Origin of the sequence: Marinobacterium arenosum (assembly GCF_019795155.1) — a bacterium.
GTDB classification, from domain to species: Bacteria; Pseudomonadota; Gammaproteobacteria; order Pseudomonadales; family Balneatricaceae; genus Marinobacterium_C; species Marinobacterium_C arenosum.
Genome location: NZ_JAILYN010000024.1, coordinates 1 through 55,558, shown reverse-complemented (window position 1 = coordinate 55,558; position 55,558 = coordinate 1). Strand labels below are relative to the sequence as shown.

Sequence of the window (55,558 nt, the reverse complement as noted above, 5' to 3'; positions counted from 1 at the left end):
CCAATTGCCGGACCACTGGCGCTGCCCGGAGTGCGACGGCGACCGGCTGCAGTTCATGGTGCTGGACAGGTGATCGGTCCGGCACAGCTCGAACAGCGTTACCGGCAGATCGAGCGCGAGCAGATGGCCGGGCTGCCGATGCTGAACCCGGCCTTGTCGGTAAGGGCGCTTGGCTTTCGGGAGTTCGAGGGACGCCGGCTGGGGGCGTTGCTGACCCCCTGGTTCATGAACCTGATGCTGCTGCCGGGCGAAGACGATCGCTGGTGCGAAGGCGACAGCGGCGAAAAGCGGCGGCTGCTATTGCCCAGCGGCAGCTACGAGTTTATCCACGGCTGGGATGCGCATTTCGGTGGTTACTGCGCCTGTTCGCTGTTCTCGCCGGTGTTCGAATTCGCCGACCAGGCGGCGGCGGAAGCGACCGCCGGGGCCGCTCTGGCGGCGCTGTTTCAAGCTGCGGAGCCCGCCACCGATGTGCCCGCCGAGAAAGATTTGGCAGGCCAGCCACAACAGCTGAGTCGACGTGGATTTTTAACCGGGTTGGCCGGCGGGTCGGCACGATGAACGGGCGAGCCTTGGCCGCCAATCCGGTCGGCGAGTTGCGCATACGTTTGCGGTTGGCCGATGAACCGGGCCGGACCCGGATCGCCGCCGTCGAGATCGACTCCAGCCGGCCAACGGCGCTGGCCCGGCTGTTCGTCGGCCGCTCGGTCGATCAATTGTTGGTTGGATTGCCGTTGCTGTTCGCACTGTGCGGTAATGCCCAGCGGATAGCCGCGTTGCAGGCGGTCGAGCAGGCGCTGGGTATCGAGGCGTCGGAATCGGTACGGCGGGCCCGCGCCCAGCTGCTGTTGGCGGAGAGCGGACGTGAACAGTTACTGCGTCTGCTGCGTGATTGGCTCGGTATGCCGGCCGAGTTGCGCCCGCTGTTGGCGGCGTTCAACCGATTTTACGCCGCCTACTGTGACCGGCGCAGTGATGCGCTGCGGTTGGCTGGGCAGGCGTCAAGCAACCCGGCTGTGGGCCATGGGCTAGTATCGGAGTTACAGCAGAGCTGGCTACCCTTAAGCGAGTTACCGCTGGAAATGTGGCTTCAGCAGCGGCTGGCCGCTGCTGAGCAGAGCCCTGTCGGCCGGTTGCTGGTTGGCTTGCAGCGGCGGTTCGGTGAAGTTGACCTGCATCAGGGCAGCGCCACGCTAAGTGCATTGCCGCGTGACTGGCTGCACCGACAGTTGCAGACTGAGCAGTCGGCAGCCTTCTGTCGCGCGCCGACTCTGCACGGTGAACCCCGCGAGACCGGTCTCTGGCCGCGTTGGCGGGGCGCGCCGCTGCAGCGGCTGACGGCGGATCAGGGGCTGCACCCGCTGGTGCAACGGCTGCTGGCGCTGCTCGACGAGTTGCGGCAATTGCCTGTACGGCTGCTGCAGGCCGAACCGCTGGCGTTGGAGTCGGCACCAGCCCCCGGTTGGGGGCTGGCGACGGTGGACAGTGCCCGCGGGCTGTTGAGTCACCAGCTCAGGCTGGTGGATGGCGTGGTGGCCGAGCTGGCGCTGCTGGCGCCGACCGAGTGGAACTTCCACCCGGCCGGCAGCCTGGTGCGGCAGCTGCGCGGAGTCACGGTGGCCGACCGGCAGCAGGCGTTGGCACTGGTGCGGACGCTGGCACTGCTGCTGGACCCCTGTGTGAAATTTGACGTGGAGATCGGGCCGGATGCATGAGATGTCGATCGCCGAAGGGATCGTCCAGCTGCTGGAGCAGCAGGCGGTCGAGCAGCAGTACCGCCGGGTCCGCACCGTCTGGCTGGAGATCGGCCCGCTGGCGGCGGTGGAAACCGAGGCATTGCGGTTCTGTTTCGAGGCGGTGACCCGTGACAGCCTGGCCGAGGGTGCCCGGCTGGAGATCATCGAGCTGCCGGCCAGCGGCTGGTGTCTGGGCTGTGCGTCGCAGATCGAGATCCGGCAACGCTACGACAGCTGTCCGGCTTGCGGCAGCTACCAGGTGCAGGTCACCAGTGGCGAAGAGCTGAGAATAAAAGAACTGGAGGTGGACTGAGTATGTGTACGGTATGCGGATGCGGCGAAGGGGAATTGTCGATCGAGGGGCATGATCACCACCATCATCATGATCATGCGCACGATCATCACCCTCACGACCACATTCATGACCATCAAGGTCACGATCATCATCACCACGACCATCATCCCCATGAAACGGACGCAGTGGTGCAGGACGGTGATAACCACCACTACGGCCAGGGGCCGGCCCGAGCCCATGCGCCGGGGCTGAGTCAGCGCCGGATGGTGCAGATCGAGCAGGATATCCTCGGCAAGAACGACCGCTATGCCGCTGCCAACCGGGCCCGCTTCGAGCGCGACAACCTGCTGGTGCTGAACCTGGTCTCCAGCCCCGGCTCCGGCAAGACCAGCCTGCTGACCGAGACCATCGGCCGGTTGCAAGGCCGACGGCCGTTGGCGGTGATCGAGGGCGACCAGCAGACCGCCAACGATGCCGACCGGATCCGCGCCACCGGGGTGCCGGCGGTGCAGGTCAACACCGGCAAGGGCTGCCATCTGGACGCCCATATGGTCGGTCATGCGCTGGACAACTTCGACCAGCTGAGCGGCGGCCTGCTGTTTATCGAGAATGTCGGCAACCTGGTCTGCCCGGCGGCGTTCGACCTCGGCGAAGCCCACAAGGTGGCGATCCTGTCGGTCACCGAGGGGGAGGACAAGCCGATCAAGTATCCGGACATGTTCCACGCCGCCGATCTGATGTTGTTGAACAAGATCGACCTGCTATCGCACCTGGATTTCGACGTCGAGGCCTGTATCGACTACGCCCGCCGGGTCAATCCCGATATCGACGTGATCCAGTTGTCGGCGCGCAGCGGCGAGGGGATGGACAGCTGGCTGGACTGGCTGGAAAGCCGGCGCCGCAGTCGCCTGCAGCAGCGGATCGACCGGCTGCAGTCACAAATCGATCAGCTACGCACGCTGCTCTGAGGATCGCCCATGGAGATGATCAAGCGGCCCCGGGTGCTCTGCGTCGACGACGAGGTCCGCTCGCTGGAGACCCTGGAGCGCACCCTGGACGAGGAGTTCGACGTGCTGACCGCCAGCAATGCCGAGCAGGCGCTGGCGCTGCTGGAGCAGCAGCCGGTCAACGCGGTGCTGTGCGATCAGCGGATGCCCGGCACCAGCGGCGTGGAGCTGCTGAGCCAGGTGCGCGAGCGCTGGCCTGACACCGCCCGGCTGATCCTGTCCGGCTACACCGACTCCGAGGATATCATCCGCGGCGTCAACGACTCCGGCATCCACCAGTACATCACCAAGCCCTGGCATCCGGAGGCGCTGCTGGACAGCCTGCGCCAGGCCTGCCAGCTGTCCAGCCTGCAGCAGCAGAACGAGCTGCTGGCGATGGAGATGAAGCTGACCGCGCCGCAGTTGCAGCGCGAGCTGTCGGCCCGCAAGGCGCAGCTGAAGCAGCAGTTCCAGCTGGCCGAGATCCGACGCGGCGCCGACAGCCCGCTGAACGGGATCTGCGAGCAGGTCGGCCGGATCGCACCCTACGACATCTCGGTGCTGATCACCGGCCAGTCCGGCACCGGCAAGGAGCTGTTCGCCCGTGCGCTGCACTACAACAGCAGCCGTGCCGAGCAGCCGTTCGTGGTCGAGAACTGCGGCGCGATGCCGGACGAGCTGCTGGCCTCGGAGCTGTTCGGCCATAAGAAGGGCGCCTTCACCGGCGCGATCAACGACCATGTCGGGCTGTTCGAACAGGCCGATGGCGGCACCATTTTTCTCGACGAGATCGGCGAGATCAGCCCGGCGTTCCAGGTGAAGCTACTGCGGGTATTGCAGGAGCGCGAAGTGCGCCCGCTCGGTGACCACCGCCGCCGCAAGGTCAACGTGCGGGTGGTGGCCTCGACCAACCGCGATCTGGAGGAGGAGGTGCGCGCCGGCCGCTTCCGCCAGGACCTCTACTACCGGCTGGCCGAGGTGACCCTGACGCTACCGCCGCTGGCGCAGCGGCGGGTGGATATCCCGCTGCTTGCGCAGCATTTTCTGGACAAGGCCCAGCGGGAGTTCGATAAGCCGGTGCGCGGTTACAGCGACGAGGCGCTGGCCTGCATGCAGCGCTACCACTGGCCGGGCAATGTGCGTGAGCTGCAGAACGAGGTGCGCCGGATGCTGGTGTTGGCCGGCGAAGACTGGGTCGGTGCCGATCTGCTGTCGCCGCGCATCCTGCGGGCCGGCCCCGAAGAGGCCGGCGAGCTGCTTGATCAGGTAGCGAGTTTGCAGGGCAGCCTGAAGGAGCGGATCGAGGCGCTGGAGAAGCGGATTCTGCGCGAAACCCTGATCCGCCACCGCTGGAACAAGTCGCAGGCCTCGCGTGAACTGGGGCTGTCCCGGGTTGGCTTACGTGCCAAACTGGAACGTTACGAGATGGACCGGGCTCGCCCTGTACCAGCTGCAGAGACAGAACACTGAGAGGAAGCTGAAGATGTGTTTGGGAATTCCCGGCCAGATCGTCGAGATCGTCGATGCCGAGCAGATGCTGGCGATGGTGGACGTCTGTGGCGTCAAGCGAGAGGTCAACCTGGCCTGCGTGTTGGCCGAGGCGGCCGATGCCGGGTCGCTGATCGGCCGCTGGACGCTGGTCCATGTCGGTTTCGCGATGAGCCTGATCGACGAACAGGAAGCGCAAAAGACCCTGGAGTTGCTGGCCGAGTTCGGCGAGATGGAGGAGGAGCTGGCGGCGATCAGGAATACCGGCGCCTGAGTTGGCGTTGCCCCTGTAGGAGGGGCTTCAGCCGCGACTGAACCGGTCTAGCACCGAGACCGAATTTGGCACAGCAGTGGCTCCGGATTTAGTGGTTTAAACGCCTATCGGCGTTTGGTCGCCTGAAGGCAATCCTACATCGCTAGCACCCCTTGTAGGAGGGACTTCGGCCGCGACCGATATGGCACCGAACAGCACAGATAAACCGCAGCAGATCTGCAGAGAGATAACCATGGCTGATAACGACGATATTCTCGCCTCGATGTACCCCTTTATGGCACCGGACCAGCCGGCGGCACCGCGCGACAAATCCGCCGGGCTGCAGGACTCGATCCAGCTCAAGGTGCAGCAGAGCCTGGCCGCTAAGCAGGCGTTCTTCGCCAAGTACAGCGGTGTGTTGGCGCAAATCGCCGAAGCGATCGCCGAAAGCTACCGCAATGGCGGTCGGCTGCTGACCGCCGGCAACGGCGGCTCCAGCTGCGACTCGGCCCACCTGGCGCTGGAGTTCATGCACCCGGTCACCGCCGGTCGGCCGGCGCTGCCGGCGATCAATCTGAGCCAGGACAACGCCATGCTGACCGCGGTGGCCAACGATATCGGCTTCCAGCATGTGCTGCCGCGCCAGCTATTGGCGCTGGCCAAACCGGAGGATCTGCTGGTGGTGTTCTCCACCTCCGGCAACTCGGCCAACATTACCGCGGCGGTCAACAAGGCCAAGCAGCTGGGGCTGTCGGTGGTGGCGTTCTCCGGCGGCGACGGTGGTGAACTGGCACAGAGTTCCAATGTGGACCACTGCCTGATCGTCGAGACCGACAGCGTGCACCGCATCCAGGAGTGCCACCTGGTCTGCTACCACATCCTGTGGGACCTGGTGCACACCCTGCTGGCCGACGAGCGCGGTTACCTGGGCGAGCACGGCCGTTAGGCTTGCGATGGAAGTTCTGTGACAGGCGTGTCCTGCGCGGTCCGCCGATCCGGCGAGACCGCACCCTGGAGCGCGTGCCAGCCACAAACAAAACACAGCACCTGGCAGAGGTGCGGTTGAGGTGAGCAGATGAAATTTGTCGACGAGTTCCGCGATCCGAAGATGGCCAAGGCGGTGCTGGAGCAGATCCACGCCGTCATCAAGGAGATCCCGAAGGCGCAGCAGCAGCCATTGCAGATCATGGAGGTCTGCGGCGGCCATACCCACTCGATCTTCCGCTACGGCCTGGAGCAGCTGCTGCCGAAGGAGATCGAACTGGTGCATGGGCCGGGCTGTCCGGTCTGCGTGTTGCCGATGGGACGGGTCGACGACTGCGTGGCGATCGCCGAGCAGCCGGATGTGATCTTCACCACTTTCGGCGACGCGATGCGGGTGCCGGGCTCGAAAAAGAGTCTGCAGCAGGCCAAGGCGGACGGCTGCGACGTGCGGATGGTCTATTCGCCGATGGATGCATTGGCGCTGGCGATTGCCAACCCGGACAAGCGGGTGGTGTTCTTCGGGCTGGGCTTCGAGACCACCATGCCGAGCACCGCGCTGACGGTGAAGCAGGCCAAGGTGCAGGGGATCGACAACTTCTTCCTGTTCTGCAACCACATCACCATCATCCCGACCATCAAGGCGATCCTCGACAGCCCGGATATGTATATCGACGGCTTCCTGGGCCCCGGCCATGTCAGCATGGTGATCGGCCAGAAGCCCTATGAGTTCGTTTCCCGGCACTACGACCGGCCGCTGGTGGTGTCCGGCTTCGAGCCGCTCGACGTGCTGCAGTCGATCCATATGCTGTTGCTGCAGATCCGTGACGGCGAGGCGCGGATCGAGAACCAGTACAAGCGGATCGTGCCGGACGGCGGCAACACACAGGCATTGCAGGCGGTGGCCGAGGTGTTCGAGTTGCGTGAGTTCTTCGAGTGGCGCGGCTTGGGGTCGATCGACCACTCCGGGGTGCAGATCCGCGAAGGCTATGCCGCGTTCGATGCCGAAAAGCAGTTCACCCTGCCGAACCTGAAGATCGCCGATCCGAAATCCTGCCAGTGCGGCGAGGTGCTCAAGGGGGTGATCAAGCCCTGGCAGTGTAAGGTGTTCGGCAAGCAGTGCACGCCGGAAACGCCGCTCGGCGCGCTGATGGTGTCGACCGAGGGGGCCTGCTCGGCCTATCACAGCTACGGCCGCATCGACGCCGTGAATATGTGAATTTCAAAATATTACTGTTGTAGGAGGGACTCCGGCCGGGCAGGTTTAGCCGCGACCAACGCCGAGCACCATGGCGAAGAGGTCGCGGCTAAAGAGGGTGTCGCAAAATGTAGCGAGCGAAGGTGAGACAAGGCAAAAATCGGCGAAAAAGCGGAGTTTACGTGCTGAAAATGAGCATTTTGAGCCGATTTTTAACGCAGCATCACCGAGCGTAGTAGTTTTGCGACACCCTCTGAAGCCCCTCCTACACGTGGTAAAACAAGATAGCTACAAGCCAGATAAGAAGACTGCTATGACTAACCGACCCAGACGTACCCTGAAAGCCGATACCATCACCATGGCGCACGGTTCCGGGTGCAAGGCGATGCGCGACCTGATCGAGGACCTGTTTGTCGGTGCCTTCGATAATCCTGATCTGAACCCGCTGGAGGACCAGGCCCGCTTCGACCTGGCGGCTCTGTCGGCGCAGGGCGGCCAGCTGGCCTTTACCACCGACTCCTACGTGGTCGATCCGCTGTTCTTCCCGGGCGGCAATATCGGCACGTTGGCGGTCAACGGTACGGTCAACGATCTGGCGGTCAGCGGGGCGATCCCCAAATACCTCTCCTGCGGCATGATCATCGAAGAGGGAATGGCGGTCAGCGAGCTGCGCCAGATCGTGCAGTCGATGCGCCAGACGGCCGATGCGGCCGGTGTCACCATCGTCACCGGCGATACCAAGGTGGTGCCCAAGGGCAAGGGCGACAAGCTGTTCATCAACACCAGCGGTATCGGCGTGATCAAGGCCGGCGTCAATATCTCCGCCCAGCGCTGCCGGCCGGGCGACAAGGTGATCGTCAACGGCTTTATCGGCGATCACGGCGCGGCGATCCTCAACGCCCGTGGCGATCTGGCGCTCGACGTGGAGCTTAAGACCGACTGCCAGCCGCTGCACTCGCTGGTGCAGGCGATGCTGGAGGTCTGCCCGGATATCCACGCCATTCGTGATGCCTCGCGCGGCGGCGTGGCGACGGTGGTCAACGAGTTCGCCGAGAGTTCGGCGCTGTCGATCCGGTTGCTCGAGGAGGCCCTGCCGGTGCGCGACGAAGTGCGCGGGGTGTGCGAGATTCTGGGGCTGGATGCGCTCTATTTCGCCAATGAGGGCAAGCTGGTGGCGGTGGTGCCCGGCGAGCAGGCCGAAGCGGTGCTGGCCGCGATGCAGGCCCATCCGGCGGGCCGGGGCTCGGCGATTATCGGTGAGGTGCTGGCCGGGCCGGCCGGGCGGGTGCTGGTGCAGACCGGCTTCGGCGGCGAGCGTATTCTGGATATGCTGGTTGGCGAACAGCTGCCGCGGATCTGTTAGTTCAGTATGGCGATGGGATGCGAAGGGGCCAGACCTAACTGTCCTGGCGATTAGGGGGGGAAGCGTATCTCCTTCGAAGACCCGTAGTCGGCAGCGATAGAAAATAAAAAGCCCCGCTGTCAGGCGGGGCTTCTTTTGGCCGCGGTCAACTTACTTGGCGTTGCCGACCATGTGCTGGATAGCGGCGGACAGTTCGGTATCGGAGCAGTCCATGCAGGTGCCTTTCGGCGGCATGGCGCCCTTACCGCTCTTGGCGGTGGCCAGCAGCGCGTCCATACCCTGGGCAACGCGAGCTTCCCAGGCGGCGGCGTCGCCGAGCTTCGGTGCGCCGGCTACGCCTGCTGCGTGGCAGACGGCACATTTGGTGTTGTAGACCTCTTCGCCGGAGCGTTCAGCCATGGCGGCTGCCGGGAACATCAGCGCGGCGGCGGTAGCAGCGATCAGAGCTTTTTTCATGGTTATATCCTTCAGTGCTCACTAGTCATTGGCGGTGACCCGCAAAGGCCCGCGGGCGCAGTGTACGCATAGGCGTTACTTTATGTAAATACGCCCAAAGCCCTGAACCGAAGGTGAATATGCGCTGTATCAAGGCTTGTGCGAATAACCCGGTTAAAGGCGCGAAAACGCCGGCGTTTAACCCTAAATATAGTGTGTTTATAAGGAGAAGGGTGAGTTTTCGGCGATTTTCGGCTGGGTTTTTGACGCTCTTGGTTGACCGGCAAGGGCGGCGGACTGGTTCAGCTAGCGGATGTTTTTATTGCTTGGTGCTTTGGCTGTTGCGGGTAGCGCCGCTTAGCGGGCGCTGCCCAGGTACATGGCGTACTCGGCCTGCTGGCGCAACGGTCGCTGCTGCTGTTCGCGCTGCAGGCTCTGGGCCTGGTATTCGGCGATCGCCTGTTCCACCAGGATGCGCGGGCCAATCACCAGGTTGCGCACATCGTCAATCGAGTAACCACTGCGCAGCAACTGTTTCAGCTGCGCCACCAGATGCTGTTTTTCCATCTTAGTATCCTCAAAATATTCTCAAATCTGTTGATGACATCAGTTTTACCTGAGCCATATTGCAGGGATATTGCAACTGTGCGGCGAAATGATGAACGGCTCTGGCATCGTGCTGGAGCGCTTTGAAGGCGTGGTGCTAAGATGGCCGATACTTTGCTCAGCAGGATGCTTAGATCAATGCCTGAATCCCCCCGCCTGGCGGAACAGCTGACACCGGTCGATGACCGCCAGGTTCAGCTGACCCGACGCTGGTTGCAACCCAATCTGGTACTTATTGAAAGCGAACTGCTGCGACTGCGGGAGCAGGTCGATCCGTCGCTCGAGCGACAGTACCCGGCCCAGGGGGAAAAGGCGTACCCTATTGGTCGTTGCCTGGAGATCTCCCAGGCTGTTTACCGGCTGCTGCAGCAGGGGATCCAGCGGCCGCAAAATCCGGCTCAGCAGCTGATCCGCCAGTTCGTCGCCGAGGGGGGCGTGGCCCGGCGGGTCTGGGGCGCATTGCGCGAAAGCTATTTCCAGAACGCCTTCCAGTTCGGCACGCTCTATGTCGATGTTGCCAACGATACCGTGGACCCGGCCAAGCCCAAGGTCGAGATTCTGCCGTTGTCTGAATCGGGCTTCTGCAATATCCGCGACTTCGAGCACTTCCAGGCGGTGGCCGGCAGATACTGGCAGTGCGAGGTCTACGCCAACCATCTGTTGCCGACGTTGAGCCCGCTGTTCCCATTGCTTATCCACTACCCGGCGACCGGCCGGCTGTCGGTCGAAACCCGCATCGATTACATGCTGCGGCTGAATATGCACAGCGGCTTCCGGTTGGCGCAAAGCTGGCTGGCAAGCGGCGGTCATCAGCAAAGCGGATTGCCGTCAGAGACGGCAGCCCCGCTGCTGCGAAGGGCGGTCGAGCTGGGGATTGAGATCGATGAGCAGGGTGATGGGGCGGCACTGGATTGTTGTCGGCAGTATCGTGATCAACGGCGCGATATCGATACAGGTTTTCTGCAGCAATTGCTTGAGCAGCGAAACCGGTTGATGCAGCTGGATTAGGTCGGCTTAGGGCGGTTTGGCATCATCGCTTTCTGTCGTCGCGGCCTGTTTCTCGTGCGGGGGCCCTGGTCGGCCAGCAGGCCGACATCCAGCACCGGAGAGGCGTCGATATGCTGGGCGTCCATCATCTGGGCGACCCGTTGCAGGGCGGAGATGATCAGGGTCTGCTCCCAATCCTGCAGATTATCGAATTGACGGGTGAACTGCTCCTGCAATGGGATCGGGGCGCTTTTCAATATTTCGTGTGCCGCATTGGTCAGATGGGCGTGCACTTTGCGCTTGTCCGTCGCCGAGCGTTGGCGATAGACCAGGCCGCGTTTCTCCAGTCGATCCAGCACGGTGGTCACCGTGGCCTGGCTCAGGCTGATATCGCTGGCCAGCTCGCCGATGGTCAGCAGGCCCTTGTCCCGGATCGCTTGCAGCAACAGGATCTGCGGTGCCGTCAGCCCGGTTGTCTTGGCCAGGTACTTCGAATGCAGGTCGGTTGCCCTTATGACCCGGCGTAGCGCGATCAGTACTTCCTCAATTCGATCCAAGTTCAGCCCCTTTTCCTGCGCTGATTGAATGGTGCTGGATGCGCCGAGCCGGCGGCCCGCCCCCTGTTGACCGCCCATCTGGTGTCGACTGGGTGGCAGTGCCTTGGCATGAATCCCCTTCCGCGTATGCGTAATACATCGCCCCATCCAGTTGCCGACCGCTCCCTTCCTATTGGCCGCAGCCCTTGTAGCTAGCCGGTGTCCGTCCTCTTGTGCCCGGTTGTTTGTGTGTATTTGTTAAGGGTCCAAAAAGTATAGCCGTGTCTACATCATTTGTTCACTGAAGATGTTTAGTGTACGATGCTTAGAGTTCTAAGCAAATGTGCCTGAAAACTACGGGATAACTGTTGGTTTTGGTCGCTTTTGTTGTTCTGTAGGTGGTGTTTCTTATTTATTGCGTGAAAAGCAATTTGAGTACTAATAATTAGATTCGGATGTGATTTTGGTGATGAATGATTCCCAGACTGAACAGGTGAGCGTGCAGTTGCGAGCGCCGGTTTCGGCAGATGGAGCCGCGGTCCATCGGCTGGTGGCTGCTTGCCCGCCGCTGGATGGCAACTCCATGTACTGCAATTTGTTGCAGTGCAGTCATATGGCCGAGACGTCGGTGGCGGCGCTCAGTGGTGATCAGCTGGTCGGTTTTATCTCCGGTTATCGGCTGCCCGAGCGTCCCGACACTCTGTTCATCTGGCAGGTGGCGGTCGGTGAACAGGCGCGCGGCCAGGGGCTGGCGAGCCGGATGCTGCATGACATTCTGCAGCGCCCCCAGTGTCAGGGGGTGAGCTATCTCGAAACCACGATTACCGAGGCGAACGGCGCCTCCTGGGCGCTGTTCGAGCGCCTGGCTCGCAGCTTGGGCGCCGAGTTGAACCGTTCGGTGCTGTTTGATCGGCAGACGCACTTCGACGGCGAGCATGCCACCGAGATGCTGGTTCGCATCGGCCCATTTCAGTAAGTCGGCAAACCGGCCAGGCCCGGAAATGGGCCGGTCGTGTCCGCGAAAGAATTCAGAAACTTAAGGAGAGATAAATGAAAATTTTTGAAGAGATTGAATCGGAAGTACAGTGTTATGCCCGTTCCTTCCCGCGCGTATTCCACAAGGCGCAGGGTGAGTTCCTGTTCGACCAGGAGGGTAACCGGTACATCGATTTTCTCGCCGGGGCCGGTACGCTGAACTACGGTCATAACAACCCGCTCTTCAAGCAGGAATTGCTCGACTACATCCAGAGCGATGGCATTACTCACGGCCTGGACTTGCACACCAAGGCCAAGGGGGAGTTCCTGGAGGCCTTCAACGACAAGATCCTCAAGCCGCGCGGCTATGAATATGTCATGCAGTTTACCGGTCCGACCGGTACCAACGCCGTCGAGGCAGCCATCAAGCTGGCCCGCAGTGTCACCGGTCGGGAAAATATCATCGCCTTCACCAATGGCTTCCATGGCGTTACCCTGGGCGCACTGTCCGCCACCGGTAATTCCCACCATCGTGGTGCGGCCGGTGTGACCCTCGGCGGTGTCAGCCGGATGCCGTATGAAAACTATCTGGGTGATCAGCTCGATACCACCGCCTACCTGGACAAGGTGCTGTCCGACTCCAGCAGCGGTGTCGACAAGCCGGCGGCGGTGATCGTCGAAACCGTGCAGGGCGAGGGCGGCATCAACGCCGCCAGCGTCGAGTGGCTGCAGAGCCTCGATGTGGTCTGCAAGAAGCATGAAATCCTGCTGATCATCGACGATATCCAGGCCGGCTGCGGCCGTACCGGCACCTTCTTCAGCTTCGAGGAAGCCGGTATCTATCCCGATATGGTGACCCTGTCCAAGTCACTGAGCGGTTATGGCCTGCCGTTCGCGGTGGTGCTGTTCCGGCCGGAGCTGGATCAGTGGAAGCCGGGCGAGCATAACGGCACCTTCCGCGGCAACAACCTGGCCTTCGTCACCGCCAAGGCGGCGATCGATCATTACTGGTCGGATGACAAGTTCTCCAACGAGATCAAGCGCAAGGGCGACTATATCGCTCGGCGGCTGGATGCGATCGTCGAGCAGTACGGCGAAGGCAACTTCACCACCCGTGGCCGGGGCATGTTTCAGGGGATCAACTGCATCAACGGCGAACTGGCCGGCAAGGTCACCCGTATCGCTTTCCAGAAAGGGCTGATCATCGAAACCAGCGGCGCGGATGACCAGATCGTCAAGTTCCTCTGCCCGCTGATCATCAGCGACGAAAGCCTGAAGCAGGGGATGGATATCGTCGAGCAGGCGATCAAGGAGGTCTGCGCGAAAGAGGACTCGATCCCCGAAGAGAAGGATTACTTCGATCTCGCCAGCTAAGCCCGGGCTCCGTCACGCGGCACTATTTCAAGTTAATTGGGCTGGAGGCGCCGAGTGCTGCGCTAGTGTCTTACCGCAGCTGCGCCTCGCCCGTATACAAACTTAGCAAACAGGACAGATCATGATCGTTAGAACATTGCAGGCAGCGGAAAACTCCAACCGGCGCGTCGTTTCGGAAGGTGGCAACTGGGAGAGTACCCGCCTGCTGCTGAAGGATGACCAGATGGGTTTTTCCTTCCATATCACCACCATCTACCAGGGTGCCGATTTTCGGATGCACTACCAGAACCATCTGGAGTCGGTCTACTGCATGTCCGGCGAAGGTGAGGTGGAAACCCTGAACGACGGCAGGAAATACCCGATCAAGCCGGGCACCATCTATATCCTGGATCAGCATGACGAGCATATTCTGCGCGCCTTCTCCGAGATGAAGATGGCCTGCGTGTTCAATCCGCCGCTGAACGGCAAGGAAGTTCACAACGCCGAAGGCGCCTACGAGCTGGAAGCCGAAGCGGTGACGGACTGAACCAGGAGGATCAGCGAAGGAGAACCCGATAATGGCCGAGCAAGCAGTGAATTCCACTCAGCACAACGCAGATGCCTACCCCTCGCGCGGCGGGCGTCAGCCGGCACTGGCGGAGCGTAAGGACCCCGTGGTCTACAGTACCAACGCCCTGGAGTGCCCGATCGATTATGCCCTGGTCGAGCAGTACGAGCGGCAGGGCTTTCTGATCCTTGAAAACGTTTTCAGCGAGCGGGAGGTTGCCGCGTTTCAGCAGGAGCTGGGGTCGCTGCTGGAGGATGACGGCGTCAAGGCCTCGGAGCATTCGATCACTGAGCCCGGCAGCGGCGATATCCGCTCGATCTTCATGGTTCACGAGACCAGCCTGGTTTTCAAAAAGCTGGCTGCCGATCCGCGCCTGGCGGGTCTGGCCCGTTATCTGTTGAATGACCAGGTGTACGTGCATCAGTCGCGGTTGAACTACAAGCCGGGCTTTGCCGGCAAGGAGTTCTACTGGCACTCCGATTTCGAGACCTGGCATATCGAGGACGGCATGCCGCGGATGCGGGCGTTGAGTATCTCGATCACCCTGACCGAGAACTTCGATTGCAACGGTCCGCTGATGCTGGTGCCCGGCTCGCACAAATCCTATGCGGTGTGCGAAGGGGAAACCCCGGCCGATCACTACAAATCCTCGCTGAAGAAGCAGGAGTGCGGCGTACCGAGCAACGACTGCCTGAGCCAATTGGTTGAGGCGGGTGGCATCGAGACGGCAACGGGCAAGCCGGGCAGTATCATTGTGTTCGATTGCAACACCATGCATGGCTCCAACGGCAATATCACGCCGTTTCCGCGCTCCAACGCGTTTTTTGTTTACAACGCGTTGAGCAACCGGGTGGTTGAACCGTTCTGTGATCAGCCGCCGCGCCCCGAGTATATCTGCAGTCGCGAGCGCATTCAGCCGATCGATCTGTGACGGCAGGCCGCTGTCAATCGCGAGCAGTCCCCGGAATAGGCTCCGTTCATCGGGCGGTCTGTTCCGGGGAAATCTTATAAAACAAAGGCTTTGCTGGAATCGCCTCAATTGTCGGTGCATCGTTTGCGCGACCAAGGAGAGGGCGGAGCGGTGCCATAAAACAACCGGTCCGCCGGCCGAGCAAAGCCGATAATGGAGACCCAATAATGCAAGCCCATACGGTAGAAAAGGTGGGCGGTACCTCGATGAGCGACTATGCCGCTCTGCGGGATAACGTCATTCTGAAGCCCGTCCATCAACACTCCCTCTACCAAAGAATTTTCGTTGTCTCCGCCTATGGCGGTATCACCAACCAGCTGTTGGAACACAAGAAGACCGGCCGGCCCGGCGTCTTTGCACTGTTTGCCAACGGCATTAATGACGACAGCTGGCGGGAAGCGCTGCAGCAGCTGAAGCAGGATATGTTCGCCATCAATGCCGAGCTGTTCGGCGATGGCACGCAATTGGTGCAAGCCAACGCCTTTATCGGCGAGCGACTGGACGATGCCGAAGGCTGCCTGCTCGGTCTGCAGCAGCTCTGCCAGCACGGCCACTTCTCGCTGGATGCGCACCTGGCCACGGTGCGCGAGATGCTGGCCAGTATCGGCGAGGCGCACAGCGCCTGGAATACCGCCCAGTTGCTGAAGCGCGACGGCGTCAACGCCTGTTTCGTCGACCTGACCGGCTGGCGTGCCGACAAGCATATGTCGCTGGACGAGCGGATCGAAAAGGCCTTCGCCGGGCTCGATTTGGGTACCCAGCTGCCGGTAGCAACCGGCTACGCGCACAGCGAGCAGGGTCTGATGTCGACTTTCGATCGCGGCTACAGCGAGATGACCTTCAGCCGTATCGCGGTGTTGACCAAAGCCCGTGAGGCGATCATCCACAAGGAGTTTCACCTCAGCAGCGCCGACCCGCGATTGGTGGGCGAGGCCAACGTGGTGCCGATCGGCCGTACCAACTACGACGTGGCGGACCAGCTGGCCAACCTCGGCATGGAGGCGATCCACCCGCGCGCCGCCAAGGGGCTGCGCCAGAACGGCATTCCCCTGCGGGTCAAGAACACCTTCGAGCCGGAGCACGCCGGCACCCTGATCACCGGTGATTATGTCAGCGATACACCTTGTGTGGAGATCATCGCCGGCGCCACCGGGATGTACGCCATCGAAGTGTTCGACCAGGAGATGACCGGCAGCGTCGGTCGTTACGACCGCGAGATCCTGGCGGTGCTCGGCCGCTTCAAGGCCAATATCGTCTCCAAGGATGTGAACGCCAATACCATCACCCACTACCTGTCGACCAATCTGAAGACCGTCAAGCGGATCCGGCGGGCGCTGGAAGAGCAGTGTGCCGAGGCCGAGATCAACCAGCGCAAGGTGGCCATCGTATCGGCCATCGGCAGTGATATGCAGATTAGCGGCATGCTGGCTAAGGCGGTCGGGGCGCTGGCCGAGCAGCAGATCAACGTACAGGCGATGCACCAGTCGATGCGCCAGGTGGATATGCAGTTCGTGGTCGACGAGGATGACTACGCCGGCGCGATCAAGAGCCTGCACCGCTGCCTGGTGGAGGTGCATGACCACGGACGGGCGATATGTCTCGCATCCTGACGGTACTGGCTTTTTGCCTATTGGTGCAGCTGGCCGCTCCGCTGCGGGCGGAGCCGGCCGCCGAGGAGGCGGAGGCTGCGCGGCGGAACGTCGAGCAGCTGGATCAGCCGTTGTACTCCCCGTTCGTCGAGCGCTACGTGCTCGACGAGCTGAAGCAGCTGCGGGTCGACCTGTCGGCGCAGAAGGCGGAGCTGCTGCAGCAGATCGTCGATCGCGAACTGGGCTCGGTCGACCGGGCGGTCACCTACGCCACCGATACCATCACCTACTTCTTCTACCTGATCGCCGGCGCCAGCTCGATCCTGGTGCTGGTCGGCTGGACCTCAATCCGCGAGATCAAGGAGCGGGTTCACTCGCTGGCCGACGAGGAGATCAGCAAGCTGGTCAGCGAGTATGAGCGACGGCTGCACGCCATTGAGCAGCAACTGAACCAGAAGACCCGCCATATCGAAGAGAATCGAGAAGAGATCGAGCTGACCCAGGAGGTTCAGTCGCTTTGGCTGCGGGCGGCGCAGGAGCACAATCCGTCGGGCAAGCTGGCGATCTACGACCAGATCCTCAAGTTGCGCCGCGACGACGGTGAAGCGCTGACCTACAAGGCCGATGCCGTACTTGAGCTCGGCGAGCCTCAGTGGGCTGCCAGTCTCTGTCGCCAGGCGCTGACCATCGATCCGGACAATGTGCACGCCTTCTATCAGCTGGCCTGCGCCTGTACCGCGATGGAGCAGTGCGACGAGGCGGTCAGCCATCTGGTCGAGGTGATCTCGCGCACCGAATCCTACCGTGACGACATCCTGAAGGACCCTGCGTTGATGCCGCTGCATGGCTTTGCGCCGTTCAAGGAGCTGCTGAATCTGGAATTGGCCAGCTGACGGCGGCTGGTTGAATGGGGCTGTGCGCTTCTTGGGCGGCGATTTGCCTGCCGGTGGTATGCGCCGCTGCGCGGCCGGGCTGGATGGACTGCGGGTGGTTTGTTGCAGGCACAAAAAAAGCCGCCGTTGGGCAGCTTCTCTTGCTTGATTTGGTGGAGGTGGCGGGTTTCGAACCCGCGTCCGCCAATCCTCTGCCTTGAGATCTACATGCTTAGGCTGCTCTATTTAGTTAACCCAGCACGACCCGAGAGCCAGGGTGTTTAGGGCGAGCCTCTTTAAGTTTTAACCGTTCAGCTTGAGGCAAAGCGTCCGGGCGATTCTGTCTCAAATGACACTGCAAAATCCTGTAGTTACAGACACCTCCAGGAGCAGTGCTGGCGGCCCTTAGGCTGCCAGGGCGTAGTTATCGTCGTTTGCAACTATAACTAGTGTGATGATGGATTTACGAGAATCATCACGTTCTCGGCATGCACCCAAGGGTTCGTAATCGGCGTCGAAGCCAAGTCACCCCCGGATATGAGCGCAGAGTCTACGCGATCAGTAGACAAGAAGAAAGAGGGAAAAGTTCAACGCGTCGCCATGGCGCGCTGTTTTTCGCGATTCCAGTCGCGTTCCTTCTCGGTGGCACGCTTGTCGTGCAGCTTCTTGCCCTTCACCAGCGCGATCTCGCATTTGACCCGGCCCTGCTTCCAGTACAGTGCCAGGGCGACACAGGTGTAGCCCTTGGCCTGGGTGGCGTCGGCCAGCCTGTCGATCTCGCGGCGGTGCAACAGCAGTTTGCGGTCGCGGGTCGGGTCCGCCACCACGTGGGTGCAGGCGGTCTTCAGCGGTGTGAAGTGAGCGCCGACCAGCCAGGCCTCGCCGTCCTTCAGCACCACATAGGAATCGACCAGCTGTGCGCGGCCTTCGCGCAGGCTTTTGACCTCCCACCCGGTCAGCGCCAGGCCCGCCTCGAATTTGTCCTCGATGGAGTATTCGTGGCGTGCCTTCTTGTTGAGACAGATGGTGTTGCTGGTATTACCGGTTTTTTTCTTCTTTGCCATGGGGCGCGATTATATAAGTGGCTGATCGACAAGGAAAGCGAACTCGCAGCCGGACGTGGCGGCACCAGCTGCTGCGGGCTCGGCGATGTTTGTGCTGGTTACTTGATGGGTATCAAGGGGGCCGGTTTCAAGCCGCTGCAGAATCGGGTTGCAGCGGCGATTGTGGGTAAAAAGTTGTAATCTTGCACAGTTGTCGCAAGAATGCGCGCTTTTCTTCCCATAACTAGATTATAAGTTCCATGAGTAAGACAGAAAGCATCCACGGTACCTGGGCGAGTCGCTGGGTATTTATCTTCGCTGCAGCGGGATCTGCGGTCGGCCTGGGTAACATCTGGAAGTTTCCATATATTGTTGGTGAAAACGGCGGCGGCGCCTTCGTGCTGGTTTACCTGGCCTGTATCTTGATGGTTGGCGTGCCGGTGATGATGGGCGAAGTGCTGATCGGTCGTCGGGCGCGCCAGAGTCCGGTCAATGCCCTGCATGAGCTGGCCACCGAAACCGGTGTCGATACCCGCTGGAGCCTGGTTGGGCTGATGGGCGTGTTGGCCGGTTTTCTTATCTTTTCCTTCTACTCGGTAGTGGCCGGCTGGGTGCTGCACTATGTGGCGCTCAGCGGCAGCGGCCAGATGGTCGACCTGGGCCAGGAGCAGGCCGGCGACCTGTTCAACGGCCTGCTGGCCGATCCATCGACCCTGTTCCTGTGGCACAGCCTGTTCGTGGCGCTAGTGATGACGGTGGTCGCCGGCGGGGTAATCAACGGCCTGGAGCGGGCGACCCGCCTGCTGATGCCGGCCCTGTTCGCTCTGCTAGTGGTGCTGATGGGTTATTCCTCCACCACCGGTCAGTTCGGCAATGCCTGGAACTTCCTGTTCGGCTTCGATTTCGGCGCGCTGAGCTGGGATGGGGTGCTGGTGGCATTGGGCCATGCCTTCTTTACCCTGTCGCTCGGTATGGGCGCGATCATGGCCTACGGCTCCTATATGCCGAAGAAGGCGTCGATCGGCGGTGCGGTACTGACCATCGCAGCGTTGGATACGCTGGTGGCGCTGATGTCCGGGCTGGTGATCTTCCCGATCGTGTTTGCCACCCAGATGGACCCGGGCGCCGGTCCGGGGCTGATGTTCGTGACCCTGCCGGTGGCGTTCAGCCAGATGCCGGGTGGCCAGATCATCGGCTTCATGTTCTTCGTGCTGGTGGCGCTGGCGGCGCTCAGTTCGGCGATCTCGCTGGTCGAACCGGCGGTCGCCTGGCTGGTGGAGCGTAAGGGATTCGGCCGTTTGAAATCCTGCGCATTGATCGGTGCGCTGGTCTGGTTGCTGGGTATAGGCGCGCTGGGCTCGTTCAACTTCCTGAGCGATTTCGAGCCGTTCGGCAAGAATATCTTCGACCTGCTCGATTTCGTGACCGCCAACCTGTTGCTGCCGTTGGGCGGAATCTGCGTGGCGCTGTTCGTCGGCTGGCGCTTGAAACAGTCGATCAGCGCCGACGAACTGGCGATCAGCAATCCGTTGCTGTTTAAGGTATGGTATGCGCTGATTCGATTTGTGGCACCGGTGGCGATCGGGTTCATTTTCCTGCAGAACCTGTAACGCCATCGAACGAGAGGTAGTAGCAGTTTTATGACCCAGGTAGACCGCAGTGCGCTGGTATTGCACAGCGCCGAACAGATGTTCGATCTGGTCAATGCGGTGGAGGCGTATCCGGCATTCCTGCCCGGATGCGCCCGCACGGAGGTGATCAGCCGCAGTGAGGGCGAGCTGGTCGCCACCCTGTATCTGGCCAAGGGGGGCTTGAAATACCATTTCACCACCCGCAACCAGTTGCAGCGTCCCGGCCGTATGACGCTGACCCTGGAGGAAGGGCCTTTCAGCCGGCTGCAGGGGGAGTGGCAGTTTATCGCGCTGAGTGAAGAAGCCTGCAAGGTGGTGCTGAACCTGACCTTCGATTTCTCCAATAAACTGACCAGTCTGGCGATGAGCAAGCTGTTCGAACAGCTGGCCACCACCATGGTGGACGCCTTCGTCAGCCGGGCCGACCAGGTCTATGGTGGATAACCGATCATGAAAGTAGAAGTAGCCTTCGCGCTGCCCGAAGAGCAGCGGATTATCAGCCTGCAGGTGGAGGATGGCTGCACCGCGTATGAGGCGGTCATCAACTCCGGCATCGTCGAGCTGTTCCCGCAGATCGACCCCGAAAACACGCCGATGGGAATCTTCGGCAAGGCGATTCGCGACCCGAAGAGCACGGTGCTGAAAGAGGGCCAGCGGGTCGAGATCTATCGGCCGTTGATCGCCGATCCGAAAGAGGCCCGCGCCAAGCGTGCCGCCAAGATGAAAGCCCAGAAGGAGGCCGAGCAGGCCGGCAACAAGGATTGATCTGCCGGGGCCCTGCTGGGCCCCGGCATCTATCGAACAATCGGTAAGGCGTTAGCAAACCGGTAGCGGCTTGCCGGGACTTGTATCGATCTTACGGCTGGTTCGCGCCCGGACGGAAATCGCCGTTCAGACCCACCAGGCGGTCATTTTCGAAGCGCAGCGTCAGCTTCTGGCGGCTGTAGCTGCCGTCGCCGCTCTTGCGGGTCAGGATGTAGTCCCAGCGATCGGCGTGGAAAGTGTCTTCAATCAACGGGGTGCCCATCACGAAGCGGACCTGCTTACGGGTCATGCCGGGACGCAGCTGATCCACCATCTCCTGAGTGACCACATTGCCCTGCGGAATATCGATCTTGTAAACGCCGGGGAAGTCCGAGCAGGCAGTCAGAAAAAATGTAAAAATAGAAATTGTAACGAGAGTTCTTATCATCTGTGATTTACTTCCAATGTGCTGTCTAAACACAGATAATGAAGTTTACACATCGAGTCACCAACAGCATAGAGAATTGTTATGGCGCTTGAGAATCAAGAGCTTCGAAAAGCCGGCCTGAAAGTTACCCTGCCGCGTGTCAAGATCTACCAGATTCTGGAAAAGGCAGGGGAAGGGGATCATTTCAGCGCGGAAGATATCTACAAGCAGCTTATGGAACAGGGCGAGGATGTCGGCCTGGCGACCGTCTACCGGGTGTTGACCCAGTTCGAGGCGGCGGGGCTGGTATCACGTCATCACTTCGAGGGCGGCCACTCCGTGTTCGAGCTGGCGCGTGACGAGCAGCACGACCACATCGTCTGTGTGCGTTGCGGCAAGGTCCGCGAATTCAGCGATCCGATGCTGAAGCAGCGCCAGGACGAGATCGCCGAGCAGCTGGGCTTTACCATCACCGACCGTACCCTGTACCTGTACGGCCTCTGCAAAGACGGTTGCGACGAGAAATAACTCGCCGCCAGTCTGGCTACAGATAAATAAGCCATAAAAAGCCGGCCTTGTGCCGGCTTTTTTATATTTCCCTGTTTTTTATAGACATATAAGTTGTATAGATAACGCGTGCTGGCGGCGATATTCAGGCCGGCAGGCTGAGCATTTCCCGGGCGTGCTCGATCGAGCGCTCGGTAATATCGATACCGCCCAGCATCCGGGCGACCTCCTGGACGCGCTGGTCGTCGGTCAGCTGGGCGATCCGGGTGTGGGTCTGCTGCTTATCGGCCCGCTTGCTGACGAACAGGTGCTGGTGGCCCTGCGAGGCGACCTGCGGCTGGTGGGTGACGCAGAGAATCTGGGTGCGCCCGCCCAGTTGACGCAGCATCCGGCCGACCACCTCGGCGATGGCGCCGCCGATGCCGACATCCACCTCGTCGAAGATCAGTGTCGGTGTGCTGCTGGTCTGGGCGGTGATCACCTGGATCGCCAGGCTGATCCGCGACAGTTCGCCGCCCGAGGCGACCTTGGCCAGCGGCCGGGCCGGCTGGCCGCGGTTGGCGCTGATCAGGAACTCAACCTCCTCCAGGCCGTGGGGACCCTGCTGGTTTTCCGGTAGCGGGGTCAGCGCGGCTTCGAAGTGGGCTGCCGGCATGCCGAGCGCGTGCAGTTGCTGGTCGACCGCCTTGTTCAGCTTACCGGCCGCTTTGCGGCGCGCCCGGCTGAGCTTCTCCGCGCTGGTCTGGTAGGCGGCGCGGGCCTGCTCCACCTGTTGCTGCAGCTGCTCCAGGTCTTCATCGGAACGCTGCAGGCCGGCCAGTTCCTGGTACAGTTCGCGGTGGAACGACAACAGCTGGTCGGGGCGGATGCGGTGCTTGCGGGCGGTTTCGTAAAGCGTGGAAAGGCGCTCCTCGACGAACTGCTGCCGTTCCGGGTTCAGCTCGACCCGGTCCAGGTAGTGGCGCAACTCGCTACCGGCTTCTTCGATCTGGATCTGTGCCGAGCCGAGCAGCTCGGCCAGATTGCCTAGTGCATCGGTATGATTGCTCAGATTGGCCAGCAACTGCTGGCAGTGGTTCAACAGACTGAGGCAGGTGTCGCCCTCGTCGTCGCCGGTCATCGCCAGCAACTGGTGGCCGGTCTGCAGGATCTCGCCGGCATGGGCCAGGGTCTTCTGCTCCGCTTCCAACTCGTCCAGTTCGCCCTCTGACAGCGCCAGCTGGTCCAGTTCCTCGATCTGGTAGCTGAGCAGCTGGACACGGGCCGCCTGTTCGTCGCTCTGTTCGGTCAGCTGGCGCAATTCGCGTGCCAGGCGTTGCCAGTGCAGGAACTGTTCGCGGACCTTACCGGCCAGCCGGGCCTGGCCGGCGAAGTCATCCAGCAGGGTGCGGTGGTGGTCTTTCTTCAGCAACCGCTGGTGTTCGTGCTGGCCGTGAATGTCGATCAGCAGGCTGCCGAACTCGCGCAGCAGGTTGAGCGGACAGGGCTGGCCGTTGATGTAGCTGCGCGAGCGTCCCTCCTTGGTGATTACCCGGCGCAACAGGCACTCCCCGTCGCAGTCCAACTGCTGGGCCTGCAGCCAGTCGCGTGCTTCGCCGATGCTGCTCAGGTCGAAGCTGGCAACGATCTCGGCCCGTTCGGCGCCATTGCGCACGGCACCGCTGTCGGCGCGGTCGCCCAGCGTCAGGCCGAGGGCGTCCAGCATGATCGACTTGCCGGCACCGGTTTCGCCGCTGATCACGGTCATGCCGCCGTGCAGGTCCAGATCAAGCGTTTCCACGATCGCGTAGTTCTGAATGGTCAGCTGGGTCAGCATCGGGGTATTCCATACATGTGTATTTATACAGTAGTTATTGTATAAGCGAATTTCTGGCTGGAGGCAATTGTTCAATGTGTCGCCAGCGGAATTTTTTCGCTCGGTTGGTTGAATTCCAAATGATCGGCCCCATATAGAGCATCAACGTAGGCAGGGGCGTGGGCGCCTGCGGGCTGGTACCGGCAACGGTGCTGATGCCGTCCGAACATTCAGTTGAGCAGCGTCGATCGAACGCGGCCGGGTGCCGCGAACGGTCGGCTTTTGCCTGGATGTTCAGCGCCCACACTGAACCCCGGTTATGACAGCCCCTTTTCGGTTACGAACAGTGTTTTCAGTTGGAGAAGTGCAGATGGCAAGCGAACAGAAGTCTCAGACAGAACAGCCGGAGACTCCGGTAAACGACCTCCAGGCAGAAGCCACCGAACAAGCGGCTGCCAGCGAGCAGCCGACGGCGGAAAATGCGGCCGGGGCTGAAAGTGCTGAGGCGGGCCAGCTGTTGCCGGAAAATGAAGCGGCGGAACTGCTGGCCCAGTTGGCGGCGGCCGAGCAGGAGATCGCCTCGCTGCGTGAGCAGGCGCTGCGTGCCCAGGCCGATGTGCAGAATATCCGGCGCCGTGCCGAACAGGATGTGGAAAAAGCGCACAAGTTCGGCCTGGAGAAGTTTGCCGGCGAGCTGCTGCCGGTGGTCGACAACCTGGAGCGGGCGCTGGAAGCCTGCAATGCCGACGAGGAAGCGGTCAAGGCACTGGTGGAAGGGGTCGAGATGACCCTGAACATGTTTGTCGGCGGACTGGAGAAGTTCCAGATCGAGCAGATCAACCCGCTGGGTGAAACTTTCGATCCGAGCCTGCACCAGGCGATGTCGATGGTGGACGCCGGCGACGCCAAGCCGAACACGGTGGTGGCGGTGATGCAGAAGGGCTACACCCTGCATGGCCGGCTGATCCGCCCGGCGATGGTGATGGTCGCCAAGGGCTAAAAAAACCGCATCGGTCCCTTGAAAACCATTTTGGCGGACCAATATAGCCTTACAAAGCGAATTGACAGTTTTCCGCCCGCCACAAGCGGGCAATCGAAATCGGAGTAGATAGCAAAATGGGTAAGATCATCGGTATTGACCTGGGTACCACCAACTCCTGCGTCGCTATCCTGGATGGTGACAAGTCCAAGGTAATCGAGAACGCCGAAGGCGATCGCACCACACCGTCCATCATCGCCTATACCGATGACGGTGAAACACTGGTCGGCCAGCCGGCCAAGCGCCAGGCGGTAACCAACCCGGACAACACCCTGTTCGCCATCAAGCGCCTGATCGGTCGTCGCTTCAAGGACGACGTGGTGCAAAAAGATATCAAGATGGTGCCGTACAAGATCGTCGAAGCGGACAATGGCGATGCCTGGGTTGAGGTGAAGGGCCAGAAGCTGGCGGCACCGCAGATCTCTGCGGAAATCCTCAAGAAGATGAAGAAGACCGCCGAAGACTACCTGGGCGAGCCGGTGACCGAAGCCGTTATCACCGTACCGGCGTACTTCAACGACTCCCAGCGTCAGGCGACCAAGGACGCCGGTAAGATCGCCGGTCTGGACGTCAAGCGCATCATCAACGAGCCGACCGCCGCGGCACTGGCTTACGGCATGGACAAGTCCAAGGGCGACAAGACCATCGCGGTCTACGACCTGGGTGGTGGTACCTTCGATATCTCGATCATCGAGATTGCCGATGTCGACGGCGAACACCAGTTCGAGGTACTGGCCACCAACGGTGACACCTTCCTGGGTGGTGAAGACTTCGACCTGCGCCTGATCGAGTACCTGGCGGCCGAGTTCAAGAAAGAGAGCGGCATCGATCTGCACAACGACCCGCTGGCGCTGCAGCGTCTGAAAGAAGCGGCCGAGAAGGCGAAAGTCGAGCTGTCTTCCGCCCAGCAGACCGACGTCAACCTGCCGTACATCACCGCCGACGCCACCGGTCCGAAGCACCTGAACGTCAAGGTGACCCGTGCCAAGCTGGAGTCCCTGGTGGAAGAGCTGGTACAGCGCTCCATGGAGCCGTGCCGCATTGCGCTGAAGGATGCCGACCTGTCCGCATCCGAAATCGACGAGGTTATCCTGGTCGGTGGTCAGACCCGTATGCCGATGGTGCAGGCCAAGGTTGCCGAGTTCTTCGGCAAGGAGCCGCGTAAGGACGTCAACCCGGATGAGGCGGTTGCGATCGGTGCCTCCATCCAGGGCGCGGTACTGGCCGGTGACGTCAAGGACGTGCTGCTGCTGGACGTAACTCCGCTGACCCTGGGTATCGAAACCATGGGCGGCGTGGCGACCCCGGTAATCGAGAAGAACACCACCATCCCGACCAAGAAGTCGCAGGTGTTCTCTACCGCTGACGATAACCAGACCGCGGTGACCATCCACGTGGTCCAGGGTGAGCGTAAGCAGGCGAGCCAGAACAAATCGCTGGGCCGTTTTGACCTGGCCGATATCCCGCCGGCACCGCGCGGTATCCCGCAGATCGAAGTGACCTTCGATATCGATGCCAACGGTATCCTGCACGTCCACGCTAAGGACAAGGCGACCGGTAAGGAGCAGTCGATCGTGATCAAGGCCTCCTCCGGCCTGAACGATGACGAGATCGAACAGATGGTGCGCGACGCCGAGGCGCACGCCGAAGAGGACAAGAAGTTCGAGGAACTGACCCAGGCGCGCAACCAGGGTGATGCGATGGTGCATTCCGCCAAGAAGACCATCGAGGAAGCCGGCGACAAGGCGACCGACGAAGAGAAAGCCAATGTCGAGAAGGCGATCTCCGAGCTGGAAGAAGCGCTGAAGGGCCAGGACAAGGACGCCATCGAAACCAAGACCGCGGCGCTGACCGAAGCGATCTCCGGCGTGGCACAGAAGATGTACGCCGACGCGGCTCAGCAGGCGGAAGCCGGCGAGCAGCAGGCTGACGCGGAAGCTGGCGGTAAAGATGACGCCGTCGATGCGGAGTTTGAAGAGGTTAAAGACGACAAGAAATAAGCGTCGTCCCACTCTTTCTGGTGACCCACGGGGCCGGCCTGCGCCGGTCCCGTTCCGGTGTCACAGTGGCATCGCGGGCTCTGGCCCGCGTTGTCGTATGCGCTGGGGGCGCTCTCGATTATTCTGGCAGCGTTGATTGAATAATCGAGAACGTCCCCCCTAATGCTCCGTAGCCCTATGCAAACCGTCCAACTCGATGGCGGTTTTAATAGGACTACGGATGCCTTAGCCATAATCGGGTTTAGAGCGGATTATGTCGAAACGAGACTATTACGAAGTGCTGGGCGTCGAACGCGACGCTTCCGACCGCGATATCAAGAAAGCCTTCCGTCGCATGGCGATGAAGTATCATCCGGACCGCAACCCGGACGATAAGGAGATGGAGGACAAGTTCAAGGAGGTCAACGAGGCCTACGAAGTACTGTCCGACAGCCAGAAAAAAGCGGCCTACGACCAGTTCGGCCACGCCGGCGTCGAAGGCCAGGGCGGCCATGGCCCGGGTGGTTTCGAGGGCGGTTTCGGCGATATCTTCGGCGACGTGTTCGGCGATATCTTCGGCGGCGGTGGCGGTCGTCGGCGCAGCTCGGTGCAGCGCGGTACCGACCTGCGCTACAACCTGGAGCTGAGCCTGGAAGAGGCGGTGCGTGGTTTCGACACCACCATCAAGGTGCCGACCCTGGTCAACTGCGAGACCTGTCATGGCAGCGGCGCCAAGCCGGGCACCCAGCCGCGGGTCTGTGGCACCTGTGGTGGCGCCGGCCAGGTACGGATGCAGCAGGGCTTCTTCTCGGTGCAGCAGACCTGTCCGGCCTGCCGCGGCGAGGGTAAGGTGATCAGCGATCCCTGTAGCGACTGCCACGGTCACGGCCGCAAGGAAAAAACCAAGACCCTATCGGTCAAGATTCCGGCCGGCGTCGATACCGGCGACCGCATCCGCCTTTCCGGCGAGGGCGAAGCGGGTACTCATGGCGGGCCGGCCGGCGATCTCTATGTGCAGGTTCATGTCCGTGAGCATCCGATCTTCGAGCGCGACGGCAAGCACCTGTACTGCGAAGTGCCGATCAGCTTCATCGATGCCGCGCTGGGGGGCGAACTGGAGGTGCCGACCCTGGATGGTCGGGTTAAGCTGAAGGTACCGGCGGAAACCCAGACCGGTAAGCTGTTCCGCCTGCGCGGCAAAGGGATCGCCCCGGTGCGCGGCGGTTCAACCGGCGACCTGCTGGTGCGGGTGGTGGTGGAAACCCCGGTTAAGCTGAGCAACCGCCAGAAGGAACTGCTGAAGGAGTTCCAGCAGGAGATGGAGCAGGGCAACCGTACCCACAGTCCGAAAAAACATGGCTTCTTCGACTCGGTGAAGAAGTTCTTCGAAGATATGACCTGAGGCCTTGTGTCTTGGGCTACCCGGCCAGGCCGACGGCCGGCCGGGTGCCGACAACCAGCGAGGACAGTATGACCTCCATACCCGTTGAAGCCGGCGCCCTCTGGGCGTTGATTCAGGAGGAAGCTCGCCAGGAAGCGGACAAGGAGCCGTTCCTGGCCAGTTTCTTCCACGCCACCATTATCGGACACCGCGACCTGGCGTCGGCGCTGTCCTACCTGCTGGCCGGCAAGCTGGCCGACGAAGTGATGCCGGTGGTCACTCTGCGCGAGTTGATCGACCAGGCCTACAGCCAGGAACCGGAGATTATCGACTGCGCCTGCCACGACCTGGTGGCGGTGCGTACCCGCGACCCGGCGATCAGCAAGCTATCCACCGTACTGCTCTACCTGAAGGGCTTTCACTCCATCCAGGCCCACCGGGTGGCGCACTGGATGTGGAAGCAGGGCCGCACCTCGCTGGCGCTCTATATCCAGAGTCGGGTCAGTGCGTCCATGCAGGTCGATATCCATCCGGCGGCCCGGGTCGGCCGCGGTGTGATGTTCGACCACGCCACCGGTATCGTGGTCGGTGAAACCTGCGTGATCGAGAACGATGTCTCCATTTTGCAGAACGTTACCCTGGGCGGTACCGGCAAGGAGAGCGGCGACCGTCATCCGAAGATCCGCGAAGGGGTGCTGATTGCCGCCGGTGCCAAGATTTTCGGCAATATCGAGATCGGTACCGGTGCCAAGGTAGGCGGCGGTTCGGTGGTTCTGGAAGATGTGCCGCCGCACACCACGGTGGTCGGGGTACCGGCCAAAGTGGTTGGTCGACCGGAATGCGAAAAACCGGCGCTGGATATGGACCAGAGTATCCAGCACGATGAACAGTCTGCCAACCAAGGTTGAGAGGGACAGAATCTGATGATTAGAGTAGCGGTAACCGGTGCGGCCGGTCGTATGGGCAAGACCAATATCGAAGCGATCCTGCAGGCCGAGGGGACCGAGCTGGGCGCGGCGATTGTCGAGCCGACCAGCAGCCTGATCGGCGCTGATGCCGGTGAACTGGCCGGTGTCGGCAAGCTGGGCGTCAAGGTGGTCGGCAGCCTGGCCGACGCCAAGGACGATTTCGACGTGCTGATCGACTTTACCGCCCCGCAGGCGACCCTGGCCAACCTGGAGTTCTGCGCCGCCCACGGCAAGCAGATGGTGATCGGAACCACCGGCCTGACCGACAAGCAGCGTGATCAGCTGAACAGCTACGGCGATAAAATGGCATTGGTGTTCGCGTCCAACATGAGCGTCGGCGTCAACCTGTGCTTCAAATTGCTGGATATGGCCGCCCGGGCGCTGGGCGACGATTACGATGTCGAGGTGATCGAGGCGCACCACCGCCACAAGGTCGATTCACCGTCCGGTACCGCGCTGAGCATGGGCGAAGTGCTGGCCAATGCGCTGGGCCGCGATCTCAAGGAGTGCGCGGTCTATGGCCGTGAGGGCCAGGTCGGCGCCCGGCCGCAGAAGGAGATCGGTTTCGCCACCATCCGTGCCGGCGACGTGGTCGGCGACCACACGGTGCTGTTCGGCACCGAAGGTGAGCGGATCGAGATCACCCACAAGGCCAGCTCGCGGATGACCTTCGCCAAGGGGGCGGTGCGCGCCGCCAAGTGGCTGCACGGCAAGGCCAACGGCGTCTACAACATGCAGGACGTGCTGGACCTGAACTGAGTCCGGTTCTTCTTGATAGCGTTTGATCACAAGACCCTCCACGTGAGGGTCTTTTTTATCGTGCTGAGTTCACAGTTGCCGGTTGCCAGCTAGCATCCGCTTACCGCTTACCGCTTACCGCTTACCGCTTACCGCTTACCGCTTACCGCTTACCGCTTACCGCTTACCGCTTACCGCTTACCGCTTACCGCTTTAACCGCGTGCTAATCGCGATTGCCAATGTAGGGTCGACTTCAGTCGACCAGGGGCCCGCAGGGCCCCACACCCCCTCACCGCTTCTCGGCCGGTTTTTGTGCCTCAAGCCGGGTTCTAAGACTAAAGTGTAATGCCTGCCACCCTGTGCTACCCTGCGCGGCTTTTCCGGCGGCGTGTCACCTGCACAGGCACTTTTCTGAAGGATCCGCTCTGCTATTCGAACAGACTCACTTAGCCTGCGCCGCCGGGTTGTTGTCCGTTTCATATGTAGAAGGCAATTACCTTGGAAGCACTGATTAACTTTCTAAATGGTCTGCTCTGGGGCCAGCTGCTGGTACCGCTGCTGCTGGGTGTGGGGCTGCTGTTTACCGTTCGCCTGAAACTGCTCCAGCTGCGTAAATTCAGCCACATGTTCGGCGTGCTGGCGCACAGCCGACAGGAAGATATCAACGGTATCTCGCCGTTCCAGGCGCTGTGCACCTCGCTGGCGTCGCGGGTCGGCACCGGTAACCTGGCCGGCGTGGCGGTGGCGATCTATCTGGGCGGTGCCGGCGCGGTATTCTGGATGTGGATGACCGCGCTGCTGGGCATGGCGACCGGTTACGCCGAGAGCTGCCTGGCACAGCTGTACAAAGTAAAGGATGACAGCGGCACTTACCGTGGCGGCCCGGCCTATTACATCGAGCGCGGCCTGGGCCAGCGCTGGCTGGGCATGCTGTTCGCGCTGCTGCTGATCCTGTCGTTCGGCTTCGTCTTCAATGCGGTGCAGGCCAACTCGATCGCCTCGGCGATGGAGACCGCGTTCGGTTTCGACACCCAATGGACCGGCGTGGTGATCGCGCTGCTGGCTGGCCTGGTAATCTTCGGTGGCGTGCGCTCGATCGCCCGGGTCGCCGAGATGGTGGTGCCGCTGATGGCCCTGATCTACCTGCTGATCGCACTGGCGATCCTGGTGATGAATATCGACCAGGTGCCGGCGGTGTTCGGCAACATCATCGACAGTGCCTTCGGCCTGAACCAGGCGGCGGGCGGAATCGCCGGCGGCCTGATGGCGGCGATGATGAATGGCGTCAAGCGTGGCCTGTTCTCCAACGAAGCGGGCATGGGCTCGGCACCGAATGCGGCGGCCACCGCCAGCCCGACACCGCATCATCCGGCGTCGCAGGGCTTCATGCAGGCGCTGGGGGTGTTCATCGACACCGTCGTGATCTGCTCCTGCACCGCGTTCATCATCCTGGTGTCCGGCGTGTTCGAGCCGGGCAATGGCGTCTCCGGCGTCGAGCTGACCCAGCTGGCCCTGGACCAGACCCTCGGCGGCGTCGGCAAGTACCTGGTCGCCATTGCGATCCTGTTCTTCGCCTTCACGTCGATCATCGGCAACTACATGTACGCCGAAAACAACGTGGTCTACCTGCTGCGCGACCGGCCGACCCGGCTGGTGCTGAACCTGGTGCGCAGCGCGGTACTGGCGATGGTGCTCTGGGGCGCGATGGAGAAGGTCGGCGTGGTCTGGGATGCCGCCGACGCGTCGATGGGGCTGATGGCGCTGGTCAACTTGGTGGCGCTGCTGCTGCTGTCCGGCGTAGTGGTCAAACTGACCCGCGACTACGAGGCCCAGCAGAGTCAGGGGCTGGTGCCGCACTTCGACCTGAGGCGGGTTCCGCTGCCGGGCCGGGTCGATCGTTCGATCTGGGGCCATCCGGCGCCGTCAGTACCCTACAACGGTGTCGTCGCCGGCCAGGCGAAACAGGCCGACAAGGTCGGCGCCTGAGTGTTTTTTAACCGCCTGTCCGTCTGATGGAAGCCCCGCAATTGCGGGGCTTTTTTATCGGCGCGATAATGGCGACCTCGCTAACGGATAGAGCCTGACAGATGGAAAACCAGGGAACCACGCCGGCCGAACAGGCGGCCCGGCAGCTCAGTTATCAATTGCGCCAGCTGATCATGACCGGCGAATACGGCACCGGCAGCTGGCTCAAGCAGATCGAGATCGAGCGGCGCTTCGGCGTTAACCGTTTCACCGTGCGCTCGGCGTTCAACGAGCTGACCGTCGCCGGCCTGCTGGAGCACGTGCCCTATCGGGGACACCGGGTGAAAGCCCATACGCTACAGGAACGGATCGAGCTGAGCGAGGCACGTGCGTTGATCGAGTCGGTGGCGGCCGTACAGGCGCTACAGCACATCGACGAGGCCGGCCTGCAACAGCTGACCGAGCTGGCCGAACAGTTCCGCCAGGCACTGGAGGCCGGCGACCGGCCCACCATGGTGGCGCACAACTTCGCCTTCCACCGGCTGTTCTACAGCTACTGTCGTAACCGTTATATCAGCCGGCTGGTGGAGGATATGCGCGAGCGCGGCGTCACCGGCGCGGCCAATGGCTGGCGTACCGACCAGCTGCAACGGCTGAGCTGCCAGGATCATTTCGAGATGGTGGAGGCGCTGCGCGCGCGCGACGGTGCGCGCTTGCAGACGCTGATCCACCTCCACCTGAACCGCTGGCGGGAAGGATTGCCGGCCGAGGCCGAACCGGCGCAGTGAGCCGGCGCTTTTGCCGCTACAGAGAGGCGGCGGCGCGGGACGCCTGATCGTACAGGCTGGCGAGGGCGCGCATATAGCGCGCGTACTCGGTCAGTTGCTCCGGCGAGACGTTGAGGTTTTTCAGCGAGTCGATCAGGCAGCCCTCGCGGACCTCGCGGTAGCGGGCACAGAATGTCCGGCCCTCCTCGCTGGTTTTGTAGAACATCTCCTTGCCGACTTTTTCGCCCTCCACCAGATCCTTCTTCAGTAGCTTCTTCAACGAGTAGTTCACCGTGTGGGCGTCCTCGATGTTCAGCACGAAGCAGATATCGGCCAGCCGCTTGGCGCGCTCGCGGTGGTTGATATGGTGCACCACCAGGATATCCAGCGGCGTCATGTCGTTGACCCCGCTGGCCTTGGCGCAATGCAGCATCCAGCGGTTGAAGGCGTTGTTGGCGATGATCAGGCCGAACTCGTACTCGCTCAGCGAGGCCCCCTTTTCGGAGGCCAGGTGGGCGGAGGAGACAATGCGTTGTCCGTTCATCGGCTTACCTCTGGGTCATGGTGGTCGGCAGGTAGGTGACGATCTCCGGGAACCAGGTGATCAACAGAATCGCTACCAGGATCAGCAGGAAGAACGGCAGCGCGGCCCGGGCGACATAGAGGATATCTTTGCCGGTCAGCGACTGGATCACGAACAGGTTGAAGCCGACCGGCGGGGTGATCTGCGACATCTCCACCACCAGTACGATGTAGATACCGAACCACAGCAGGTCGATGCCGGCCTGCTGCACCATCGGCAGCACCACCGCGGTGGTCAGTACGACGACCGAGATACCGTCCAGGAAGCAGCCCAGTACCACGAACAGCACGGTCAGGTAGATCAGCAGTTCCATCGGTGACAGGGTCATCTGGCCGATCCACTCGGCCAGCGCTTTCGGAATGCCGAGGAAGCCCATGGCGATGGTCAGGAAGTGGGCGCCGACCAGGATCAGGCCGATCATGCAGGAGCTTTTCACCGCGCCGAGCAGGCTCTCGCGGAAGCTGCTGCCACTGAGCGAGCCGGTGACGGCGGCCAGTGCCAGGGCGCCGACGACGCCGAGTGCCGCCGCCTCGGTCGGCGTGGTCAGGCCGCCGTAGATGGAACCCAGTACGAAGCCGATCAATGCGACGATCGGCAGCAACTGGCGCAGCGCCTTCAGCTTGGCTGACAGCGAGATCTGCTCCTCGCTGTGCTTGGGCAGTTCGTCCCGGTTCAGGCTGGCCCAAACCATCGTATAGCCCATGAACAGCGCGACCAACAGCAGGCCGGGCAGGGCGCCGGCGATAAACAGCCGGCCGATCGATACTTCGGCGGCGACCCCGTAGACGATCAGGATGATCGACGGCGGGATCAGCAGCCCCAGGGTGCCGGAGCCGGCCAGGGTGCCGACCGCCATCCGTTCGCTGTAGCCGCGCGCCTGCAGTTCCGGCAGGGTCATCCGGCCGATGGTGGCGGCGGTGGCGGCCGAGGAACCGGAGACCGCGGCGAAGATGCCGCAGCTCAGCACATTGACGTGCAGCAGCTTGCCGGGCAGGCCGCTCAGCCAGGGCGACAGCCCCTTGAACAGGTCCTCCGACAGCCGGGTGCGGAACAGCACCTCACCCATCCAGATGAACAGCGGCAGCGCGGTCAGCGACCAGCCGGTGCTGGAGCCCCAGGTGGAGGTGGCGAACAGCAGGCCGATCTGTTCGTTGCCGGACAGGGCAAGGCCGATCACCCCGACGCCGACCAGCGCCAGTGCGACCCATACGCCGCACGCCAGCATCAGGATCATGCTGGCTGCCAGGATAATGGAAAGCATGACGGTATCCATCAGACTTCCTCCAGATTAATTTCGTCTTCGTGCTGCATGTAGTCGGGATTGGTGCCCTTCAGCACCGCGATCAGATCGTCCAGCACCGCCAGCGTCAACGCGATCATCCCCAGCGCCACCGGTATCTGCGGAATCCAGATCGGCACCGGGATATAGCCGTAGGAGACCTCCTCGAACACGTAGGATTCCCACACCATATGAACGCAGTAGTAGGACATGTAGAGGGTCATCAGCAGGGCCAGTACCAGGATCACCAGCTCCTGCACGCGGCGTGCCTTCGCCGGCAGCGAGCGGATCGCCAGGGTGACCCGGATATGGCCGCCCTCGCGGAAGGTGTAGGCTAGTCCGAAGAAGGTGGCGGCGGCCAGGCAGTAGCCGGAGAAGTCTTCCACGGAGGGGACGATAAAGCCGAGCAGCCGGCCGACGATCTGGGCGACGATCAGCAGGGTGATGGCAACGATGCAGAAACCGGCCAGGTACCCGGAGGTCAGGTACAGCCTATCTCGAAGCGTGCTCATGGGGGATACCTCGGGGCTGAACCGGCCCTGCACTGCCGGGCCGGTTCGATGCTGTGACTTACTGTTTGTATTTGCTGAGGATGGCGTCAATTTCCGGGCCGGCCTCATCGCGCCACTCCTGGATCATGATCTCGCCGATCTTGTTCAGTTCGTCCAGCAGCTCCTGCGACGGCTCGGTGACTGTCATGCCGTTGGCAGCCAGCGCCTGGGTGTCTTTCTCGGCCTGTTCGCGAACGATCTTCCAGCCCTGGGCTTCGGCATTGGCGGCGGCCTCAAGGATCGCCTGTTGAGTGGACTTATCCAGCCGCTTGAAGGCGCGCTTGTTGACCACCACCACGTTCTTCGGAATCCAGGCGCGGACATCGGTGAAGTGCTGCACGTAGTCCCAGGCCTGACCGTTTACGCCGGTGGTCGGCGAGGTGATCATCGCCTCGATGATGCCGGTGCTGAAGGCCTGCGGGATTTCCGGTACCTGTACGGTGGTCGGCGTGGTGCCCATCAGTACCGCCAGTCGCGACGTGGACGGGCTGTAGGCGCGCATTTTCAGCCCCTTCAGGTCTTCCAGCTGGCTGACAGGCTCTTTGGTGTACAGGCTCTGTGCCGGCCAGGCAACGGTGTACAGCAACTGCAGGCCTTCCTTGTTCAGCTGCTTCTCGACCTGCGGCTTGGCGGCCTCCCACAGCTTTTCGGCGTCGTCGAAGTTGGTCGCCAGGAACGGGATATTGTCATGCTTGAAGACCGGGTGGGTGTTACCCATGATGCCGATGAAAACCTCACCCAACTGAACCTGGCCGGTGCGTACCGCACGGGGAATTTCCGGGTGCTTAACCAGCGACGCGCCGGAGTGAACGGTGATCTCCAGTTCGCCGTTGGTTTTGCTCTTTACCTCTTCGGCGAACGCATAGGCGATCTTGGTCGGGTGGTTGGCGTCGCCGTAGGGGGTCGGCATATGCCACTGGGCGGCGTTGACGGAAGTAGCGAGAAGGGTGCCAAGCAGAGCGGCAGCGCCGAATGTCTTTTTCAGCATTATGGTAGCTCCAACGTTATTGTTGTTGTGTCGTTGTTGTGTCGTTATTGAGTGTAGCGGTGATCTGGCGACAAGGATGGGCCAGAAGGAAGTGATCTTAGTTAAACGCTGATAAAACGTCGACGTATCGTGTTTGATGGGTTTTTGACCAGCTTGTGGTCGTTTACCCGTAATCAGTCTGTATGCCGCGCCACTGCTGGTTGTGGAGGGATTTTATGAATATTTTGATAAATCAGTGAAAAATCCCGATATCCTCAATAAATCAGAGGTATTTTCTGATTTTGTCGGTCTAGCATGATTTTTAGAGTACTTCGGGCTGACGTGAAGAAAATTTTGGCGAATTTCGATAGAGACGCCCACAGCGGGAAATTTGGCCGTCGGAAGGGAGGCTGCCAGACGCCTGCAGCTGATATTCGGCCATGCGCCCGGGGGAAGGGGAGGCCCCGGGCTGCACGGTCGATGGTCGGTCAGTATCAGAACTGAATGTTGTAGGTCAGCGTCAGCGAACGGCCCGGTGCCGGTACCCGGCCGATCGGGCTGACATCGACGCCGCGGAAGTAGTAGTCCTCGTCGAAGATGTTGTTCAGCGCCACCGACAGCCGGCTGTCGGCGCTCAGCCGGGTGCTGGCCTGGGCGTTCCATACCCAGTGGGACGGCATCCGGCCGGCACTGCCGTTGGCGGTTTCCACTTCGGTGTTGGCGGCGTCGCTGAACGCCTTGCTGAGGTACTGGGTGTTCAGGTTCAGCTGCCAGTCGGCGATGGCGTAGTCCGCCGCCAGGTAGAGCTGGTGGTGGGAGGTGAACGGCAGCTCATTACCCTGGTTGGCGCCGCTGCGCTGTTCGGTATCCAGGTAGGTGTAGGCGGCGTTCAGGCTTAGCGCCGGCAGGCTGTCCGGCTGCCAGTCGGCTTCCAGTTCCAGGCCCTGGTAGCGGGCTTCACCCAGGTTCATGAAGGTCAGCGCGGTGCGGTCGAACTCGATCTTATCCTCGAAATCGATGCGGAACAGGGTGGCACTGATCATGCTGCTGCTGTTCGGGAAATAGCGCGCGCCCAATTCGTAGTTCCAGGCCTGTTCGGCGGTCAGCAGGCCGTCGCGGGCCACTTGGGCGATCTGCGGCGGGTTCAGCGACTGCTGGGTGTTGGCGAACAGGAACCAGTCGTCGGTCAGCTGGTAACCGACGGTCAGGCCGGGCAGCCATTCGGTGATCGAGTTGCGGTCGGTGGTGCCGCTGTTCAGATCCCGGTAATCGGTTTCAACATCCTCCAGCCGCAACCCCGGAGTCAGCTTCAGGCGACCGTCGGCCAGACTGATGGTATCGCTGGCATAGAGCGCCAGGCCGCGGGTATCGAATTTCCAGTCACGCAGGGTGCTGCTGCTGCCGTCCGACAGCATCTTGCGATCCACCTTGTAGCTGATCTCTTCGTCGATCAGGCGGGCGCCGATGGTGATCTGCTGGTTGTCGCCCAGCAGGAAACTGTAGCGCGGCTCGGTGCCGAACACCTTGAAGTTGCGCGGCGAGGAGCGCACGTCGGTGGTCGCCTCGGACGGGTCGAACGGGAAGCCGAAGTCGAAGCGACGGTCGCTGTCGTGGCCGAACAGGCTCCAGTTCAGCTCGCTGTCGTTGTCGAACTGCTGGTTGTAGACCAGCGAGCCGCGCCAGGTGTCCGCTTCGAAGGCGTCGAACGGCCGCTGGCTCTGCTGACGGTCCTGCTCGTAGGCCTCCGGCAGTAGTGCGCCGGCCAGTTCGCTGTCCGCCTTGTAGTACTGCAGATGACCTTTCAGGGTCTGCTGCTGGCTCAGGTGCCAGATGGCGTCCAGTGACAGGTTGTTGACCTCGGTGTCGGAGTGGTCGCGGAAGGATTCGCCGTACTGGCTGTCCAGCTGCAGCTGCAGGCCGAAGTCGTCGGTCAGGTAGCCGCCGCTACGCAGGTAGGTGTTATGCAGCAGATTGCCACCCTTCCATGCGGTCAGGCGCTGCTGCAATTCGGTTTCCTGCTCTCGGCTGATCGGCCGGGAGATGAAGTTGATTACCCCGCCAACGTTGTTCGGGCCGTAGTGTACCGCCGCACCGCCGCGCACGATGTCGATCCGCTCGATGCTGTTCAGGGTCAGCGGGAACAGTGACAGACCCAGGTGGCTGTAGGGGCCCAGGCTGACCGGGATACCATCCTGCAGCGCCTGTACCCGCACGCTGCGCAGCGGGTTCAGGCCGCGGATGGAGATATTCGGCAGTACGCCGGTGCCGGTTTCGTCGGCCACCCGCACCCCCGGTACCCGGTTCAGCGCATCTTCGATATTCAATACCGCCTTGTTCTGAAGGCTGTCGCGATCGATCAGGCTGCGCGCGCCGGTGTATTCGGGCAGGTCCGCTTCGGCACTGTTCTGCAGCCAGTCGCCGCTGATCACCAGCCGCTCCAGGTTGACCTCCTCCGCCTGGGCCGTCGCGGCCAGGATGCTGCTGATGGCAAGAAACAGCGGGCTGATTAGCGCGGGTGCGGGGCGCTCCCAATGCATGGCGAATCTCCTTTATCTAGCGAAATATCTAGCGAAATTTGAAATTGGCGCCAATTGTAATGACAATTAAATCCAAATGTAAATAGGTGTCATTTGTATTTTAGGGCGGAGCCTGAGGCCCCGGAATTCGGCCCTTGTCCCCGATGGCCCGGCGATTTTCCCGACGAAAACCGGGCAGCGTAGCGGTTGATTTGTGTATTGAAATGAAAATACGTAGCATTTGCGTTCGTTTTTATTGGGGAAAGGATGCGATGTTTCCGAGGCTGCTTTACGGATTGCTGCTGACGATGATCGTCGGTGCGGCACAGGCCCGCCAGATTGCCGACGCCGGTGAAGGGCTGACCATCGAGGGACAACCCCAGCGAGTGGTGGTGCTGGAGTACTCCTTCCTTGATGCAGTGGTGCTGGCGGGCCTGAGCCCGGTCGGTATTGCCGACGACAACAATCCCGCTCGGATCCTGCCGGCGCTGCGCGAGCGGCTGGCCGACTACCGTTCGGTGGGGCTGCGCAGCCAGCCCAGTCTGGAGCTAATCGCCAGCCTGCAGCCGGATCTGATCATTGCCGACCTCAACCGTCACCAGGCGGTCTACCCGGCATTGCAACAGATCGCGCCGACCCTGCTACTGCCCAGCCGGGGCATCGAGTATTCGACCGTGCTCGATGAGCTGCTGACTATCGGCCAAGCGCTGGGCCGCGAAGCGCAGCTGCAGGCGCGGCTGGCCGAGCATGAACGGATTATGGATCGCTACCGCGAAACCCTGGCCCGCGACGAGAGCCTGCTGTTCGCGGTGGCCGGCGCCGGCGGCATGACGGTGCACGGTCCCAAGGCATTTGCCAGCGGGGTGATGAGGCGACTGGGGCTGCGTACCGCCACCCCGGAGCAGGCCGAACAGGCCTACATCAAGGTCAGCTTCGAACAGTTCGCGTACCTGAATCCGGACTGGCTGCTGCTGGGCGACTACCAGGCGGCGCAGGGGGGAGCCGAGTTCTTTCTCCGCTGGCAGCGACATCCACTCTGGTCCCATCTCAGCGCGGTAGATAAGCGGCAGCTGCGCCGGGTATCGCCCTATAGCTGGTCGCTGGCGCGCGGCTTGCTGGGCGCCGAACAGATCGCCGCAGACCTGCAGGAACAGTTGCGATGAAGCTGGCGAGCGCGATCAAAGCCGGCCAACCGGGCCAGTTCGGCTGGTTCGGCAGCACCGGCCTGGCTGTGTTGTTACTAGTGGTGGGAATACCGGCGGCGCTGTTGGGCGGCTCCAGCTTCCAGCTGGGGTTGGCCGAATTGAACGAGGCGCTGTTCGGCGATGCTCGGTCGCTGGCGGCGCAGTTGATCCTGACGGTGCGTCTGCCACGGGTGCTGGTGGCGGCACTGGTCGGCGCGGCGCTGGCGGTGGCCGGCGCGTTGATGCAGGGGATGACTCGCAATCCGCTGGCCTCGCCGGGCTTGTTCGGCATCAACGCCGGCGCCGCCTGTCTGCTGGTGCTGGTGCAGAGTGGCTTGCTGACCGGGCTGACCGGGCTGGCCGGGCTGAGCGAACTGCCATTGCTGCTGGTGACCGGCAGCGGCGCGGCGCTGGCCGGCGCACTGGTATTGCTGCTGGGCGGTGGCTGGTGCCGGCCGATCCACCCGGTCCGCCTGGTATTGGCCGGGGTGGCGGTCAGTGCGCTGCTGACCGCGCTGACCCGGACACTGTTGATCGTCGACGAACAGGCCCAGCAGGTGCTCGACTGGCTGGCCGGCTCGGTGGCCGAAACCGGTTGGCAGCAGTGGCACCAGCTCTGGCCCGGCGTTCTGCTGGGGCTGCTGGCGGCGCTGCTACTGGCTCAGCCGCTCAATCTACTGGCGCTGGGTGACGAGGCATCGGCCGGGCTGGGGCAGTCGCCGCAGCGGCTGCGGCTGCAGGTGGCGCTGGTGGTGATCCTGCTGGCCGCGTCGGCGGTGGCGGTCGCCGGTCCGGTCGCCTTCGTCGGTTTGCTGGTGCCGCACCTGTGTCGCGGCCTTGCCGGCGGCGACCACCGCCGGCTGCTGCCACTGGCAGCGCTGTTCGGTGCCGCGCTGATGGTCTGGGCCGATCTGATCTCCCGGCTGCTGGTGTTTCCGTCGGAGACGCCGGTCGGCATCGTCACCGCGCTGATCGGTGCGCCCGGTTTCCTGTGGTTGACCTGTCGTGGCAGGGGAGGTTTGGTATGAGTCAGCAACTGCGCTTATGGCTGCTGCTGCCGGTGTTGCTGCTGGCGGCGCTGGCCGGGCTCTGGTTGGGGGCGCTGGATCTGTCCACGGTTGGCCGTGGCGCCGAGCTGATCTTGACCGATTTCCGCTTGCCGCGGGTGCTGGTGGCGCTATTAGCCGGGGCCGGCTTGGGGTTGGCCGGCGCGCTGATCCAGGGGGTGGTACGCAATCCGCTGGCTTCACCGGACCTGCTCGGCGTCACCGCCGGGGCCGGCCTGGCCGCTACCGCGCTGCTGGTATTCTGGCCGGCGCTGCCGTTCGGCTGGCTGATCCCCGGCGCGATGGCCGGCGGCTGGCTGGCGATGCTGTTGCTGTTGTGGCTGGCGCGCGATCGGCAGTTGAATCCGGCCCGCTTGATCCTGATCGGCATCGCCTTGAACGCCTGGCTGGCGGCGCTGACCGATTGGTTGCTGGTCAGTCATCCGACCGGCATCGACGCGGCACTGGTCTGGCTGACCGGCAGCCTGTGGGGGCGCAGCTGGCCGCAACTCTGGTGGCTGCTGCCCTGGTTGCTGCTGTTGCTGCCGCTGACCTTGGCCCTGGCGCTGCGGCTGGACCTGCTGGCGCTGGGTGATGAAGCCGCCGAGGGGCTGGGCGCCGCCGTGATCCGTAGCCGCCGCCTGGCGCTGCTGTTGGCGGTGATGCTGGCGGCGGTCAGCGTGGCGGTCTGCGGTACGCTGAGCTTCGTCGGCCTGGTGGCGCCGCACTTGGCCCGCCTGCTGGTGGGCGCGGCCCATCGACGGCTGCTGCCGGCCAGCGCGATGCTCGGTGCGCTGCTGGTGCTGGTGGCGGATATCGCCGGCCGCAGCCTGGCGCCGCCGTTGGAGCTGCCGGCCGGTATTCTGACCGCGCTGATCGGCGCGCCCTATTTCCTGTTTCTTCTGACCCGATATCGAGGCTGGTAATGGCCTATCTGAGTATTGAAAATCTGCAGGTGGGCTATGCCGACCGCGTTATCCTGCCGCAGCTCTCGCTGCAGATCCCGCAGGGCAAGATCAGCGCGCTGATCGGCCCGAACGGTTGCGGTAAATCGACCCTGTTGAAGACCATCGCCCGTATCCTGGCACCTACCCAGGGGCGGGTGTTGCTGCAGGGCGACGACCTGCACCGGCTGGATACCCGCGCGGTGGCGCGCCGGCTGGCGTTGCTGCCGCAGGCGCCGATCACCCCGGACGGGGTCAGCTGCCGCGAGCTGGTCGGTTACGGCCGGGCGCCCTGGCGTTCGCGCTGGGGCCGGCTGTCGGCCGAGGATCGGCGGTTGGTCGACGAAGCCTTGCAGCAGGTGGGCCTGGCCGAGTTTGCCGACCGGCCGCTGGCGGCGCTGTCCGGCGGTCAACGCCAGCGGGCCTGGATCGCCATGACTCTGGCCCAGCAGACCGACCTGATCCTGCTGGACGAGCCGACCACCTGGCTCGATATCGCCCATCAGATCGAGCTGCTGACCCTGCTGCGACAGCTCAACCAGGCCGGCAAGACCATCGTGCTGGTGCTACATGATCTCAACCAGGCCTGCCGCTACTGCGACCAGCTGGTGGTGCTGCGCGACGGTCAACTGCAGGCCCAGGGCACCCCGCAGCAGGTGTTCACCGCCGGCCTGGTGCAGCAGGTGTTCGACCTGCCGGCCGAGATCCATCCCGACCCGGTGGCCGGCACGCCGCAACTGGTACCGGTGTGACTGTCTTTGTAATCGCTCTAGCGTAACAGACCGCTTGGTATGCCCCTTGGGTACCGAGGGCGACACCTTCGGCCCATACCAACCTGGTCGCGGTCAGAGCCCGCTGCTACCGGGCCGCACTTCGTAGCAGTCCGCTCCGAGGGTGACTCCTTCGGACCATACCAACCCTGTCGCGGTCGGAGCCCGCTGCTACCGGGCCGCGCTTTGTAGCAGTCCGCTCCGAGGACGACACCCACGAACTATGCCAGGCCAGTCGCGGTCAGAGCCCGCTGCTACCGGGCCGCACTTCGTAGCAACCCGTTCCGAGGGCGATTCCTTCGGACCATACCAACCCTGTCGCGGTCAGAGCCCGTTGCTACCGGGCCGCGCTTCGTAGCAGTCCGCTCCGAGGACGACTCCTTCGGGCCATACCAACCCTGTCGCGGTCAGAGCCCGCGGCTACGGACGCCGCACTTCGTAGCAGTCCGCTCCGAGGACGATTTCTTCGGACCATACCAACCCTGTCGCGGTCAGAGCCTGCGGCTACGGGCGCCGTACTTCGTAGCAGTCCGCTCCGAGGACGATTCCTTCAGACCACACCAACCCTGTCGCGGTCGGAGCCCGCTGCTACCGGGCCGCGCTTTGTAGCAGTCCGCTCCGAGGACGATTCCTTCGGACCATACCAACCCTGTCGCGGTCGGAGCCCGCGGCTACGGACGCCGTACTTCGTAGCAGTCCGCTCCGAAGGCGACTCCTTGGGGCCATACCAACCCTGTCGCGGTCAGAGCCTGCGGCTACGGGCGCCGTACTTCGTAGCAGTCCGCTCCGAGGACGATTCCTTCGGACCATACCAACCCTGTCGCGGTCAGAGCCCGCTGCTACGGGCGCCGTACTTCGTAGCAACCCGTTCCGAGGGCGATTCCTTCGGACCATACCAGCCTTGTCGCGGTCGGAGCCCGCTGCTACCGGGCCGCACTTCGTAGCAGTCCGCTCCGAGGACGATTCCTTCGGACCATACCAACCCTGTCGCGGTCAGAGCCCGCTGCTACCGGGCCGCACTTCGTAGCAGTCCGCTCCGAGGACGACACCCACGAACTATGCCAGGCCAGTCGCGGTCGGAGCCCGCTGCTACGGACGCCGTACTTCGTAGCAGTCCGCTCCGAGGACGACACCCACGAACTATGCCAGGCCAGTCGCGGTCGGAGCCCGCTGCTACCGGGCCGCGCTTTGTAGCAGTCCGCTCCGAGGACGACTCCTTGGGGCCATACTAACCCTGTCGCGGTCAGAGCCCGCTGCTATGGGCGCCGCGCTTTGTAGCAGTCCGCTCCGAGGGCGACTCCTTGGGGCCATACCAACCCTGTCGCGGTCGGAGCCCGCTGCTATGGGCGCCGCGCTTCGTAGCAGTCCGCTCCGAGGACGACACCCACGAACTATGCCAGGCCAGTCGCGGTCGGAGCCCGCTGCTATGGGCGCCGTACTTCGTAGCAGCTCGCTCCGAGGACGACTCCTTCGGACCACACCAGTCTTGTCGCGGTCAGAGCCCGCTGCTACCGGGCCGCGCTTTGTAGCAGTCCGCTTCGAGGACGACTCCTTCGGACCATACCAACCTGGTCGCGGTCAGGGCCCGCTGCTACGGGCGCCGCGCTTCGTAGCAGTCCGCTCGGCGGGCGACAGCTGAGTAGGGGTTGAACAAACAGGCTATTGATCAACCGGCTTCGACGGTCGGATCCGTTCGTCGCGGAGGTCCGCCTCGCCGCTGAGCCGCAGCACAGCCGCCCGGCACTGGTCGCGTAGCTTCAGCGCCCGTTGCCAGTCGTCGCGTTCGCGGCCGGGCTGCGCGGGCGGCGGTTCGATCGGTTGACCGACGGCAATGAGCAGCTGGCCTCGGCGCGGAAACCAACTGTCCGCGCGCATCATGCCACGGCTGCCGCGGATCGCCAGCGGCACCACCGGCAGCTCCTGCTGCACCGCGGTGACGAAGGCGCCGAGCTGGAATGGCAGCAGGCCGGAGATCCGGGTCAGCATCCCTTCGGCGAAATAGAGCAGTGGCGCATCCCGGCGGGCCTGCTCGGTCAGCCGGACAGCGTCCTCGGCGCCCTGGCGGCTGTCGAACCGCTCGACGAACTGGGCGTCGAGCCGACTCAGCAGGCCGGCAACCAGCCGTTTTTCTTTCAGCTCTCCCTTGGCGACAAAGCGCACCCGACGCGGCAGGAAACCGAGCAGCATGAAGCCGTCCAGGTAGCTGGCATGGTTGCAGACGAAAACGCAGGGCTGCTCAGGCGGTGGCAGTCGTTCGCCGCCGGTCAGCCGGACCGGCGTGGCGCTGAGCCGGGCCAGCGTTTTTACCGCACCGCGTAGCAGCGCCCAGCGCCGCTCTTTACCTGGCAGCAGTAGGAAGGGCGGCAGGGTCAGTAGTGCCAACAGGCTGAACAGTGCCCAGCCGTAGCCGGCAAAGGCGTATTCCGCGCTGCGGCGTTGCAGCTGGCGTAACTGGCCACGCAGACCGGCGCCCAGTAGCCGGCCGTACAGTTGCCAGCGTTGCGGGGCCGGCCGGTTCAGCTCACCCTGTTCGTAGAGCTGACGGCAGGCGGCGCGGCGCAATTTGCCGCTGGAGGTCTTCAGCAGCGTTCGGGGGGGGAGCAGCAGCACTTGGTCGGCCGGCATGCCGATCTGCTCGGTCGCCAGCTGGTTGATCGCCCGGCGCAGTTGCTGTTGCTGCGCCTCGTCCTGCTCGCGGCTCTCGGCCAGCACCACCAGTTGCTCGGTGCCGCTGTCGCGCTGATGGCCGCCGATCACCGCCACGCAGCCGCGGCGGATACCGTCCAGCTGGCTGATTGACTGCTCCAGTTCGGCCGGATGGATATTGCGGCCGGCGATGATGATCAGATCTTTCTGGCGGCCGGTCAGGAACAGTTCGCCGTCGGCGATATAGCCCAGGTCGCCGCTTTCCAGCCAGTCGCCATGGAACAGTGCCCGGGTCTGTTCCGGATTGCGGTAGTAGCCGGCGGTGGCCGATGGGCCGCGAAACTGCACCCGACCCTGGCGGCGGTCGGGCAGTTCGCGGTCGTCGCTGTCGACCACTCGCAACTGATGGCCGGACATAGGTCGGCCGCAGCTGGCCAGGGTCAATACCTCGCTGCTGTTGCCGGCCAACGGTTCGGCCACCTCCTCCGCCAGCAACCGCTGCCGGTCGATCCGGTCGTAGCGTGGCCCCCGCTGCAATGGCGGAAAGGTCAGCCCGACGGTGTTCTCCGCCAGCCCATACACCGGCATCATCGCCTGGCGGCGGAAACCGTGCCGGCCGAAACGCTGGCAGAAAGCCTCCAGGGTTGCCGGGCTGACCGCTTCGGCGCCGTTGAAGGCGCAACGCCAACTGCTCAGGTCGAGGCCGTCGAGATCGAGCGAGCCCAGCTGGCGCAGGCAGTGTTCGTAGCCGAAGTTGGGGGCGGCCGACAGGGTGCCGCGAAAACGGTGGATCGCTTCCAGCCAGCGCCGTGGCCGGGCGATAAAATCCAGCGGCGACATGATCACCAGCGGTGCGCCATGGTAGAGGCTGCCGAACCAGGCGCCGATCAGCCCCATGTCGTGGTATAGCGGCAGCCAGCTGACGAACAGGTCCTGCGAACTGGCCGCTACCGCCCGGCCCATCCCTCTGACGTTGTTCAGCAGGTTGGCGTGGCTCAGTATCACCCCCTTCGGATTGCCGGTACTGCCGGAGGTGTACTGCAGGAAGGCGGTCTGATGACTGCTGACCTTCGGTAAAGTCGTCGCGGAACTGGTCTTGTCGAGTTGCTCCGGGGTCACCAGTTGCAGCGGCTGGGCCAGCTGCAGCCGCAGTAGCCTGGCAAACGGCCGGGCCTGCGGGACGGTGATCAGCAGCCGGGCGCCGGCATTGTCGAGGATCGACAGGTGACGGCGCAGGTGGTCCTCCAGCTGATTAAGCCGTGCCGGCGGGTAGAGCGCGCAGGGGATGGCGCCGGCCAGCAGGATGCCGAAGAAGCAGCTGAAATAGTCGCGCCCGGTTGGCAGCATCAATGCCACCACCTGCTGTGGTTGCAGGCCTTGCTGCAGCAAGCCTGCGGCGATCCGGCCGGCTCCGTCCAGCAGCTGCCGATGGCTGATCGTCTCGCCGTCGTCATTATCCTGGTACAACCGGATATGGAGCCGGTCGGGATGCTGCGCCGCATGCCACTGAAGCACCTCCGGCAAGGTCTGAGCGCGCAGCGGTGTTTCGACAGTGTCGCAGGGCTCCGGCTCGGTGGCCTGCTCGAATACCGGGGTTGGTCGTTCGGCGCCGGCCCTATCTGCCGACTGCAGGGCACGCAGCAGGTCGCGCGGGCTTTCGGCGGAGGCCAGCAACTGATCGGACAGGCTGACGGTGAAGGTCTGTTCCAGCCGCAACAGCAGTTCCACCCGGGCCAGACTGTCGAAGGCGAAGTCGAGGTCGAGCGAGCTGTCCAGCCCCAGCCCCGGCGGCGGCGGGCTGTCGGGGTGCAGCTCGCGGGCCAGCTGGTAGAGACAGTGCATCAGCTGGGCGGCATGGTTGTGGCCGGCAGGCGGAACCGGGGACGCGCCGGAGCTGCCCCGCTCATCGGTCAAGGGTTACTCCTTGCTGGCAACAATCTTGCTCATGGCGTTGGCCAGTTCAATCGGCAGAGGGAACACGATGGTGCTGCTGTGCTCGCCGGCAATCTCGGTCAGTGTCTGCAGGTAGCGCAACTGCAGGGCTTGCGGCTGCTCGGACAGGATAGCGGCCGCCTCGCTCAGTTTCACCGAGGCTTCCAGCTCGCCGGTGGCGTGGATCACCTTGGCGCGCCGTTCACGCTCAGCTTCGGCCTGCTTGGCGATGGCGCGGATCATCGACTCGTTCAGGTCGACGTGTTTGATCTCGACATTGCTGACCTTGATCCCCCAGTCGTCGGTCTGCTGGTCGAGGATGGTCTGGATATCGCGGTTCAGAGCCTCGCGGGAGGCCAGCATCTCGTCCAGCTCATGCTGGCCCAGTACCGAACGCAGGGTGGTCTGCGCCAGCTGACTGGTGGCGTCGTGGAAATTTTCCACGTTGATGATCGCCTTCTGCGAATCGACCACCCGGTAGTAGATCACCGCGTTGACCTTGACCGACACGTTGTCGCGCGAGATCACGTCCTGGGTCGGCACGTCCATCACCACGGTGCGGATATCGACCCGCACCATCGCCTGGATCAGCGGGATCACGATGATCAGGCCGGGGCCCTTGACCCTGTAAAAGCGACCGAGCATGAAGATCACCCCGCGCTCGTACTCGCGCAGGATGCGGAAGGTACTGATCAGCAACGCCAGTATCAAGGCACCGAGCGTCATATAGAAGTAGAAGGTGATCATGGTGGTTCCTCCGGCGATAGTTGTCCCTGTTTGCTGACCTCCAGTACCAATCCGTTGACTGCAACCACGGTGACGGTTTCTCCCCGCTGTACCTGGCCGGTGCAACGGGCATTCCAGATTTCGCCATTGAGCTGGACCTTGCCCTGACCGTGGAAGTTGTCCAGCGCCACGGCCGGCTGTCCGACCAGCGTCTGCACCCCGCTGACCAGTACCCCTTTGCGCGCCTTCAACGCCAACGCCAGGACGAGCAGGCAGACCCCGGCGGTAAACAGGGTGAAGGCGGCGATGATCGGCAGCGCGATCTGGAAGCCCGGCAGCTCGGTATCGATCAGCATCACCGAGCCGACCGCGAAGGCCACCACCCCGCCGAAGCCGAACACCCCGAAGCTGGGCGACAGGGCTTCAGTAATCATCAGGCCGATGCCGAGTGCTATCAGTGCCAGCCCGGCATAGCTGATCGGCAGCAGCTGCAGCGCGTACAGCGCGGTGATCAGGCAGATGCCGCCGACGATGCCGGGCAGCCCCATGCCGGGGTTGTAGAACTCCATCAACAGGCCGTAGATGCCCAGCAGCATCAGGATATAGGCGACATTGGGGTTGGTGATGGTGCTGAGGAAGCGGTGCCGCCAATCGGGGATGATCTCGACCAGCTGAGTGTTGCCGGTCTGCAGCCGGTAGTCGCGGTCACGCACCTGGACCACCCGGCCGTCGATCTTGTCTAGCAGGTCGTTGATGTCGTTGGCGACCAGGTCGATCACGTTCATTTCCAGCGCCTTGTCGGCTTCCAGGCTGGCCGCCTCGCGTACCGCCTGCTCGGCCCAGTCGGCATTGCGGTCGTGCAGTGCCGCCAGGCCGCGGATATACGCGATGGCATCGTTCATGATCTTCTTCTGCAGGGCCTGGGCGGAGGAGGCTGGTGGCTGCTCCTTGTCGCCCTGCTTATCGTCCGAGGGCGCTTGGGGGGGCTGCGGCGTGCCCGGCATGCCGATCTGTACCGGCGTGGCGGCGCCGAGGTTGGTTGCCGGCGCCATCGCCGCAATATGGCTGGCCAGCAGCAGGTAGGTGCCGGCGCTGGCGGCGCGGGCGCCCTTCGGATAGACGAAGGTGGCGACCGGCATCTGGGCGTCGATGATCTGGTGGATCATTGCCCGCATCGAGGTGTCCAGGCCGCCGGGAGTGTCCATGGTCAGAATCAGCAGGTGGACCCCCTGTTCGCCGGCATCCCTGATCGTGCGCTCCAGCAGGTCGCTGATTGCTGGGCCGATCACGCCTTCGATACGCAACTGCCAGACGGTATTGGGCAAAGCAGCCTCGGCCGCCGGTGCAGCGCTCTGGGCCGGTGGTGCCTCAGTCTGGACCGGTGTCTGGGCCGGTGTCAGGCCGGCCAGCAGGCCGATGACCAGTGTCAGGGCTGTCAGGCTTTGTAGCAGGGTTCGGGTGATTGTCGCCACGGGCTTTCACTATGTATCACCAGTTGTACGCTAAGCATAGTACAGGCCGCATCTGTGCCACCGGGTGAATCGAAATGTCCCTTCGCGCTGTCCGGGAGCCCCATAGCCTTGGGCTATCCATCGGATAATCAAAGTCAATTTAGTTAACGGGTAGGCGGCTTCCTAAGCTGATCATGACGGCTTTGGTTAAAAATTAATCAGCATGGCCGGGCTTTGATCAACCAGAGGAGACACGCCATGTCACTCAAAGGTAGCAGGACCGAACAGAACCTGAAGGATGCCTTTGCCGGTGAATCCCAGGCCAACCGCCGTTACCTCTATTTCGCCGCCAAGGCCGATGTGGAGGGCTATAACGACGTGTCGGCGGTGTTCCGCTCCACAGCGGAAGGCGAGACCGGCCATGCCCACGGCCACCTGGACTACCTGGCCGAGGTAGGCGACCCGGTCACCGGGCTGCCGATCGGTGCCACCGGCGACAACCTGAAATCAGCTATCGCCGGGGAGACCTACGAGTACACCGATATGTACCCGGGTATGGCGAAAGAGGCGCGCGACGAGGGGTTCGACGAGATCGCCGACTGGTTCGAGACGCTGGCGAAGGCGGAGCGCAGTCACGCCAACCGTTTCCAGAAGGCACTCGACGCACTCGACTGATCCACAAGCCGCCGGCGGCCTGCGAGGGCCGCCGGTGTTGCCGATAGTAACGGCGGAGCAGGCGCTATGAGCAGCGACAAGAAAAACCGCGAGGGCGGTCTGGACGCGCCGACCCGTCACCCGCTCGACTGGCAGAATGAGCAGTTCTACGACCGCCAGTCGCTGGATGCCGAGCTGGAACGGGTGTTCGATATCTGCCATGGCTGCCGCCGCTGCGTCAGCTTGTGCGACACCTTTCCGACCCTGTTCGAGCTGGTCGACAATTCCGCCACTCTGGAGATCGACGGCGTCGCCAAGGCGGATTATCAGCAGGTGATCGACCAGTGCTACCTGTGCGATCTCTGCTACATGACCAAGTGCCCCTATGTACCGCCGCATGAGTGGAATGTCGACTTTCCGCACCTGATGCTGCGCGGCAAGGCGGCTCATTTCAAAGAGCAGGGCGCGTCCCTGCGCGACCGGCTGCTGACCAGCACCGATGCGGTCGCCAGGATGGCGACCATCCCGCTGCTGGATATCACCGTCAATGCACTGAACCGGAACAAGCCGGCCCGCAAGGCGCTGGAGAAGACCCTCGGCGTGGCGGCCGATGCGCCGCTGCCGGAGTATCACCGCGATAGCCTGCATAAGCGCGGCCGGCATTTATTCACGCCGGTCGATGTGCAGCCGGGCGAGCGAACCCGCGGTCGGGTGGCGCTGTTCGCCACCTGCTACGGCAACTACAACAGCCCGCAGATCGGTGAGGACCTGATCCGGGTGTTCCAGCACAACGGCATCGAGATGCGACTGGCCGACAAGCAGCGTTGCTGCGGCATGCCGAAGCTGGAGCTGGGCGACCTGGACAGCGTCAAGCGGGCCCGCGACGCCAACATCCCGCGGCTGGCGGCGCTGGTGGACGAGGGCTACGATCTGACCGCGCCGATGCCCTCCTGCGTACTGATGTTCAAGCGCGAGCTGCCGCTGATGTTCCCCGGCGATGCCGAGGTGGCCAAGGTCGCCGCGGCGTTCTTCGATCCGTTCGAATACCTCTGGCTGCGCCACAAGGATGGCCTGTTGATGACCGACTTCCAGCAGGGGCTGGGCAATATCAGCTACCACGTGGCCTGCCACCTGCGGGTGCAGAATGTCGGCCTGAAGGCGCGTGACCTGTTGCAGCTGGTGCCAGATACCCGGGTCGAGGCGATCGAGCGCTGCTCGGGCCACGACGGCACCTACGGGGTACGCAGCGAAACCCGCACGCGGTCGGTCAAGATCGCCAGACTGGTGGTGCGCAAGATCGATCAACAGCAGGCCGATCATCTGGCCAGCGATTGCCCGATGGCGGCCAACCACCTGGCCAGCCTGGCCGAGGGGAAGCGTCCGCCGATGCATCCGATCACCCTGTTACGGCAGGCCTACGGCCTGTAAGGAGCCCTGACATGACGCCGTTGAAGCGTAGCGATCTCTGGTCGCTGGAAGTCTACGCCGGGGCCCGGCCGGAATTCCGCCGCCGGGTGATGGCGCACAAGCGCGATCGCCAGCTGTCCTTGGGCGAGCATGTGCGGCTGCTGTTCGAAGACAGGTTGACCATCCATTACCAGATACAGGAGATGTTGCGGGTGGAGCGGATCTTCGAAGCGGCGGCGATACAGGATGAGCTGGACGCCTACAACCCGCTGATCCCCGACGGCGACAACTGGAAGGCGACCATGCTGATCGAATATGCCGATGTGACCGAGCGCAGGCTGGCGCTGGCTCGCTTGATCGGTATCGAACGCTCTGTCTGGCTGCGGGTCGGCGACGGGGCGCCGATCCGGCCGATCGCCGACGAGGACCTGGCGCGGGAAACCGCCGACAAGACCTCCAGCGTGCACTTTCTGCGTTTCCAGCTGGCGCCGGAGCAGCTGTGCGCGTTACACGATGGCGCGGCGCTGCATGCCGGCATCGACCACCCCGACTACCGGGTGGCACTGGTATTGGTCGAGGGCGCGCTGCGCCAGGCGTTACTGGACGATCTGGCTTGAAAGCTACAGCAGCAAGTTTTAAGCCGCAAGCAGCGCCATGCTTGCGGCTTATCGCTTAGCGCTCTTCCGTCAAATAGCGTGCATGGAACTGCAGGTGGTCGTCGATAAAGCTGCTGATGAAGTAGTAGCTGTGGTCGTAACCCGGGTGCATCCGCAGAGTCAGCGGCTGTTCGTTGGCGGTGCAGGCGTGCTGCAGCGCTTCCGGGCGCAGCTGTTCGCTGAGGAACTCGTCGTCGCCGCCCTGGTCGACCAGCAACGGCAATGACTGCTTGGCCTGGCGCATCAGCAGGCTGGCGTCCCACTGTTTCCACTTCGTGCGGTCTTCACCCAGGTAGCCTCTGAACGCTTTCTGTCCCCAGGAGCACTCGGTCGGGTTGCTGATCGGTGCAAAGGCGCTGACCGAGCAGTAACGCTCGGGGTTCTTCAGCGCACAGATCAGCGCGCCGTGGCCGCCCATCGAGTGGCCGCTGATTGCCCGCTTGCCGTTGAACGGCAGTTCCGCCTCCACCAGCGCCGGCAGCTCGCTGCTGACATAATCGTACATCCGGTAGTGCTCGGCCCAGGGCTGCTCGGTGGCGTTGATGTAGAAACCGGCACCGGAGCCGAAATCGTAGCTGTCATGCTCGCCGGGCAGCTCGGTGCCGCGCGGGCTGGTGTCCGGGCAGACGATCGCCAGCCCCAGTTCGGCGGCGGTGCGGAAGGCGCCCGCCTTCTGGCAGAAGTTCTCGTCGGTGCAGGTCAGGCCGGACAGCCAGTAGAGAAACGGCACCGGGCCCTCTTCGACCTGCGGCGGCAGGTAGACGGCAAACACCATCTCGCAGTTCAGTGCCTTGGAGCGGTGGCGATAGCGCTGCAGCCAGCCGCCGAACGCCTTGTTCTTGCTGATAAGTTCGATAGACATAGCGAAATTCCAGAGTCGCCCGGCAGGCCGTTGGCCGGCCCGCCGGGCAGGTGATCAGAACAATACGACGGAGCGGATGCTCTTGCCCTCATGCATCAGGTCGAAGGCCTTGTTGATATCCTCCAGCCCCATGGTGTGGGTGACGAAATCGTCGATCTTGATATCGCCCTTCATGTAACGCTCAACGTAGTCCGGCAGCTGGCTGCGCCCCTTGACGCCGCCGAAGGCGGTGCCGCGCCAGACCCGGCCGGTGACCAGCTGGAACGGCCGGGTGCTGATCTCCTGGCCGGCACCGGCCACGCCGATGATCACCGATTCGCCCCAGCCCTTGTGGCAGCATTCCAGCGCCGAACGCATCAGGTGGGTGTTGCCGATACATTCGAACGAGTAGTCGACGCCGCCGTCGGTCAGCTCGACGATCACGTCCTGGATCGGGGCGTCGTAGTTCTTCGGGTTGACGAAGTCGGTGGCGCCCAGCATCCGGGCCATCTCGAATTTGTCTTCGTTGATATCGATGGCGATGATCCGTTCCGCCTTGGCCAGCACCGCGCCCTGGATCACGCTCAGGCCGATGCCGCCGAGACCGAAGACCGCCACGGTCGAGCCCGGCTCAACCTTGGCGGTGTTCAGCACCGCGCCGATACCGGTGGTGACGCCGCAGCCGAGCAGGCAGACCTTGTCCAGCGGTGCTTCTTTGCTGATCTTGGCGACGGCGATCTCCGGCATCACGCTGTATTCGGAGAAGGTCGAGGTGCCCATGTAGTGGTAGATGGTCTGGCCGTTCAGCGAGAAACGGCTGGTACCGTCCGGCATCAGCCCCTGGCCCTGGGTGGCGCGGATCGCCTGACACAGGTTGGTCTTACCGGATTTGCAGAATTTGCACTCGCCGCACTCCGGGGTGTACAGCGGAATCACGTGATCGCCCGGCTTGACGCTGGTGACGCCCGGACCGACCTCTTCGACGATACCGCCACCCTCGTGGCCGAGGATGGTCGGGAAGATCCCCTCCGGGTCTTCGCCGGACAGGGTAAAGGCGTCGGTGTGGCAGACGCCGGTGGCGACCATCCGTACCAGGACTTCGCCGGCTTTCGGTCCCTGAACGTCCACTTCTTCGATGGTCAGCGGTTTGCCCGCTGCCCAGGCGACGGCTGCGCGTGATTTCATGTCTAAGTCTCCTGTGCTGTCGCCACTGTGCGGCGCTTCAATTCTACTGAGCCTGAAGTCTAGTGCATCGGCGGAAATCGGATATATAGTGCTGCTGAGCAAAGAGTTTTGCACAGGAGCAATAATGAGTCGTTGGGATGGCCTCGAGGCCTTCGTCCAGGTGGTGCGCCTCGGCACCCTGTCCGCCGCCGCTCGTGAACTGCAGGTGTCCACCTCCCATATCAGCCGGCTGATCAACCGGTTGGAAGACCGGCTGGGTGCCCAGCTACTGGTGCGTACCACCCGCAACGTGCGGCCGACCGAGGTAGGGCAGGCGTATTTTGAACAATGTCAGCAGCTGCTGGCCGGGCTGACCGGTGCCGAGCAGCAGGTGCGCGATTACCAGCGCTCACCGAGCGGCCTGCTGCGGCTGAGTTGCGGCACGGTGTTCGGCGAGCGCTATATCGCGCCGTTGGTCAATGACTTCATCTGTCAGCATCCGGGGCTGCAGTTGGACCTGCACCTGAGCAACCGGATGGTCGATCTGGTACAGGACGGCTACGATTTGGCGATCCGCATGGGGCTGTTGCGCGATTCCACGCTGGTGGCGCGCAGGCTCTGCGAGCGGCGTGAATATATTGTTGCCTCACCCGACTACCTGGCCCGCCATGGCGAGCCGAAGACGGTGGCCGATCTGACCAGCCACAACTGCCTGATCGGTTCCAATGAATATTGGCGCATCCGCCTGGACGGTAGCGTTCGTGAATTGAGGGTGCGCGGCGGCTGGCGAGCCAATGCCGGCAGCGCGATTCTGGATGCTGCGCTGAAGGGGATCGGCATCGCCCAACTGCCGGACTACTACGTCGACGGTCACCTGGCCAGCGGTGCCCTGCAGCGGCTGCTGGTGACAGCCGAGATCGACGACGCGGCGGTCTGGGCGGTCTATCCGAAAAGCCGTCATCTGTCGCCCAAGGTGCGTCTGTTGGTGGACTATCTACAGCAGCGCTTCGCCGCCGGATTGCCCTGGCAGCAATCATCGGACAGGGAAAACGGAGGCTCACTACGGGTGGGGTCGCACAAGTGAATATAGAGGGGCAGATTTTGCAAGCAGATCGGCGCAATGCTGTTATGATGGGCCTATAGACTTTGGTAGGGGGAATAGGCCCTGCCGGAGGCGGCATATTCCTGAATGAATGATGTTGGAGATTGATCGGACATGGCAAAAGAGCAGTTCGAAACCCTCAAGGAAATGGGCATTGAGGATGTTCATGACATCGAAAAGTACAACTCCCGTACTGAAGGTGATACGGATATCCTCAAGATCTACTTCCACCGCCACCAGGGCGAGTGGTTTGCCAAGAGCAAGAAGTTCAAGTTCAAGCGTCTGCACAAGAATGTGAAGGTTAACGAGGGGCTGGTGCCTTACCGCGCCACCACCGAGTCTTCGCCATACTTCCTGCGCGCAGTGACCGAGCTGGACAAGCTGGTGACCGAGGAGAAAACCACCCAGACCCGCAAGGAGGTCCTGATCGAAGAGCTGGATCACCTGGAAAAAGTGGTTGCCCGCAAGTTGGAAGACCTCCGTCGCCAGATCGACGAACTCTAAGTTCGCGTTTCTTACGTACCCTGACCGATCGCCCGCGGTACCCAAGGGGCATGCCAAGCGAGCTGCTACAAAGCTCCCTGCTCCCGTAGCAGCCCGCTCCGAGGGCGACACCGTCGGACCGTGCCAAGGCCTGTCGCGGTCAGAGCCCGCTGCTACGGACGCCGTACTCCGTAGCAGTCCGCTTCGAGGGCGACACCTTCGGACTGTGCCAAGGCCTGTCGCGGTCAGAGCCCGCTGCTACGGACGCCGTACTCCGTAGCAGTCCGCTTCGAGGGCGACACCTTCGGACCATGCCAACCTGTCGCGGTCAGAGCCCGCTGCTACGGACGCCGTACTCCGTAGATACCATCTCTCGATTCCGGCCACAACGGCCTTTTACGGCAGTTGTGGTTGGAATTCTTGCTGGTTTTTCACCACACCGAAACAGATGTGTACCAGCTTGCGCATGGCGGCGCCCAG

Annotated in this window: 53 protein-coding genes and 1 other RNA gene (1 of these 54 cut by a window edge); 37 read left to right on the top strand and 17 right to left on the bottom strand. The window is 62.7% G+C overall.

Features of this window, described 5'->3' with window-relative positions:
* The 10 genes from K6T12_RS21750 to hypE form a co-directional block, all read left to right on the top strand.
* Window positions 1-73 carry the 3' portion of a rubredoxin gene (locus K6T12_RS21750; RefSeq protein WP_222222943.1) on the top strand. Its footprint begins 170 nt before the window's first position, so 73 of the gene's 243 nt are visible here — the last part of the coding sequence; its start codon lies beyond the left edge, outside the window; the stop codon is at window positions 71-73.
* Complete coding sequence (gene hybE / locus K6T12_RS12385) at window positions 70-561, top strand: [NiFe]-hydrogenase assembly chaperone HybE (RefSeq protein ID WP_222222941.1); 492 nt, start codon at window positions 70-72, stop codon at window positions 559-561. The genes K6T12_RS21750 and hybE overlap by 4 nt, the downstream gene beginning before the upstream one ends.
* Window positions 558-1,715, top strand: coding sequence for a nickel-dependent hydrogenase large subunit (locus K6T12_RS12380; protein WP_222222939.1), 1,158 nt, complete (start codon window positions 558-560; stop codon window positions 1,713-1,715). Before hybE ends, K6T12_RS12380 begins: the two co-directional genes overlap by 4 nt.
* Entirely contained in the window at window positions 1,708-2,049 is a 342-nt protein-coding gene (gene hypA / locus K6T12_RS12375) for a hydrogenase maturation nickel metallochaperone HypA (protein WP_222222937.1), read from the top strand. Before K6T12_RS12380 ends, hypA begins: the two co-directional genes overlap by 8 nt.
* A gap of 2 nt (window positions 2,050-2,051) precedes the next feature.
* Window positions 2,052-2,999, top strand: a complete 948-nt coding sequence (hypB, locus tag K6T12_RS12370; protein WP_222222935.1) for a hydrogenase nickel incorporation protein HypB — start codon at window positions 2,052-2,054, stop codon at window positions 2,997-2,999.
* Between the two features lie 9 nt (window positions 3,000-3,008).
* On the top strand, window positions 3,009-4,487 hold the full coding sequence (locus K6T12_RS12365) for a sigma-54-dependent transcriptional regulator (RefSeq protein ID WP_222222933.1): 1,479 nt from the start codon (window positions 3,009-3,011) through the stop codon (window positions 4,485-4,487).
* Window positions 4,488-4,500: 13 nt separating this feature from the next.
* A complete protein-coding gene (locus K6T12_RS12360; protein ID WP_222222931.1) occupies window positions 4,501-4,779 on the top strand; it encodes a HypC/HybG/HupF family hydrogenase formation chaperone in 279 nt (92 codons plus the stop codon).
* A 232-nt stretch (window positions 4,780-5,011) separates the two neighbouring features.
* The gene (locus tag K6T12_RS12355) at window positions 5,012-5,704 is read left to right on the top strand and encodes a D-sedoheptulose-7-phosphate isomerase (RefSeq protein ID WP_222222930.1); all 693 of its coding nucleotides are present in this window, start codon (window positions 5,012-5,014) and stop codon (window positions 5,702-5,704) included.
* 129 nt (window positions 5,705-5,833) lie between these two features.
* Window positions 5,834-6,958 (top strand): hydrogenase formation protein HypD, encoded by a 1,125-nt coding sequence (gene hypD / locus K6T12_RS12350; RefSeq protein ID WP_222222928.1) that lies wholly within the window; start codon window positions 5,834-5,836, stop codon window positions 6,956-6,958.
* A 292-nt stretch (window positions 6,959-7,250) separates the two neighbouring features.
* Window positions 7,251-8,300 carry a hydrogenase expression/formation protein HypE gene (hypE, locus tag K6T12_RS12345; RefSeq protein WP_222222926.1) on the top strand — a complete coding sequence of 350 codons (1,050 nt, stop codon included), beginning with the start codon at window positions 7,251-7,253 and terminating at the stop codon, window positions 8,298-8,300.
* 150 nt (window positions 8,301-8,450) lie between these two features.
* On the opposite strand, the gene K6T12_RS12340 is transcribed toward hypE, so the two are convergent.
* Together K6T12_RS12340 and K6T12_RS12335 are read right to left on the bottom strand one after the other, a co-directional pair.
* Window positions 8,451-8,756 (bottom strand): c-type cytochrome, encoded by a 306-nt coding sequence (locus K6T12_RS12340; RefSeq protein ID WP_222222924.1) that lies wholly within the window; start codon window positions 8,754-8,756, stop codon window positions 8,451-8,453.
* Between the two features lie 336 nt (window positions 8,757-9,092).
* Window positions 9,093-9,302, bottom strand: a complete 210-nt coding sequence (locus tag K6T12_RS12335) for a hypothetical protein (RefSeq protein WP_222222922.1) — start codon at window positions 9,300-9,302, stop codon at window positions 9,093-9,095.
* Window positions 9,303-9,479: 177 nt separating this feature from the next.
* On the opposite strand from K6T12_RS12335, the gene K6T12_RS12330 reads away from it, so the two are divergent.
* Window positions 9,480-10,349: a hypothetical protein gene (locus tag K6T12_RS12330; RefSeq protein ID WP_222222920.1), complete on the top strand. Its 870-nt coding sequence runs from the start codon at window positions 9,480-9,482 to the stop codon at window positions 10,347-10,349.
* Here the strand turns inward: K6T12_RS12330 and K6T12_RS12325 are convergent.
* Window positions 10,346-10,885 carry a MarR family winged helix-turn-helix transcriptional regulator gene (locus K6T12_RS12325; protein WP_222222918.1) on the bottom strand — a complete coding sequence of 180 codons (540 nt, stop codon included), beginning with the start codon at window positions 10,883-10,885 and terminating at the stop codon, window positions 10,346-10,348. The genes K6T12_RS12330 and K6T12_RS12325 overlap by 4 nt on opposite strands.
* Window positions 10,886-11,333: 448 nt before the next feature.
* Here K6T12_RS12325 and ectA point away from each other — a divergent pair, with 448 nt between their 5' ends.
* From ectA to K6T12_RS12295, 6 genes are all read left to right on the top strand, one after another.
* Complete coding sequence (gene ectA, locus K6T12_RS12320; protein WP_222222916.1) at window positions 11,334-11,840, top strand: diaminobutyrate acetyltransferase; 507 nt, start codon at window positions 11,334-11,336, stop codon at window positions 11,838-11,840.
* A gap of 74 nt (window positions 11,841-11,914) precedes the next feature.
* Entirely contained in the window at window positions 11,915-13,213 is a 1,299-nt protein-coding gene (ectB, locus tag K6T12_RS12315; RefSeq protein WP_222222915.1) for a diaminobutyrate--2-oxoglutarate transaminase, read from the top strand.
* Between the two features lie 121 nt (window positions 13,214-13,334).
* Window positions 13,335-13,739 (top strand): ectoine synthase, encoded by a 405-nt coding sequence (locus K6T12_RS12310; RefSeq protein WP_222222913.1) that lies wholly within the window; start codon window positions 13,335-13,337, stop codon window positions 13,737-13,739.
* Window positions 13,740-13,770: 31 nt separating this feature from the next.
* Window positions 13,771-14,691: an ectoine hydroxylase gene (gene thpD, locus K6T12_RS12305; RefSeq protein WP_222222911.1), complete on the top strand. Its 921-nt coding sequence runs from the start codon at window positions 13,771-13,773 to the stop codon at window positions 14,689-14,691.
* A gap of 206 nt (window positions 14,692-14,897) precedes the next feature.
* On the top strand, window positions 14,898-16,340 hold the full coding sequence (locus tag K6T12_RS12300) for an aspartate kinase (protein ID WP_222222909.1): 1,443 nt from the start codon (window positions 14,898-14,900) through the stop codon (window positions 16,338-16,340).
* A complete protein-coding gene (locus tag K6T12_RS12295) occupies window positions 16,325-17,212 on the top strand; it encodes a tetratricopeptide repeat protein (protein ID WP_222222907.1) in 888 nt (295 codons plus the stop codon). Before K6T12_RS12300 ends, K6T12_RS12295 begins: the two co-directional genes overlap by 16 nt.
* A 150-nt stretch (window positions 17,213-17,362) precedes the next feature.
* Here K6T12_RS12295 and ssrA read toward each other — a convergent pair.
* Window positions 17,363-17,724: a transfer-messenger RNA gene (gene ssrA / locus K6T12_RS12290) on the bottom strand.
* A 54-nt stretch (window positions 17,725-17,778) separates the two neighbouring features.
* Window positions 17,779-18,255: an SsrA-binding protein SmpB gene (gene smpB, locus K6T12_RS12285; RefSeq protein WP_222222905.1), complete on the bottom strand. Its 477-nt coding sequence runs from the start codon at window positions 18,253-18,255 to the stop codon at window positions 17,779-17,781.
* Between the two features lie 239 nt (window positions 18,256-18,494).
* Here smpB and K6T12_RS12280 point away from each other — a divergent pair, with 239 nt between their 5' ends.
* The 3 genes from K6T12_RS12280 to K6T12_RS12270 are packed head-to-tail and all read left to right on the top strand — an operon-like array spanning window position 18,495 to window position 20,630.
* Window positions 18,495-19,844, top strand: a complete 1,350-nt coding sequence (locus K6T12_RS12280) for a sodium-dependent transporter (protein WP_222222903.1) — start codon at window positions 18,495-18,497, stop codon at window positions 19,842-19,844.
* A 30-nt stretch (window positions 19,845-19,874) separates the two neighbouring features.
* Window positions 19,875-20,309: a type II toxin-antitoxin system RatA family toxin gene (locus K6T12_RS12275; RefSeq protein ID WP_222222901.1), complete on the top strand. Its 435-nt coding sequence runs from the start codon at window positions 19,875-19,877 to the stop codon at window positions 20,307-20,309.
* A gap of 3 nt (window positions 20,310-20,312) precedes the next feature.
* Entirely contained in the window at window positions 20,313-20,630 is a 318-nt protein-coding gene (locus K6T12_RS12270) for an RnfH family protein (RefSeq protein WP_315853605.1), read from the top strand.
* A gap of 91 nt (window positions 20,631-20,721) precedes the next feature.
* On the opposite strand, the gene K6T12_RS12265 is transcribed toward K6T12_RS12270, so the two are convergent.
* Window positions 20,722-21,057: an outer membrane protein assembly factor BamE gene (locus K6T12_RS12265; RefSeq protein ID WP_222222897.1), complete on the bottom strand. Its 336-nt coding sequence runs from the start codon at window positions 21,055-21,057 to the stop codon at window positions 20,722-20,724.
* A gap of 81 nt (window positions 21,058-21,138) precedes the next feature.
* Here K6T12_RS12265 and fur point away from each other — a divergent pair, with 81 nt between their 5' ends.
* Window positions 21,139-21,564, top strand: a complete 426-nt coding sequence (gene fur / locus K6T12_RS12260; protein ID WP_222222895.1) for a ferric iron uptake transcriptional regulator — start codon at window positions 21,139-21,141, stop codon at window positions 21,562-21,564.
* Window positions 21,565-21,688: 124 nt separating this feature from the next.
* On the opposite strand, the gene recN is transcribed toward fur, so the two are convergent.
* A complete protein-coding gene (gene recN / locus K6T12_RS12255) occupies window positions 21,689-23,359 on the bottom strand; it encodes a DNA repair protein RecN (protein ID WP_222222893.1) in 1,671 nt (556 codons plus the stop codon).
* 349 nt (window positions 23,360-23,708) lie between these two features.
* On the opposite strand from recN, the gene grpE reads away from it, so the two are divergent.
* The 7 genes from grpE (at window position 23,709) to K6T12_RS12220 (ending at window position 32,197) form a co-directional block, all read left to right on the top strand.
* Window positions 23,709-24,338: a nucleotide exchange factor GrpE gene (grpE, locus tag K6T12_RS12250; protein WP_222222891.1), complete on the top strand. Its 630-nt coding sequence runs from the start codon at window positions 23,709-23,711 to the stop codon at window positions 24,336-24,338.
* Window positions 24,339-24,454: 116 nt separating this feature from the next.
* Complete coding sequence (gene dnaK, locus K6T12_RS12245) at window positions 24,455-26,377, top strand: molecular chaperone DnaK (RefSeq protein WP_222222889.1); 1,923 nt, start codon at window positions 24,455-24,457, stop codon at window positions 26,375-26,377.
* A gap of 253 nt (window positions 26,378-26,630) precedes the next feature.
* Entirely contained in the window at window positions 26,631-27,758 is a 1,128-nt protein-coding gene (gene dnaJ / locus K6T12_RS12240; protein ID WP_222222886.1) for a molecular chaperone DnaJ, read from the top strand.
* Window positions 27,759-27,826: 68 nt separating this feature from the next.
* Window positions 27,827-28,645, top strand: a complete 819-nt coding sequence (gene cysE, locus K6T12_RS12235) for a serine O-acetyltransferase (protein WP_222222885.1) — start codon at window positions 27,827-27,829, stop codon at window positions 28,643-28,645.
* Window positions 28,646-28,660: 15 nt separating this feature from the next.
* On the top strand, window positions 28,661-29,464 hold the full coding sequence (dapB, locus tag K6T12_RS12230) for a 4-hydroxy-tetrahydrodipicolinate reductase (RefSeq protein ID WP_222222883.1): 804 nt from the start codon (window positions 28,661-28,663) through the stop codon (window positions 29,462-29,464).
* A gap of 478 nt (window positions 29,465-29,942) precedes the next feature.
* Window positions 29,943-31,430, top strand: a complete 1,488-nt coding sequence (locus K6T12_RS12225; protein WP_222222881.1) for an alanine/glycine:cation symporter family protein — start codon at window positions 29,943-29,945, stop codon at window positions 31,428-31,430.
* A gap of 101 nt (window positions 31,431-31,531) precedes the next feature.
* A complete protein-coding gene (locus tag K6T12_RS12220) occupies window positions 31,532-32,197 on the top strand; it encodes a GntR family transcriptional regulator (RefSeq protein WP_222222879.1) in 666 nt (221 codons plus the stop codon).
* A gap of 16 nt (window positions 32,198-32,213) precedes the next feature.
* Here the strand turns inward: K6T12_RS12220 and K6T12_RS12215 are convergent, their stop codons facing one another.
* The 5 genes from K6T12_RS12215 to K6T12_RS12195 form a co-directional block, all read right to left on the bottom strand.
* Window positions 32,214-32,720, bottom strand: a complete 507-nt coding sequence (locus tag K6T12_RS12215) for a winged helix DNA-binding protein (RefSeq protein ID WP_222222877.1) — start codon at window positions 32,718-32,720, stop codon at window positions 32,214-32,216.
* Between the two features lie 4 nt (window positions 32,721-32,724).
* Complete coding sequence (locus K6T12_RS12210; protein WP_222222875.1) at window positions 32,725-34,032, bottom strand: TRAP transporter large permease; 1,308 nt, start codon at window positions 34,030-34,032, stop codon at window positions 32,725-32,727.
* Window positions 34,032-34,550, bottom strand: coding sequence for a TRAP transporter small permease (locus K6T12_RS12205; RefSeq protein WP_222222873.1), 519 nt, complete (start codon window positions 34,548-34,550; stop codon window positions 34,032-34,034). Before K6T12_RS12205 ends, K6T12_RS12210 begins: the two co-directional genes overlap by 1 nt.
* 58 nt (window positions 34,551-34,608) lie before the next feature.
* On the bottom strand, window positions 34,609-35,577 hold the full coding sequence (locus K6T12_RS12200) for a TRAP transporter substrate-binding protein (protein ID WP_222222871.1): 969 nt from the start codon (window positions 35,575-35,577) through the stop codon (window positions 34,609-34,611).
* A gap of 473 nt (window positions 35,578-36,050) precedes the next feature.
* Entirely contained in the window at window positions 36,051-38,093 is a 2,043-nt protein-coding gene (locus K6T12_RS12195) for a TonB-dependent receptor family protein (protein ID WP_222222869.1), read from the bottom strand.
* A gap of 251 nt (window positions 38,094-38,344) precedes the next feature.
* On the opposite strand from K6T12_RS12195, the gene K6T12_RS12190 reads away from it, so the two are divergent.
* The 4 genes from K6T12_RS12190 to fecE are packed head-to-tail and all read left to right on the top strand — an operon-like array spanning window position 38,345 to window position 41,998.
* Window positions 38,345-39,235 (top strand): ABC transporter substrate-binding protein, encoded by an 891-nt coding sequence (locus K6T12_RS12190; protein ID WP_222222868.1) that lies wholly within the window; start codon window positions 38,345-38,347, stop codon window positions 39,233-39,235.
* Window positions 39,232-40,284, top strand: coding sequence for a FecCD family ABC transporter permease (locus tag K6T12_RS12185; RefSeq protein WP_222222866.1), 1,053 nt, complete (start codon window positions 39,232-39,234; stop codon window positions 40,282-40,284). The genes K6T12_RS12190 and K6T12_RS12185 overlap by 4 nt, the downstream gene beginning before the upstream one ends.
* Window positions 40,281-41,228 (top strand): iron chelate uptake ABC transporter family permease subunit, encoded by a 948-nt coding sequence (locus K6T12_RS12180; RefSeq protein WP_222222864.1) that lies wholly within the window; start codon window positions 40,281-40,283, stop codon window positions 41,226-41,228. The genes K6T12_RS12185 and K6T12_RS12180 overlap by 4 nt, the downstream gene beginning before the upstream one ends.
* Entirely contained in the window at window positions 41,228-41,998 is a 771-nt protein-coding gene (gene fecE, locus K6T12_RS12175; RefSeq protein WP_222222862.1) for a Fe(3+) dicitrate ABC transporter ATP-binding protein FecE, read from the top strand. Before K6T12_RS12180 ends, fecE begins: the two co-directional genes overlap by 1 nt.
* Before the next feature lie 1,677 nt (window positions 41,999-43,675).
* On the opposite strand, the gene K6T12_RS12170 is transcribed toward fecE, so the two are convergent.
* The 3 genes from K6T12_RS12170 to K6T12_RS12160 are packed head-to-tail and all read right to left on the bottom strand — an operon-like array spanning window position 43,676 to window position 48,792.
* Window positions 43,676-46,576 carry an AMP-binding protein gene (locus K6T12_RS12170; RefSeq protein ID WP_222222860.1) on the bottom strand — a complete coding sequence of 967 codons (2,901 nt, stop codon included), beginning with the start codon at window positions 46,574-46,576 and terminating at the stop codon, window positions 43,676-43,678.
* 3 nt (window positions 46,577-46,579) lie between these two features.
* A complete protein-coding gene (locus tag K6T12_RS12165) occupies window positions 46,580-47,341 on the bottom strand; it encodes a slipin family protein (RefSeq protein WP_222222858.1) in 762 nt (253 codons plus the stop codon).
* Window positions 47,338-48,792, bottom strand: a complete 1,455-nt coding sequence (locus K6T12_RS12160) for an NfeD family protein (RefSeq protein WP_315853603.1) — start codon at window positions 48,790-48,792, stop codon at window positions 47,338-47,340. Before K6T12_RS12160 ends, K6T12_RS12165 begins: the two co-directional genes overlap by 4 nt.
* A gap of 237 nt (window positions 48,793-49,029) precedes the next feature.
* Between K6T12_RS12160 and K6T12_RS12155 the strand changes: the two genes are divergently transcribed.
* From K6T12_RS12155 to K6T12_RS12145, 3 genes are all read left to right on the top strand, one after another.
* Entirely contained in the window at window positions 49,030-49,446 is a 417-nt protein-coding gene (locus K6T12_RS12155; RefSeq protein WP_222222856.1) for a rubrerythrin family protein, read from the top strand.
* Between the two features lie 66 nt (window positions 49,447-49,512).
* On the top strand, window positions 49,513-50,853 hold the full coding sequence (locus K6T12_RS12150; RefSeq protein WP_222222854.1) for a heterodisulfide reductase-related iron-sulfur binding cluster: 1,341 nt from the start codon (window positions 49,513-49,515) through the stop codon (window positions 50,851-50,853).
* A gap of 11 nt (window positions 50,854-50,864) precedes the next feature.
* Window positions 50,865-51,449 (top strand): DUF3501 family protein, encoded by a 585-nt coding sequence (locus tag K6T12_RS12145; RefSeq protein ID WP_222222852.1) that lies wholly within the window; start codon window positions 50,865-50,867, stop codon window positions 51,447-51,449.
* A gap of 55 nt (window positions 51,450-51,504) precedes the next feature.
* Here K6T12_RS12145 and fghA read toward each other — a convergent pair whose 3' ends face one another.
* Both fghA and K6T12_RS12135 read right to left on the bottom strand, forming a co-directional pair.
* Window positions 51,505-52,350 (bottom strand): S-formylglutathione hydrolase, encoded by an 846-nt coding sequence (gene fghA / locus K6T12_RS12140; protein ID WP_255611698.1) that lies wholly within the window; start codon window positions 52,348-52,350, stop codon window positions 51,505-51,507.
* Window positions 52,351-52,404: 54 nt separating this feature from the next.
* A complete protein-coding gene (locus tag K6T12_RS12135) occupies window positions 52,405-53,514 on the bottom strand; it encodes an S-(hydroxymethyl)glutathione dehydrogenase/class III alcohol dehydrogenase (RefSeq protein ID WP_222222850.1) in 1,110 nt (369 codons plus the stop codon).
* 124 nt (window positions 53,515-53,638) lie between these two features.
* On the opposite strand from K6T12_RS12135, the gene K6T12_RS12130 reads away from it, so the two are divergent.
* Window positions 53,639-54,577, top strand: coding sequence for a LysR substrate-binding domain-containing protein (locus K6T12_RS12130; protein ID WP_222222848.1), 939 nt, complete (start codon window positions 53,639-53,641; stop codon window positions 54,575-54,577).
* 132 nt (window positions 54,578-54,709) lie between these two features.
* Window positions 54,710-55,099: a DUF3461 family protein gene (locus K6T12_RS12125; protein WP_222222846.1), complete on the top strand. Its 390-nt coding sequence runs from the start codon at window positions 54,710-54,712 to the stop codon at window positions 55,097-55,099.
* The last annotated feature ends 459 nt before the right edge of the window (window positions 55,100-55,558 follow it).

Excerpts from the sequence above, each read along its gene's own strand:
- K6T12_RS12360 (WP_222222931.1), top strand. The coding sequence starts at position 4,501 with ATGTGTTTGGGAATTCCCGGCCAGATCGTCGAGATCGTCGATGCCGAG.
- K6T12_RS12185 (WP_222222866.1), top strand. The coding sequence starts at position 39,232 with ATGAAGCTGGCGAGCGCGATCAAAGCCGGCCAACCGGGCCAGTTCGGC.
- ectB (WP_222222915.1), top strand. The coding sequence starts at position 11,915 with ATGAAAATTTTTGAAGAGATTGAATCGGAAGTACAGTGTTATGCCCGT.
- K6T12_RS12190 (WP_222222868.1), top strand. The coding sequence starts at position 38,345 with ATGTTTCCGAGGCTGCTTTACGGATTGCTGCTGACGATGATCGTCGGT.
- thpD (WP_222222911.1), top strand. The coding sequence starts at position 13,771 with ATGGCCGAGCAAGCAGTGAATTCCACTCAGCACAACGCAGATGCCTAC.
- K6T12_RS12155 (WP_222222856.1), top strand. The coding sequence starts at position 49,030 with ATGTCACTCAAAGGTAGCAGGACCGAACAGAACCTGAAGGATGCCTTT.
- K6T12_RS12280 (WP_222222903.1), top strand. The coding sequence starts at position 18,495 with ATGAGTAAGACAGAAAGCATCCACGGTACCTGGGCGAGTCGCTGGGTA.
- hypE (WP_222222926.1), top strand. The coding sequence starts at position 7,251 with ATGACTAACCGACCCAGACGTACCCTGAAAGCCGATACCATCACCATG.
- K6T12_RS12165 (WP_222222858.1), bottom strand. The coding sequence starts at position 47,341 with ATGATCACCTTCTACTTCTATATGACGCTCGGTGCCTTGATACTGGCG.
- ectA (WP_222222916.1), top strand. The coding sequence starts at position 11,334 with ATGAATGATTCCCAGACTGAACAGGTGAGCGTGCAGTTGCGAGCGCCG.
- K6T12_RS12310 (WP_222222913.1), top strand. The coding sequence starts at position 13,335 with ATGATCGTTAGAACATTGCAGGCAGCGGAAAACTCCAACCGGCGCGTC.
- K6T12_RS12295 (WP_222222907.1), top strand. The coding sequence starts at position 16,325 with ATGTCTCGCATCCTGACGGTACTGGCTTTTTGCCTATTGGTGCAGCTG.
- K6T12_RS12150 (WP_222222854.1), top strand. The coding sequence starts at position 49,513 with ATGAGCAGCGACAAGAAAAACCGCGAGGGCGGTCTGGACGCGCCGACC.
- K6T12_RS12180 (WP_222222864.1), top strand. The coding sequence starts at position 40,281 with ATGAGTCAGCAACTGCGCTTATGGCTGCTGCTGCCGGTGTTGCTGCTG.
- fghA (WP_255611698.1), bottom strand. The coding sequence starts at position 52,350 with ATGTCTATCGAACTTATCAGCAAGAACAAGGCGTTCGGCGGCTGGCTG.
- hypA (WP_222222937.1), top strand. The coding sequence starts at position 1,708 with ATGCATGAGATGTCGATCGCCGAAGGGATCGTCCAGCTGCTGGAGCAG.
- K6T12_RS12215 (WP_222222877.1), bottom strand. The coding sequence starts at position 32,720 with ATGAACGGACAACGCATTGTCTCCTCCGCCCACCTGGCCTCCGAAAAG.
- K6T12_RS12300 (WP_222222909.1), top strand. The coding sequence starts at position 14,898 with ATGCAAGCCCATACGGTAGAAAAGGTGGGCGGTACCTCGATGAGCGAC.
- K6T12_RS12135 (WP_222222850.1), bottom strand. The coding sequence starts at position 53,514 with ATGAAATCACGCGCAGCCGTCGCCTGGGCAGCGGGCAAACCGCTGACC.
- recN (WP_222222893.1), bottom strand. The coding sequence starts at position 23,359 with ATGCTGACCCAGCTGACCATTCAGAACTACGCGATCGTGGAAACGCTT.
- K6T12_RS12210 (WP_222222875.1), bottom strand. The coding sequence starts at position 34,032 with ATGGATACCGTCATGCTTTCCATTATCCTGGCAGCCAGCATGATCCTG.
- K6T12_RS12355 (WP_222222930.1), top strand. The coding sequence starts at position 5,012 with ATGGCTGATAACGACGATATTCTCGCCTCGATGTACCCCTTTATGGCA.
- hypB (WP_222222935.1), top strand. The coding sequence starts at position 2,052 with ATGTGTACGGTATGCGGATGCGGCGAAGGGGAATTGTCGATCGAGGGG.
- K6T12_RS12275 (WP_222222901.1), top strand. The coding sequence starts at position 19,875 with ATGACCCAGGTAGACCGCAGTGCGCTGGTATTGCACAGCGCCGAACAG.
- K6T12_RS12335 (WP_222222922.1), bottom strand. The coding sequence starts at position 9,302 with ATGGAAAAACAGCATCTGGTGGCGCAGCTGAAACAGTTGCTGCGCAGT.
- grpE (WP_222222891.1), top strand. The coding sequence starts at position 23,709 with ATGGCAAGCGAACAGAAGTCTCAGACAGAACAGCCGGAGACTCCGGTA.
- dnaJ (WP_222222886.1), top strand. The coding sequence starts at position 26,631 with ATGTCGAAACGAGACTATTACGAAGTGCTGGGCGTCGAACGCGACGCT.
- K6T12_RS12340 (WP_222222924.1), bottom strand. The coding sequence starts at position 8,756 with ATGAAAAAAGCTCTGATCGCTGCTACCGCCGCCGCGCTGATGTTCCCG.
- K6T12_RS12380 (WP_222222939.1), top strand. The coding sequence starts at position 558 with ATGAACGGGCGAGCCTTGGCCGCCAATCCGGTCGGCGAGTTGCGCATA.
- dapB (WP_222222883.1), top strand. The coding sequence starts at position 28,661 with ATGATTAGAGTAGCGGTAACCGGTGCGGCCGGTCGTATGGGCAAGACC.
- hypD (WP_222222928.1), top strand. The coding sequence starts at position 5,834 with ATGAAATTTGTCGACGAGTTCCGCGATCCGAAGATGGCCAAGGCGGTG.
- smpB (WP_222222905.1), bottom strand. The coding sequence starts at position 18,255 with ATGGCAAAGAAGAAAAAAACCGGTAATACCAGCAACACCATCTGTCTC.
- K6T12_RS12195 (WP_222222869.1), bottom strand. The coding sequence starts at position 38,093 with ATGCATTGGGAGCGCCCCGCACCCGCGCTAATCAGCCCGCTGTTTCTT.
- K6T12_RS12220 (WP_222222879.1), top strand. The coding sequence starts at position 31,532 with ATGGAAAACCAGGGAACCACGCCGGCCGAACAGGCGGCCCGGCAGCTC.
- K6T12_RS12330 (WP_222222920.1), top strand. The coding sequence starts at position 9,480 with ATGCCTGAATCCCCCCGCCTGGCGGAACAGCTGACACCGGTCGATGAC.
- K6T12_RS12125 (WP_222222846.1), top strand. The coding sequence starts at position 54,710 with ATGGCAAAAGAGCAGTTCGAAACCCTCAAGGAAATGGGCATTGAGGAT.
- fur (WP_222222895.1), top strand. The coding sequence starts at position 21,139 with ATGGCGCTTGAGAATCAAGAGCTTCGAAAAGCCGGCCTGAAAGTTACC.
- K6T12_RS12205 (WP_222222873.1), bottom strand. The coding sequence starts at position 34,550 with ATGAGCACGCTTCGAGATAGGCTGTACCTGACCTCCGGGTACCTGGCC.
- K6T12_RS12130 (WP_222222848.1), top strand. The coding sequence starts at position 53,639 with ATGAGTCGTTGGGATGGCCTCGAGGCCTTCGTCCAGGTGGTGCGCCTC.
- fecE (WP_222222862.1), top strand. The coding sequence starts at position 41,228 with ATGGCCTATCTGAGTATTGAAAATCTGCAGGTGGGCTATGCCGACCGC.
- K6T12_RS12200 (WP_222222871.1), bottom strand. The coding sequence starts at position 35,577 with ATGCTGAAAAAGACATTCGGCGCTGCCGCTCTGCTTGGCACCCTTCTC.
- K6T12_RS12365 (WP_222222933.1), top strand. The coding sequence starts at position 3,009 with ATGGAGATGATCAAGCGGCCCCGGGTGCTCTGCGTCGACGACGAGGTC.
- K6T12_RS12145 (WP_222222852.1), top strand. The coding sequence starts at position 50,865 with ATGACGCCGTTGAAGCGTAGCGATCTCTGGTCGCTGGAAGTCTACGCC.
- cysE (WP_222222885.1), top strand. The coding sequence starts at position 27,827 with ATGACCTCCATACCCGTTGAAGCCGGCGCCCTCTGGGCGTTGATTCAG.
- dnaK (WP_222222889.1), top strand. The coding sequence starts at position 24,455 with ATGGGTAAGATCATCGGTATTGACCTGGGTACCACCAACTCCTGCGTC.
- K6T12_RS12265 (WP_222222897.1), bottom strand. The coding sequence starts at position 21,057 with ATGATAAGAACTCTCGTTACAATTTCTATTTTTACATTTTTTCTGACT.